The 55546-nt window shown below is 71.9% G+C and carries 53 protein-coding genes and 1 pseudogene (2 of these 54 running past the window's edge); 24 read left to right on the forward strand and 30 right to left on the reverse strand.

Features of this window, described 5'->3' with window-relative positions; genetic code table 11:
- From ACFY8W_RS34190 to ACFY8W_RS34200, 3 genes are all read left to right on the forward strand, one after another.
- A protein-coding gene (locus tag ACFY8W_RS34190; protein ID WP_391113954.1) for a BTAD domain-containing putative transcriptional regulator crosses the window boundary here: on the forward strand, nt 1-1177 show its final stretch. 1976 nt of this gene lie to the left of the window's left edge; only the last 1177 of its 3153 coding nucleotides appear in the window; the start codon falls outside the window, past its left edge; the stop codon is at nt 1175-1177.
- Between the two features lie 246 nt (nt 1178-1423).
- A complete protein-coding gene (locus ACFY8W_RS34195) occupies nt 1424-1615 on the forward strand; it encodes a hypothetical protein (RefSeq protein ID WP_391113957.1) in 192 nt (63 codons plus the stop codon).
- Nucleotides 1616-2129: 514 nt separating this feature from the next.
- Nucleotides 2130-2615, forward strand: a complete 486-nt coding sequence (locus ACFY8W_RS34200) for a hypothetical protein (protein WP_391113960.1) — start codon at nt 2130-2132, stop codon at nt 2613-2615.
- Between the two features lie 79 nt (nt 2616-2694).
- On the opposite strand, the gene ACFY8W_RS34205 is transcribed toward ACFY8W_RS34200, so the two are convergent.
- Entirely contained in the window at nt 2695-4239 is a 1545-nt protein-coding gene (locus ACFY8W_RS34205; protein WP_391113963.1) for a FadD3 family acyl-CoA ligase, read from the reverse strand.
- An 86-nt stretch (nt 4240-4325) separates the two neighbouring features.
- On the opposite strand from ACFY8W_RS34205, the gene ACFY8W_RS34210 reads away from it, so the two are divergent.
- Genes ACFY8W_RS34210 through ACFY8W_RS34220 form a run of 3 tightly spaced genes read left to right on the forward strand, consistent with a single transcriptional unit; the run spans nt 4326 to nt 6695 of the window.
- Nucleotides 4326-5468, forward strand: a complete 1143-nt coding sequence (locus ACFY8W_RS34210; protein ID WP_391113966.1) for a lipid-transfer protein — start codon at nt 4326-4328, stop codon at nt 5466-5468.
- 1 nt (nt 5469) lies between these two features.
- A complete protein-coding gene (locus ACFY8W_RS34215) occupies nt 5470-5901 on the forward strand; it encodes an OB-fold domain-containing protein (protein ID WP_391113969.1) in 432 nt (143 codons plus the stop codon).
- A complete protein-coding gene (locus ACFY8W_RS34220; protein WP_391113972.1) occupies nt 5898-6695 on the forward strand; it encodes an enoyl-CoA hydratase-related protein in 798 nt (265 codons plus the stop codon). The genes ACFY8W_RS34215 and ACFY8W_RS34220 overlap by 4 nt, the downstream gene beginning before the upstream one ends.
- Before the next feature lie 100 nt (nt 6696-6795).
- On the opposite strand, the gene ACFY8W_RS34225 is transcribed toward ACFY8W_RS34220, so the two are convergent.
- Both ACFY8W_RS34225 and ACFY8W_RS34230 read right to left on the reverse strand, forming a co-directional pair.
- Nucleotides 6796-7296, reverse strand: coding sequence for a hypothetical protein (locus ACFY8W_RS34225; protein WP_391113975.1), 501 nt, complete (start codon nt 7294-7296; stop codon nt 6796-6798).
- Between the two features lie 121 nt (nt 7297-7417).
- Nucleotides 7418-8017: a hypothetical protein gene (locus ACFY8W_RS34230; RefSeq protein ID WP_391113978.1), complete on the reverse strand. Its 600-nt coding sequence runs from the start codon at nt 8015-8017 to the stop codon at nt 7418-7420.
- Nucleotides 8018-8155: 138 nt separating this feature from the next.
- On the opposite strand from ACFY8W_RS34230, the gene ACFY8W_RS34235 reads away from it, so the two are divergent.
- Nucleotides 8156-8893: a hypothetical protein gene (locus ACFY8W_RS34235; protein ID WP_391113981.1), complete on the forward strand. Its 738-nt coding sequence runs from the start codon at nt 8156-8158 to the stop codon at nt 8891-8893.
- Between the two features lie 32 nt (nt 8894-8925).
- Here the strand turns inward: ACFY8W_RS34235 and ACFY8W_RS34240 are convergent, their stop codons facing one another.
- Together ACFY8W_RS34240 and ACFY8W_RS34245 are read right to left on the reverse strand one after the other, a co-directional pair.
- The gene (locus ACFY8W_RS34240) at nt 8926-11394 is read right to left on the reverse strand and encodes a PQQ-binding-like beta-propeller repeat protein (protein WP_391113983.1); all 2469 of its coding nucleotides are present in this window, start codon (nt 11392-11394) and stop codon (nt 8926-8928) included.
- Nucleotides 11395-11493: 99 nt separating this feature from the next.
- On the reverse strand, nt 11494-12357 hold the full coding sequence (locus tag ACFY8W_RS34245) for a VOC family protein (protein WP_391113986.1): 864 nt from the start codon (nt 12355-12357) through the stop codon (nt 11494-11496).
- Between the two features lie 334 nt (nt 12358-12691).
- Here ACFY8W_RS34245 and ACFY8W_RS34250 point away from each other — a divergent pair, with 334 nt between their 5' ends.
- Nucleotides 12692-13339, forward strand: a complete 648-nt coding sequence (locus ACFY8W_RS34250; protein ID WP_391113988.1) for a TetR family transcriptional regulator — start codon at nt 12692-12694, stop codon at nt 13337-13339.
- 282 nt (nt 13340-13621) lie between these two features.
- Here ACFY8W_RS34250 and ACFY8W_RS34255 read toward each other — a convergent pair whose 3' ends face one another.
- Both ACFY8W_RS34255 and ACFY8W_RS34260 read right to left on the reverse strand, forming a co-directional pair.
- Nucleotides 13622-14104 carry a nitroreductase family deazaflavin-dependent oxidoreductase gene (locus ACFY8W_RS34255; protein ID WP_391113991.1) on the reverse strand — a complete coding sequence of 161 codons (483 nt, stop codon included), beginning with the start codon at nt 14102-14104 and terminating at the stop codon, nt 13622-13624.
- Entirely contained in the window at nt 14105-15322 is a 1218-nt protein-coding gene (locus tag ACFY8W_RS34260; protein ID WP_391113994.1) for an acyl-CoA dehydrogenase family protein, read from the reverse strand.
- A 113-nt stretch (nt 15323-15435) separates the two neighbouring features.
- On the opposite strand from ACFY8W_RS34260, the gene ACFY8W_RS34265 reads away from it, so the two are divergent.
- The 4 genes from ACFY8W_RS34265 to ACFY8W_RS34280 all read left to right on the forward strand — a co-directional run bounded on the left by ACFY8W_RS34265 (nt 15436) and on the right by ACFY8W_RS34280 (nt 22214).
- Nucleotides 15436-16602, forward strand: coding sequence for an acetyl-CoA acetyltransferase (locus ACFY8W_RS34265; protein WP_391113997.1), 1167 nt, complete (start codon nt 15436-15438; stop codon nt 16600-16602).
- A 121-nt stretch (nt 16603-16723) separates the two neighbouring features.
- Complete coding sequence (locus tag ACFY8W_RS34270) at nt 16724-17962, forward strand: FAD-dependent monooxygenase (RefSeq protein ID WP_391114000.1); 1239 nt, start codon at nt 16724-16726, stop codon at nt 17960-17962.
- A gap of 142 nt (nt 17963-18104) precedes the next feature.
- Nucleotides 18105-21506, forward strand: a complete 3402-nt coding sequence (locus tag ACFY8W_RS34275) for a hypothetical protein (RefSeq protein WP_391114003.1) — start codon at nt 18105-18107, stop codon at nt 21504-21506.
- A gap of 39 nt (nt 21507-21545) precedes the next feature.
- Complete coding sequence (locus ACFY8W_RS34280; RefSeq protein ID WP_391114006.1) at nt 21546-22214, forward strand: pyridoxal 5'-phosphate synthase; 669 nt, start codon at nt 21546-21548, stop codon at nt 22212-22214.
- 13 nt (nt 22215-22227) lie between these two features.
- On the opposite strand, the gene ACFY8W_RS34285 is transcribed toward ACFY8W_RS34280, so the two are convergent.
- The 3 genes from ACFY8W_RS34285 to ACFY8W_RS34295 form a co-directional block, all read right to left on the reverse strand.
- The gene (locus ACFY8W_RS34285; protein WP_391114236.1) at nt 22228-24087 is read right to left on the reverse strand and encodes an AMP-binding protein; all 1860 of its coding nucleotides are present in this window, start codon (nt 24085-24087) and stop codon (nt 22228-22230) included.
- A 210-nt stretch (nt 24088-24297) separates the two neighbouring features.
- Complete coding sequence (locus ACFY8W_RS34290) at nt 24298-25638, reverse strand: cation:dicarboxylate symporter family transporter (protein WP_391114009.1); 1341 nt, start codon at nt 25636-25638, stop codon at nt 24298-24300.
- Between the two features lie 362 nt (nt 25639-26000).
- A complete protein-coding gene (locus tag ACFY8W_RS34295) occupies nt 26001-26267 on the reverse strand; it encodes a DUF4229 domain-containing protein (protein ID WP_391114012.1) in 267 nt (88 codons plus the stop codon).
- Nucleotides 26268-26375: 108 nt separating this feature from the next.
- On the opposite strand from ACFY8W_RS34295, the gene ACFY8W_RS34300 reads away from it, so the two are divergent.
- A complete protein-coding gene (locus ACFY8W_RS34300; protein WP_391114014.1) occupies nt 26376-26909 on the forward strand; it encodes a GNAT family N-acetyltransferase in 534 nt (177 codons plus the stop codon).
- Nucleotides 26910-26921: 12 nt separating this feature from the next.
- On the opposite strand, the gene mqnE is transcribed toward ACFY8W_RS34300, so the two are convergent.
- Entirely contained in the window at nt 26922-28085 is a 1164-nt protein-coding gene (gene mqnE, locus ACFY8W_RS34305; protein WP_391114017.1) for an aminofutalosine synthase MqnE, read from the reverse strand.
- A 49-nt stretch (nt 28086-28134) separates the two neighbouring features.
- Complete coding sequence (locus tag ACFY8W_RS34310; RefSeq protein ID WP_031013392.1) at nt 28135-28590, reverse strand: Lrp/AsnC family transcriptional regulator; 456 nt, start codon at nt 28588-28590, stop codon at nt 28135-28137.
- A 126-nt stretch (nt 28591-28716) separates the two neighbouring features.
- Between ACFY8W_RS34310 and ACFY8W_RS34315 the strand changes: the two genes are divergently transcribed.
- Nucleotides 28717-28842 carry a hypothetical protein gene (locus tag ACFY8W_RS34315; RefSeq protein ID WP_391114251.1) on the forward strand — a complete coding sequence of 42 codons (126 nt, stop codon included), beginning with the start codon at nt 28717-28719 and terminating at the stop codon, nt 28840-28842.
- Here ACFY8W_RS34315 and ACFY8W_RS34320 read toward each other — a convergent pair.
- Genes ACFY8W_RS34320 through ACFY8W_RS34330 form a run of 3 tightly spaced genes read right to left on the reverse strand, consistent with a single transcriptional unit; the run spans nt 28839 to nt 31900 of the window.
- A complete protein-coding gene (locus ACFY8W_RS34320) occupies nt 28839-29519 on the reverse strand; it encodes a UbiX family flavin prenyltransferase (RefSeq protein WP_391114239.1) in 681 nt (226 codons plus the stop codon). The genes ACFY8W_RS34315 and ACFY8W_RS34320 overlap by 4 nt on opposite strands.
- A gap of 30 nt (nt 29520-29549) precedes the next feature.
- On the reverse strand, nt 29550-30452 hold the full coding sequence (gene mqnP, locus ACFY8W_RS34325) for a menaquinone biosynthesis prenyltransferase MqnP (protein WP_391114019.1): 903 nt from the start codon (nt 30450-30452) through the stop codon (nt 29550-29552).
- Nucleotides 30449-31900, reverse strand: a complete 1452-nt coding sequence (locus ACFY8W_RS34330; protein ID WP_391114022.1) for a menaquinone biosynthesis decarboxylase — start codon at nt 31898-31900, stop codon at nt 30449-30451. The genes mqnP and ACFY8W_RS34330 overlap by 4 nt, the downstream gene beginning before the upstream one ends.
- Before the next feature lie 90 nt (nt 31901-31990).
- On the opposite strand from ACFY8W_RS34330, the gene ACFY8W_RS34335 reads away from it, so the two are divergent.
- Together ACFY8W_RS34335 and ACFY8W_RS34340 are read left to right on the forward strand one after the other, a co-directional pair.
- Nucleotides 31991-32398, forward strand: a complete 408-nt coding sequence (locus ACFY8W_RS34335) for a PLDc N-terminal domain-containing protein (RefSeq protein ID WP_391114025.1) — start codon at nt 31991-31993, stop codon at nt 32396-32398.
- Between the two features lies 1 nt (nt 32399).
- Nucleotides 32400-33275, forward strand: a pseudogene (locus ACFY8W_RS34340) (LysR family transcriptional regulator); the annotation flags it as partial.
- Here ACFY8W_RS34340 and ACFY8W_RS34345 read toward each other — a convergent pair.
- Together ACFY8W_RS34345 and ACFY8W_RS34350 are read right to left on the reverse strand one after the other, a co-directional pair.
- On the reverse strand, nt 33187-34155 hold the full coding sequence (locus ACFY8W_RS34345) for an EamA family transporter (RefSeq protein WP_391114028.1): 969 nt from the start codon (nt 34153-34155) through the stop codon (nt 33187-33189). The pseudogene ACFY8W_RS34340 and the gene ACFY8W_RS34345 sit on opposite strands and share 89 nt — an antisense overlap.
- Before the next feature lie 52 nt (nt 34156-34207).
- Entirely contained in the window at nt 34208-34615 is a 408-nt protein-coding gene (locus tag ACFY8W_RS34350) for a hypothetical protein (protein WP_391114031.1), read from the reverse strand.
- 81 nt (nt 34616-34696) lie between these two features.
- On the opposite strand from ACFY8W_RS34350, the gene sigJ reads away from it, so the two are divergent.
- Nucleotides 34697-35632 (forward strand): RNA polymerase sigma factor SigJ, encoded by a 936-nt coding sequence (gene sigJ, locus ACFY8W_RS34355; protein WP_391114034.1) that lies wholly within the window; start codon nt 34697-34699, stop codon nt 35630-35632.
- A 1278-nt stretch (nt 35633-36910) separates the two neighbouring features.
- On the opposite strand, the gene ACFY8W_RS34360 is transcribed toward sigJ, so the two are convergent.
- From ACFY8W_RS34360 to ACFY8W_RS34370, 3 genes are all read right to left on the reverse strand, one after another.
- Complete coding sequence (locus ACFY8W_RS34360) at nt 36911-37267, reverse strand: hypothetical protein (protein WP_391114036.1); 357 nt, start codon at nt 37265-37267, stop codon at nt 36911-36913.
- Nucleotides 37264-37464, reverse strand: coding sequence for a hypothetical protein (locus ACFY8W_RS34365; protein ID WP_391114038.1), 201 nt, complete (start codon nt 37462-37464; stop codon nt 37264-37266). Before ACFY8W_RS34365 ends, ACFY8W_RS34360 begins: the two co-directional genes overlap by 4 nt.
- 404 nt (nt 37465-37868) lie before the next feature.
- On the reverse strand, nt 37869-38105 hold the full coding sequence (locus ACFY8W_RS34370; protein WP_391114040.1) for a hypothetical protein: 237 nt from the start codon (nt 38103-38105) through the stop codon (nt 37869-37871).
- A gap of 263 nt (nt 38106-38368) precedes the next feature.
- Here ACFY8W_RS34370 and ACFY8W_RS34375 point away from each other — a divergent pair, with 263 nt between their 5' ends.
- Together ACFY8W_RS34375 and ACFY8W_RS34380 are read left to right on the forward strand one after the other, a co-directional pair.
- Complete coding sequence (locus tag ACFY8W_RS34375) at nt 38369-38914, forward strand: UTRA domain-containing protein (protein ID WP_391114041.1); 546 nt, start codon at nt 38369-38371, stop codon at nt 38912-38914.
- Nucleotides 38914-39681 (forward strand): UTRA domain-containing protein, encoded by a 768-nt coding sequence (locus ACFY8W_RS34380; protein WP_391114044.1) that lies wholly within the window; start codon nt 38914-38916, stop codon nt 39679-39681. The genes ACFY8W_RS34375 and ACFY8W_RS34380 overlap by 1 nt, the downstream gene beginning before the upstream one ends.
- Before the next feature lie 52 nt (nt 39682-39733).
- Here ACFY8W_RS34380 and ACFY8W_RS34385 read toward each other — a convergent pair whose 3' ends face one another.
- Complete coding sequence (locus ACFY8W_RS34385; RefSeq protein WP_391114047.1) at nt 39734-40168, reverse strand: excalibur calcium-binding protein; 435 nt, start codon at nt 40166-40168, stop codon at nt 39734-39736.
- A 126-nt stretch (nt 40169-40294) separates the two neighbouring features.
- Between ACFY8W_RS34385 and ACFY8W_RS34390 the strand changes: the two genes are divergently transcribed.
- From ACFY8W_RS34390 to ACFY8W_RS34405, 4 genes are all read left to right on the forward strand, one after another.
- On the forward strand, nt 40295-40762 hold the full coding sequence (locus ACFY8W_RS34390) for a deaminase (RefSeq protein WP_391114050.1): 468 nt from the start codon (nt 40295-40297) through the stop codon (nt 40760-40762).
- Nucleotides 40752-41663: a 2-oxoglutarate and iron-dependent oxygenase domain-containing protein gene (locus tag ACFY8W_RS34395; RefSeq protein WP_391114053.1), complete on the forward strand. Its 912-nt coding sequence runs from the start codon at nt 40752-40754 to the stop codon at nt 41661-41663. Before ACFY8W_RS34390 ends, ACFY8W_RS34395 begins: the two co-directional genes overlap by 11 nt.
- A 102-nt stretch (nt 41664-41765) precedes the next feature.
- Nucleotides 41766-43844 (forward strand): hypothetical protein, encoded by a 2079-nt coding sequence (locus tag ACFY8W_RS34400; protein ID WP_391114056.1) that lies wholly within the window; start codon nt 41766-41768, stop codon nt 43842-43844.
- 4 nt (nt 43845-43848) lie between these two features.
- Nucleotides 43849-45387, forward strand: coding sequence for a hypothetical protein (locus ACFY8W_RS34405; RefSeq protein WP_391114059.1), 1539 nt, complete (start codon nt 43849-43851; stop codon nt 45385-45387).
- 140 nt (nt 45388-45527) lie between these two features.
- Here the strand turns inward: ACFY8W_RS34405 and ACFY8W_RS34410 are convergent, their stop codons facing one another.
- The 8 genes from ACFY8W_RS34410 to hemL all read right to left on the reverse strand — a co-directional run bounded on the left by ACFY8W_RS34410 (nt 45528) and on the right by hemL (nt 53846).
- Nucleotides 45528-46037 (reverse strand): SRPBCC domain-containing protein, encoded by a 510-nt coding sequence (locus ACFY8W_RS34410; RefSeq protein WP_391114062.1) that lies wholly within the window; start codon nt 46035-46037, stop codon nt 45528-45530.
- 71 nt (nt 46038-46108) lie between these two features.
- The gene (ccsB, locus tag ACFY8W_RS34415) at nt 46109-47200 is read right to left on the reverse strand and encodes a c-type cytochrome biogenesis protein CcsB (RefSeq protein ID WP_391114064.1); all 1092 of its coding nucleotides are present in this window, start codon (nt 47198-47200) and stop codon (nt 46109-46111) included.
- Complete coding sequence (locus ACFY8W_RS34420; protein ID WP_391114067.1) at nt 47197-48951, reverse strand: cytochrome c biogenesis protein ResB; 1755 nt, start codon at nt 48949-48951, stop codon at nt 47197-47199. The genes ccsB and ACFY8W_RS34420 overlap by 4 nt, the downstream gene beginning before the upstream one ends.
- A 10-nt stretch (nt 48952-48961) precedes the next feature.
- On the reverse strand, nt 48962-49705 hold the full coding sequence (locus ACFY8W_RS34425) for a cytochrome c biogenesis protein CcdA (protein ID WP_391114070.1): 744 nt from the start codon (nt 49703-49705) through the stop codon (nt 48962-48964).
- Nucleotides 49706-49718: 13 nt separating this feature from the next.
- The gene (locus ACFY8W_RS34430) at nt 49719-50324 is read right to left on the reverse strand and encodes a redoxin family protein (RefSeq protein ID WP_391114073.1); all 606 of its coding nucleotides are present in this window, start codon (nt 50322-50324) and stop codon (nt 49719-49721) included.
- Between the two features lie 90 nt (nt 50325-50414).
- The gene (locus ACFY8W_RS34435) at nt 50415-51668 is read right to left on the reverse strand and encodes a hypothetical protein (protein WP_391114075.1); all 1254 of its coding nucleotides are present in this window, start codon (nt 51666-51668) and stop codon (nt 50415-50417) included.
- Nucleotides 51669-51840: 172 nt separating this feature from the next.
- A complete protein-coding gene (locus tag ACFY8W_RS34440; RefSeq protein WP_391114242.1) occupies nt 51841-52488 on the reverse strand; it encodes a histidine phosphatase family protein in 648 nt (215 codons plus the stop codon).
- Nucleotides 52489-52538: 50 nt separating this feature from the next.
- Nucleotides 52539-53846 carry a glutamate-1-semialdehyde 2,1-aminomutase gene (hemL, locus tag ACFY8W_RS34445; protein ID WP_391114078.1) on the reverse strand — a complete coding sequence of 436 codons (1308 nt, stop codon included), beginning with the start codon at nt 53844-53846 and terminating at the stop codon, nt 52539-52541.
- Between the two features lie 741 nt (nt 53847-54587).
- Here hemL and ACFY8W_RS34450 point away from each other — a divergent pair.
- Complete coding sequence (locus tag ACFY8W_RS34450; RefSeq protein ID WP_246094774.1) at nt 54588-55025, forward strand: hypothetical protein; 438 nt, start codon at nt 54588-54590, stop codon at nt 55023-55025.
- A 36-nt stretch (nt 55026-55061) separates the two neighbouring features.
- Here the strand turns inward: ACFY8W_RS34450 and ACFY8W_RS34455 are convergent, their stop codons facing one another.
- Nucleotides 55062-55546: the final stretch of a phosphotransferase gene (locus ACFY8W_RS34455; RefSeq protein ID WP_391114081.1), read on the reverse strand. 2479 nt of this gene lie beyond the right edge of the window; only the last 485 of its 2964 coding nucleotides appear in the window; the start codon falls outside the window, past its right edge; it ends in the stop codon at nt 55062-55064.

The raw sequence follows: 55546 nt of genomic DNA on the forward strand, positions 1-55546 counted from the left end.
CCACGACCTGGTCCGGCTCTACGCGCGTGCGTGCGCGGAACGCGACGAACACCCGCCGGTGGAACGGGAGCTGGCCCTGTCGCGGCTGCTCGACTTCTACCTGGCGACGGCGGCGCAGGTCTACGCGATCGAGCGGCCGGGCGACCGGACGGTGGACCACCTCGAGACCACCGGCCGTGCCGGGCTCTCGTTCGCCGACGCGGGGCAGGCACTGGACTGGCTGCACGCCGAGGCGGACTGCGTGCTCGCGTGCGCCCAGCAGTCGCTGGCCCGGCCGTTCGTGCGCCGCGCCGTCGACCTCCTGATGGCCGCCAAGGACCTCGCCGAGTCGGGGGCCAACGCACACCGCTACGAGACCGCGGCGAAGGCGGTCCGCGACGCCGCCCGCGCCTTCGGCGACGCCCACTCCGAAGGGCGGGCCCGCACGACCCTCAGCCAGCTGTACAGCACGGCGGGACGGTTCGAGGAGGCCGCGGAGGAAGCCGGCGCCGCCGACGCGCTGAGCCGGGTGTCCGGGGATCCCTGGACGCTGGCGAACGCGCCGAACGAGCGGGGCATCCTCGCGCTCTACGAGAACCGCCACGCCGACGCCGAGGCCCATCTGTCCAAGGCGCGCGAGGCGTTCCGCGCCGACGCGAACCGGCCGGGCGAGGCGAGCGCGCTCTGCAACCTGTCACGGGTGCACCTGGCGACGGGCCGGGTGGCCGGTGCGGTGGACCTGGCGAAGCAGGGCATCGCGATCTACGAGTCCGCGGACGCCGGCCTGGCGCTGCGGCTCGCGAACGGCAAGTACGCCCTGGGCCTGGCGCTCACGGCGGCCGGGCAGACCGCCCGCGCGGGCGAGGTGCTGACCGAGGCGCTGGCGGTGTTCCAGGAGAGCCGGCAGCAGCTCTGGCACGGGATGACCCTGTTCCGGATCGCCGAGGTCCACCTGGCCGACCGCAAGCACGCGTCCGCCGCGTCCAGCGCCGAGCAGGCCCTTTCCGTGCTCCACGGCATCGGCGGCGACTGGCGGCGGGCGAACGTCCTGACCGTCCTGGGCCGCAGCCTGGCCGGGCTCGGACAGATCGGCCGGGCGCAGGCCTGTTGGGGCGACGCCCTCGCGGTCTTCGAGCAGCTGGACTCCCCGGAGGCGGAGGCCGTCCGGGCCCTGCTCCACCCGGCCGCCGCGGCGTGACCTGCGCCCGGCCCGGGCCCCGGGGGTCCCGGCCCCCGGGGCCTGGACTGGGCGTTCATCGTTCGTTTATCGCCACGCGTCATTCTCGGAGTTGTCGATCCGTCGCGTCGGGGGGCAGGCGAATCGGCACGAGGCCCCACCGTTAAGGTGATCGGCTTTGGACGTCGTCCGCCCGGCGATTCACGGGGGAGTTGCCGGGCGGACGGCTCTACTATCCGCCTTTCGACGATTTCAGGAGTCGACTCCATGGCCGACAACCTCAAGCCCGCTGACTCGCACGCCACCGGCGAGGACATCACCACGCTGGACTCGCACGCCACCAGCGAGCCGATCAAGCCGCTCGACACGCAGGCCGGCGACATCACGACGCTGGACTCCCACGCCACCAGCGAGCCGATCAAGCCGCTGGACTCCCACGCGACCGGCGGGACGATCTGACGGTACGGCCACGAGCTGTTCCACCACGGGGGACGGTTCCGGCGGCGCCATCGGGGGAGTCGCCGGGGCCGAGCGGGAGCCGTACGGAGGGAGCGCGGGCTCGGGGGACGCCCGAGGGGACCGGGGGGAAGCCTGGGGCAGGGCCCGCACGACGCGTACGGAACCGATGAGGAGGGGCCGGGCAGCAGCCCGGCCCCTCCTTCGCGCGCCGGGCACGGATCTCCGCCGCACCCACGCCCGCGACCTGACGGATTCAGCCAACCTGGCTCGCACCCGCGTTCGATCCGTCCGATGATCGATCGTGTCCGGCACGGCAGGTGGTGGGGACCACCGACCGTGCGGGGCGAGGCACGCCACGCGCGCGCAAAGGGGGGAGGGCCCGGACCGGTGACACCGGTCCGGGCCCTTGGCGTGCTGCCGCCGTGCGCCGGGGCGTACGCCTCTTCCACTCCATCGGGCGACGTCCGTCCGCTTCCCGGCCGGCCGGCGCCGGCCCGCTTCTAGCCTCCGGACCATGGAGCAGGAGAGCAGGGGAGTCGTCGACCAGGCCGCGCTGTGGTCGGCCTCCCTCGCCGCGGTGATCACGCTGTCGCTGGGCGAGGGGCGCTACGACTGGCTGAGCTTCGCGCTCGGGGTGACGCTGGCGCTGCAGATCGCCACCTTCTACCGGCCCGCGCGGCACGAGCCGGGCAGCCGGGGCGCGCGGGGCGTCGCGGCGGCCGGGTTCGGGGCGGTCGGCGGGCTCGTGGGGACGATGGTGCTGGCGTGGCCGGTGCAGATCGCCGTGGGGACGCCGAGCCTGTGCCACCGCATGGACGCGGCCGGGGAGGCGGACCTGGCGGACTGCGCGGGGGACGCGGCCTATCCCTGGCTGGGCGTGGTGTGGCTGACGTCCGCGCTGGTGCTCGGCTGCTGGCACTGGTTCGGCGTGGTGGAACGGCAACCGTCCCCCGACCGCACCGGCCCCGAGCCCACCGGCCCGGAACCCGCGGCGACCTGAGCGCACCGACCCGGAAACCGCGGCGCCCTGAGCCCACCGGCCCGAACCCGCAACAGCTTGCGCCCACCGGGCCCCGCGCTCAGCGCGCCCGTTGCGCCCGCAGCTCCCCCTTCACCACCTTCCCGCTCGCGTTCCTCGGGAGCTCCGTGACGAACTCGACCTCCCGCGGCACCTTGTAGTTGGCCATCTCGCGGCGCGACCACGCGATCAGGTCGTCCGCCGTCACCCGCGCCCCCGGGCGCCGTACCGCGAAGGCCTTGCCCACCTCGCCGAGCCTCGGGTCCGGGATGCCGATGACGGCGACGTCGGCGATGTCGGGGTGGAGGCCCAGGAGCTGCTCGATCTCCGCCGGGTAGGCGTTGAAGCCGCCGACGATGAACATGTCCTTGATCCGGTCCGTGATGCGGAGGTTCCCCGCCCCGTCCAGGACGCCCACGTCACCCGTGTGCAGCCAGCCGTCCCCGTCGACCGCCGCCGCCGTCGCCTCGTCGTCCTCGAAGTAGCCGCGCATCACGTTGAAGCCGCGGACCAGCACCTCGCCCGTCGCCGAGAGGCGGACCTCCGTGCCGGGGATCGCCCGGCCCGAGGTCGTCGCGACCACCTCCGCCGGGTCGCCGCGCCGGCACATCGTCACGATGCCGCTCGCCTCGGAGAGGCCGTACGCCGTGAGGACCGTGGCGACGCCGAGTTCCGTGCGGAGGCGTTCGACGAGCCGGAGCGGGACGACCGCCGCGCCGGTGACGACCAGGCGGAGGGTGGACAGGTCGTGGGCGGCGCGGGACGGGTGGTCGAGGAGCGACTGGTGGAGGGTCGGCGGGCCGGGCAGGACCGAGATCCGCTCCGCCGCGATGTTCGCCAGGACCGTGTCCACGTTGAAGACGGGCTGCGGGACCATCACGGCCCCGCGCAGCAGACAGGCGATGATGCCGGCCTTGTAGCCGAAGGTGTGGAAGAAGGGGTTCACGATCAGGTAGCGGTCGCCCTCGCGGAGGCCCGCCAGCTCGCTCCACACCTCGTAGCAGCGCAGGGTCTGCCCGTGGGTGATGACGGCGCCCTTCGGGCGGCCCGTCGTGCCCGAGGTGTAGACGATGTCCGAGGGGGACGACGGCGCGACGGCGGCCGCCCGCGCCCGCACCTCCTCCGGCGCCACCGCGTCGCCCTCCGCGAGGAAGGACTTCCAGGTCGTGTAGGCCGGGTCGTCCGGCACCGTGTCGCTGAAGACCACCACCCGTCGCAGGTCAGGCAGTTCCGCCTCCGCGCGGCGCAGGGACGCCACGTACGAGGTGCCCAGGAAGGTGCCCGTGACGAACAGCAGCCGCGCCCGTGAGCGGGCCAGCACGTCCGCCGCCTCCGTGCCCTTGAAGCGGGTGTTCAGCGGGACCAGCACCGCGCCCGCCGTGACCGCGCCGAGCGCCGAGACGATCCAGTCGAGGGTGTTGGGCGCCCAGACCGCGACCCGGTCCCCCGCGCGTACGCCCGCCGCGAGGCACGCGGCCGCCGCCCGTTCGACGCGGGCGCCGAGTTCGGCGTACGAGACGCGGGTGCGGCCCTCGACGACCGCCTCGCCCGGCCCGTACCGCTCGGCCGCCCAGCGCACCAACTCCGGTATCGAGCCGTACTCCATCGCCGTCCACCTCCCGTAGCTGACTATCCGTCAGATTAGCTGTAGCCTGACGCGCTGTCAGCAATGAGGACACCGAGGGGGCCGCCGTGCTCAAGGACCGCACAGCCATCGTCGGGATAGGCCAGACGCCTTTCGCCAAACGCCTCCCCGAGTCCGAGAAGACCCTCGCCTGCCGGGCGGTCCTCGCCGCCCTCGACGACGCCGGCATCGCGCCCGCCGAGGTCGACGCCTTCGCCTCGTACACGATGGAGGAGACCGACGAGGTCGAGGTCGCCAAGGCGATCGGCGCCGGCGACGTCACCTTCTTCTCCAAGGTCGGGTACGGCGGCGGGGGCTCCTGCGCCACCGTCGCCCACCTCGCCGCCGCCGTCGCGACCGGGCAGGCGAGCGTCGGCGTCGCCTGGCGCTCGCGGAAGCGGGGCAGCGGGCCCCGGCCCTGGAAGAACACCGCCGTCCAGCTGCCCACGCCCGGGCAGTGGACCCGGCCCTTCGGGCTGCTCCGGCCCGCCGACGAGATCGGCATGCTCACCCGCCGCTACATGCACGAGTACGGCGCCACCCGCGACCACCTCTTCAACGTCGCCCTCGCCTGCCGCAACCGGGCCAACCAGAACCCGGACGCGATCATGTACGAGCGACCGCTGACCCGCGAGATGTACATGACCTCACGCTGGATCAGCGAACCCCTCTGCCTCTTCGACAACTGCCTGGAGACGGACGGGGCACTGGCGTGCGTGATCGTCTCCGCCGAGCGCGCCCGCGACTGCCGGCGGAAGCCCGTCTACGTCCACTCCGCCGCCCAGGGCCTGCCCGCCCAGCACCACGGCATGGTCAACTACTGGAACGACGACCCGCTCTCCGGCCCCGCCTGGACCGCCGCCCGCCACCTGTGGAAGACCGCCGACTTCGGCCCCGAGGACGTCGACGTCGCCCAGATCTACGACGCCTTCACCCCGCTCGTCCCGCTCTCCCTGGAGGGCTACGGCTTCTGCGGCCGGGGCGAGGGCGGCGCGTTCACCGAAGGCGGCGCGCTGGAGATCGGCGGCAGGCTGCCGCTCAACACCGGCGGCGGCGGGCTCTCCGAGGCGTACGTCCACGGCTTCAACCTCATCAACGAGGGCGTGAAGCAGCTCCGCGGCACCTCCACCGCCCAGGTCCCGAACGCGACCACCTGCCTCGTCACCGCCGGCGAGGGCGTCCCCACATCCGCGATCCTGCTCAGGAGTTGAGATGCTCACACCCGTCATCGACGAGGACGGCGCCCCCTTCTGGGAGTACGCAGCCCGCGGCGAGCTCCGGATCCAGGCCTGCGCGGCCGAGGGCTGCGGCGAACTCCGCTTCCCGCCCCGCCCCTGCTGCCCGCACTGCCAGTCCTTCGACAGCGAGTGGCGGCTCATGTCCGGACGGGGCCGGATCTGGTCCTTCGTCCTGCCCCATCCGCCGCTCCTGCCCGACTACGCCGACCAGGCCCCGTACAACGCCGTCCTCGTCGAACTCGCCGAAGCCCCCCGCATCCGCCTCGCCGGCAACGTGGTCAGCGCACCCGACGCGCCCCTGAACTCCGTCGATCCCACGCGGCTGCGCATCGGCGCCGCCGTGAAGGCCGTCTTCACCGAGATCGACGGCGTCACCGTGCCCCGCTGGATCCTGGAGCGCGGATGAGCACGCCCGGCATCGCGCTGGAACGCGACAAGGAGCGCGGGATCGCCGTCGTCACCCTCGACCGGGCCGGCAAGCACAACGCGATCACCCTCGACATGGCCCGCGAGCTCGGCGAGACCTGGCGGCGGCTGCGGTACGAGGACGAGGTCAGGGCGGTCGTCGTCACCGGCGCCGGCGGGCGCGCTTTCTGCACGGGCATCGACCGGGACGACGCCGGACGCGTGCCCCAGCCCTCCTCGCCCTACGCGATCGACGACCCGCTCGTCGCCATCGGACCCAAGGCCAACGACCTGTGGAAACCCGTGATCGCCGCGGTCGAGGGCATGGCCTGCGGCGGCGCGTTCTACCTGCTCGGCGAGGCCGAGTTCCTGGTCGCGGGCGAGAGCGCCGAGTTCTTCGACCCGCACACCACCTACGGCATGGTCAGCGCCTTCGAGACCATCCACATGGCGCAGAAGATGCCCTTCGGGGAGGTCGCCCGGATGGCCCTGATGGGCACCGCCGAGCGGATCTCGGCGCGGCGCGCGTACGAGACGGGCCTGGTCAGCGAACTGACCCCGGCGGGAGAGGCGCTGGCCGCCGCCGTCCGCGCCGCCGCCGTCGTCGCCGCGTACCCGACAGCGGCCGTGCAGGGCACGGTACGGGCCCTGTGGTCGGCCAAGGAGGCCGCCCGCGCCCAGGCCCTCGCCCACGCACCGCACCTGGTGACGCTCGGCAACCTGCCGGCGGACCGGCAGGCGGAGCTGTTCGGCGGGCGGGGCGGGGGCGGGAGCAAGGCCTACCACCTGCGCTGAGGCTGCGGCGCCCGGCTGCTGCCCGGCGCCGGACCGGAGCGGCGGTGCCGGGTTGTCGCGGCGCCCGGGCGGCGCCCCGGCGCCGGGCCGGAGCCGGTCGTCAGCCGATGGTGCGGTCGGCGAAGGAGACCTCGCAGCGGGTGTACTCGGAGCCGTTGCCGGAGCCGGTGTACGGGGTGCTGGCCTCGGCCGACTTCGACGCGCCGCCCTCCACCCGCAGGTCCGAGACCTGTGCGAGGGCGAGGTCGACGGTCTTCCCGGCGTCGCCCTTGAACTGCATGGTGACGTCGTAGAGGTACGCCGAGGAGTCGCTGTTGGTGATGGTCAGCTTGGCGACCAGGTTCTTGCCGTCCGCGCTCAGCGCGCACTCGTCGATCTTGACGTCACGCGAGGCGCGGTCCTTGGACGAGCCGCCGACGCCGCTGACGCTGCCCGAGGAGCTGCTCGAGTTGCTGTCGGAGCCGCTGCTGGAGCTGCCGGAGCTGCTGGATCCGTGGCTGCTGCCGCCGCCGCAGCTGGCCCCGTGGGAGCCGCGGGCGCCGGTGAGGGCGACCAGGGCGATTCCGAAGACGGCGATGGCACGGACATGACGAAGCTTCACGCTTCAACCCCCGTTGAGTGTGTGTGCGAGTGCACAGGCAGAGTGACGGTGCCCGTCCACGAAGAGCGTTGACAGGCGCACGACACCCTACTGGACTCGGGCACCCCCGAATCGCCACGCCTCAGGAGGCGCCTGCCGTGGGGCTCTGCGTGGAGGTGGGCGCAGGAGTGGCCGTGGGCGAGACCACGCGCACGTCGTACACGTAGCAGTCCTTCACCTGGCCGACGTTCTTCGGGTTCCGCATCGCAACGTCCACCGTCTTCGAGGCGTTGCCGTCCACGGAGAGCACGGTCTCGGTCCGGTCCACGGTCGAACCGCCCGCGCCCTTGAACTCCATGACCACCTTGAACGTCCGCGCGTACGAGGTCCGCGAGACGACCTTCAGGGTGGCGGTGGTGTCGGCCTTCCTGGCCGGCTTGCCCTTGCGCTTCTTCTGCGCCGGCTCGACGCAGTCGACGACGAAGGCCTCGACGTCCGAGGTCGGCGACGACGTGGCGGTCGGATCCGGCGTGTACGTGGAGCCGTTCGAGCCCGAGCCGTCGTAGTGGTCGTAGTCGTCGTTCTTCTTCTCGGAGCTGGAGCAGCCGCCGCCGCTGCTCTTGCTCTTCCCGCTCTTGCTCTTGCCACCGCCGTGGCCGCCGCTGCTGCTCGCCTGGAAGCCCGTGAGTGCGAGCACGACCACCGTGAGCGTCGCAGCCAGCTTCAGCCTGGTGCGGACCATCGCCGCTCCCCCTGTCCGTCGTTCCCGAGCTGTTTCGTCGTGTGCGCGTCACCCTAGCGCCGTCGCTCCGTCGCCTGGCGGGGCCCCCGCACCCGGCGTAGCGTCGACAGCGGGAGCCGGACCGAAGGAGGCCGATCGGTGATCCGCAACATCGTCGGTTCGGTCCTGGCGCTCGCCGGAGCGACGGCCGCCGTCTGGAGCCCCTTCCGTGCCTGGTACGACGGCCGTCACGGGCGCGACTACCCGATCGAGGACCTGTTCACGGGCATCACCGACGCCAAGGCCGACGTGATGACCTCGATCCTGCTGCCCTTCCTCTTCGCCGCCCTCCTCACGCTGGTCGGCGTCGTGTTCCGCAGCCGGTGGCTGGTCGCCCTCGCCGGTCTCGTCGTCCTCGGCTTCACGATCCTGTGGATGGTGCGGGTCGGGCAGGCCGAGGGCGGCCTGACCGTCGAGTCCGGCGACCGGGGTCTCGGCGACGGCGTCGCCAACGCGCTGGGCGGTGGCGTGCTGCTGCTCATCGGCGCGGTGGTGATGTCCGGGCGGCCGCGGCCGCACGCCACCCGCGTGGACCAGCCCCGCCCGCCGACCCGTCCGACGCTCGACGGGCCGCCGTCCGACCGCCGACCGTACCCGCCCGAGCGCCCGCCGTACGGGGCGCCGCCGGACGACCAGCCGACCCGGACGTACCCCGCCCAGCCGCCCGGCGCACCGCCGCCGGACGACCAGCCGACCCGGACGTACCCCGCCCGGCCGCCCGGGGCACCGCCGCCGGAGGCCGCGCCGCCGGACAGGACCGCCCCGCCGTCGTCCTCCGACGGGCCGTGGGGCCCCGGGCGCGACGAGGGGCCGCCGCCACCGGGGCACCGGGGGTGACCGCCTGAGGGCCTCCGCGCCCCGGGTGTCCCTCACGCGCCCCGGTTCGTCGCCGTCCCCTTCACCGCGTCGAGCGCGTACACGCAGCGGTCCTTGCTGCACGCGTACACGACACCGTTCCTGGCCACCGGCGAGCCGGTGATCTCGCCGCCGGTCGCCAGCTTCCAGCGCAGCTGGCCGCCGCTCGCGTCCAGCGTGTAGAGCACGTGGTCGGCGGACCCGAAGTGCACCCGGCCGTCGGCGACCACCGGGGAGCCGATGAGCTCGCCGCCCGCCGCGAACCGCCACTTCGGGGTGCCGGTGACCGCGTCGAGGGTGTACAGCGCGCTGCCGCTGCCGACGTGGACGTGGCCGGCGGCGATCAGGACCGGCTCGGTCGACTGCCGGGGCTCGGTCGCGATCCGCCAGCGGTCCTTGCCGGTCGTGGCGTCCAGCGCGTACACCGTGCCGAGGTGGTCGGCCAGGTACACCCCGCCGCCGGTGACCGCCGGTCCCGGGGCGAACGCGGGCGGCGACAGGAACACCGCGGGCGCCTCGAAGTGCCAGCGCACGTGGCCGCTCGCGACGTCCACGGACAGCACGCGGGTGCCGGCGGCGACGTACACGCAGCCGTCCTCGGCCGGGGCGACCCGCACCGGCACCTGGGCGCAGGAGGCGGCGTCGCCGATCGGGTACGACCAGCGCTCGGCACCCGTACGGGCGTCGAGCGCGAGCAGCCGGGCGTCGCGCCACACGTAGACGGTGTCGCCGTGCACGGCGGGCCCGCCCTCGACCGTCTCGAAGTCGGTCTGGGCGCCGGTGATCTCCCACAGCTTGGCGCCGTTGGAGGCCTCCCAGGCCTGGACGCCGCCGCCGCGGGTGCCGGTGACGACGGTGCCCCGGTCCACCTGGAGGGAGTACACCCAGGCGTCCGTGTGCAGCCGCCAGCGCTCGCTGCCGTCGAGCGCGTCGAGCGCGTACAGCGTCGGCCCGTCGGAGGCGTGGATACGGCCTCCGGCCACCGCCATCGACCAGGCCACGTCGCGGGTCTTGAACTGGCGCCGGCCGCTCGCCGTGTCCAGGGCGTGCACCTCGAAGGAGGTGACGTACAGCAGGTCGCCGTCGACGACGGGCGTGCCCCACACGTCGTTCGACATGCGGAAACGCCACGGACGCCAGTGACCGGGCGCCTCCGGGGCCGGGGTCCGCGCCTCGGCGGCCCGGGCCGGCCCCGGCAGCGGACGGGAGCCGGGCGGCGGGCCCGGCTCGGCGCCGTTCGGGCCGCCGCCGGGCGGGCGGATCCAGCCGGTGGCCGTACCGGCCGCGGCGCCCGGGGCGAGGGCGACGGCCGCACGGGTGTCGGCCACCCGGGGGCCGGGGCCGATGGGCACGGCGGCGCCGGGGAGCCGTACCGGACCGGCGTCGGACTCCGCGGGGCCGGCGTGCCGCCCGCCCGCCGGACGGTCGCCCGTCGGGCGCTCGGCCGCGGGCCGGTCGGCGGCGGGCCGGCCGGTGGAGCGCGGGTCGCTTCCCCAGTCCGCGGGCTCGCGCGGAGGACGCGGCGGCACCGGCGGGTTCGCCGGGGGCGGCGGGGCCACCGGGCGGCCGCCGCGGCGGGTCTCGATCATGGCGACGGCGCTCTGCGGCAGCCAGGCCGCGGCCGTACCGCTGTCGTCCTCGCCGGAGCCGAAGAGGTGCGGCGCGAGCATGGCCTGGAGATCGGCCGGGGTGGGCCGCTTGGCCACGTCCATCTGCATGCACGCGTCGATGAGCGGACGCAGCTCGTCCGGCAGCCCCTCCAGGTCGGGACCCTCGCGCAGCAGCATGAAGACGGTCTCCACCGGGTTGGCCCCGTGGAAGGGCGCGTGCCCGGTGGCGGCGAACACCAGCATCGAGCCGAGCGAGAAGACGTCGCTCGCGCCGGTGACACTGCGCGAGTCGCGGGCCTGCTCGGGCGACATGTACGCGGGCGTGCCCACGGCGACGTTGGTCATCGTCAGCCGTGTGTTGGAGACGCCGGACGCGATGCCGAAGTCGATCACCCGGGGGCCGTCCTCGACGACGAGGACGTTGGACGGCTTGAGGTCACGGTGGACGAGCCCGGCGCCGTGGATGGACTGCAGGGCCTCGGCGACACCGGCCGCGAGCCAGCGCACCGCCTGGGCCGGGAGCGGCCCGCACTCGTTCACTATCTCTTCGAGGGAGGGCGCCGGCACGTACGCCGTGGCCAGCCACGGCACGGCGGCGCGCGGATCGGCGTCGACGACGGCCGCCGTGTAGAAGCCGGAGACCGCGCGGGCGGCCTCCACCTCGCGGGTGAAGCGGACCCGGAACAGCTGGTCCTCGGCGAGCTCCGTCCGCACGGTCTTGATCGCCACCCGTCGCCCGGACGCCGAGCGCGCGAGATAGACGAGGCCCATTCCGCCCGCGCCGAGCCGGCCCAGCACCTCGAAGGGCCCGATCCTTCTCGGGTCGTGCTGCGTCAGCTGCTCCACTTGCCTGCCACCTCCCCGTAGGGCCATGACATTACGGCCCCGTGGCCCCTGATTGTTCCTGTCCGGGGCGGTGGTTGCGAACCCGGGGGCGGATCGGGGTGTCACGGTTCATTTCGGAAGGCCGGCTCAGCCCCGCCCGCTGTGCTTCTCAGGCGACTCCCGCTGCTCCGGCGACCGCTCCGGCCGCCCGTACGGCTCCGGTGGAGCGGGCTCGTCGGGCAGCTCGGCCAGGACGGCGAAGCGGGCGCCCTGGTTGTCGCGGAGGACGGCGATGCGGCCGTGGGGGGTGTCGAACGGGTCGGTGGTGACACGGCCGCCGAGGCGGACGGCGGTGGCGCAGGTCTCGTCGCAGTCGCGCACGGCGAAGTAGACGAGGACGTGGCCCGGCATCTCGACGGGGAAGACGTCGGTGATCACGGCGCGGCCGCCGAAGGCCGTGTCGTCGCCGGGACGGGAGCCCGGCGGGGACCAGACGCGGTAGTCGAAACCGCTGTCGCGGCCCTCCTCGGCAGGGTCGACATGGCGGCCGAGCCAGCCGAAGACGGTGGCGTAGAAGGTGTCGACCGCGTCCGGCTCCCGCGTGTAGACCTCCATCCAGCAGAAGGAGCCGGGTTCGTTCGTCACCTCGAAGCCGTCGTCGTCACCGGCCTGGCGCAGTCCGAAGACGGCGCCGCCGGGATCGGCGGCGAGGGCGAGGACGCCGAAGGGGCCGACGGGGTACGGCTCCATGACCATCTGCCCGCCGGCCGCCTTGACCCGCGCGGCGAGGGCGCCGGCGTCGTCGGCGGCCAGGTAGACGGTCCAGGTGGTGGGCATGCGGCCGTCCCGCTTGGGCACGAGCCCCGCGACCCGCCGCCCGAGGAGCAGCGCCTCGTCCCGGTCGGGGTCGAAGCTCCAGCCGAAGAGCTCACCGTAGAACCGCTTGCCCGCCTCGAGGTCGGGAAGCTGCGCGTCCACCCAGCACGGGGTGCCCTGTTCGAATACGGCCATGGCACCAGAATGGGTCCGCTTCTCCGGTATCGCACCCTTCCGCAAAGGAACGTTTGTCCCATTACGGGGTCTGGGGGCCTTGTCCCGCCTGGGTTGTCCACCGAAGTTATCCACAGACTGTTAATAAGCCTATCGAGGGCCGTCACCTCCGCGTCGGCCCCGGGTCCGAGCTCCGCACCGGCCGTCCGTGCCCCCGCGCGAGGGTCAGCGCGGACCCTCGCCCGACCCCCGCCCGACCCCCTGCCCGGCCCGTCGCCCGCCCCCTGCTGGAGGGCCCGCACCCATTTGCAGTCGGCCGAATCGCGCGTCGATCACCCCTCGGTAAGCTGACGGCATGACAGGACAAGTACGCACCGTCGACGGCCGCGTGGCCGGACGACGCGGCCAGGCGACGCGGCAGAAGCTGCTCGACTGCCTCGGCGAGATGCTCAGCTCCTCGCCCTACCGGGACGTCAAGGTCATCGACGTGGCCCGGAAGGCGGGTACTTCACCCGCGACGTTCTACCAGTACTTCCCTGACGTCGAGGGCGCCGTCCTCGAGATCGCGGAGGAAATGGCCAAGGAGGGCGCCGGGTTGACCGAACTGGTCAGCGGGCGCTCCTGGGTCGGCAAGGCCGGCTGGCAGACCTCCGAGGACCTGGTCGAGGGATTCCTGGACTTCTGGCGCAGGCACGACGCGATCCTGCGGGTGGTGGACCTCGGGGCCGCGGAGGGCGACAAGCGCTTCTACAAGATCCGCATGAAGATCCTGAACTCGGTCACCAACTCCCTGACGGACGCGGTGAAGGAGCTCCAGTCGAAGGGCAAGGTCGACAAGGACGTCAGCCCCGCGGCGATGGCGGGCTCGCTGGTGGCGATGCTGGCGGCCGTCGCCGGTCACCAGAAGGGCTTCCAGACCTGGGGCGTGAAGCAGGCCGAACTCAAGCCGAACCTCGCCCTGTTGGTGCATCTGGGGATCACGGGCAAGAAGCCGACGAAGTAATCCCCTCCCCTTCACCCGTCCTGTCGCGGCCGGCGGCGGTCCCGTATCCCTGCATCCTGCAGGAGGTGCGGGACCGCCGCCGGTCTGCTTTCACCCCTCCGGCTTCCGCCTTCCGGCTTCGGCCCTTGCGACTTCCGCCCCTCCGACTTCCACCCATCCGGCCTCGGCCCTTGCGACTTCCGCCCCTCCGACTTCCACCCTTCCGGCTTCGGCCCTTGCGCTTCCGCCCCTCCGGCTTCCACCTTTCCGGGTTCACCCTTCCGGCGTCGGTCCCTCCGGCCTTCACCCCTCCGACGCGACCCGCGTCAGGCGGAACAGCCGGATCTCCCGCTCGATCCGCGCCTGGTACGTGGCGTACGGCGGCCAGAAGGCGAGCGCCGCCCGCCACGCCTCGGCCCGCTCCTCGCCGGCCAGCAGCCGCGCCCGTACGGGGAAGCTCTCGCCGCGCCAGCTGATCTCCGCGTCCGGATGGGCGAGCAGGTTGCCGGTCCAGGCCGGGTGCCCGGGGCGGCCGAAGTTGGAGCCTATGAGGAGCCAGGTGCCCTCCGGTTCCGGCATGCAGGCGAGCGGCGTCACGCGCGGCCGCCCGGATCTGGCGCCCTTCGCGGTGAGCACCACGCCCGGCAGCATCCGGGCGCTGAGCAGCACCTTTCCGCCGGTGAGCCGGTGTACGGCGCGGTCCATGGCGGGGATGAAGTGGGGTGCGACCTTGGCGAAGGCGCGCGTGGCGGAGACCTTCTGGATCAGGCGCAGGCCGACGGGCATCTAGGCCACCTCCCCGGAGACCGGGCCGCCGAAGAGTCCGCCCAGCTCGGCGGCGCGGGCCCGCAGGCGCACGGCGGGGCCGAAGAGGAGTTCGTCCGCGGCGGCACGCTTGAAGTAGAGCTGGGCGTCGTGTTCCCAGGTGATGCCGATACCGCCGTGGAGCTGGACGGTCTCGGCCGCGGCGGCGCGCTGCGCGTCGAGGGCCTGGGCGAGCGCGAGCAGGGCCGGTTCGCCGTCCGGGTCGCCGGCGGCGCAGACCGTGAGCGAGCGGGCCGCCTCGATCTGGACGAGGAGGTCGGCGAGCCGGTGCCTGAGCGCCTGGAAGGAGCCGATGGGGCGGCCGAACTGTTCGCGGGTGGCGGCGTGTTCGACGGTCCGGTCGAGGGCTCCGCGGGCGGCACCGACGGCCTCGGCGGCGAGCGCGAGGGCCGCGGTGCGTCCGGTGGCGGCGAGTGCCCCGAGCGTGTCCGCCGGCTCCTCGCCGAGCAGTTCGGCCTCGACGTCGCGGAGCCGGACGGTGGCCTGGGAGCGGGTGAGGTCGAGGGTGGGTTCCCGGCGCCTGGCCAGTCCCCGCGCCCCGGCCCGTACGAGGAAGAGCAGGGTGCGGCTGCGCGGGAAGCCTCCGGTGTGCGCGGCGACCAGGAGGAGCCCGGCGCTGTGCCCGTCGAGGACGTGGCCGGCCTCGCCGTAGAGCGACCAGTGCTCGCCGTCGGGCCGGGTGGCCTGGATGCCGCCGGAGCGCCCGCCGCCGGACCAGGGTTCGGCGGCGTTGTCGGCGGTGAGTCCGAGGGCCGGCGGGAGCGAGCCGCCGGGAAGGGCGAGCGCGCAGGTCAGGGTGCCGTCGGCGATCCGCGGCAGGAGCTCGGCCCGCTGTCGCTCGGTGCCGAGTGCGGTGATCAGCGGGGCGGCGAGGACGCCGGTGGCGAGCAGCGGGGACGGGACGAGGACGCGGCCGGTCTCCTCGCAGACCACGGCGAGTTCCGCGGGTCCGCAGCCGGCTCCGCCGTACGCCTCGGGCAGCGCGAGTCCGGGCAGGCCGAGGGTGCCGGCCAGGGCGGCCCAGAGTCCGGTGTCGTATCCCTCGGGCGTGTCGACGGCGGCGCGGACGTCGGCCGGTCCGGCGCGTTTGGCGAGGAGTTCGCGCAGGGTGCGGCGGATCTCCCGCCGGATCTCCTGCTGTTCTTCGGTGACGGCGGCGGTACGCATGGGACTCGGCATGGGCCTCGGGTCTCCCCTCCGTATCTGACGGGGCGTCATGCTAGGACCGCCCGGAGCAGATGCACAGCCCGACGGGCCGCCGGATCCAGCAAATCTGATGTACCGTCAGATTTATGCCCACCACCACAACGGACCGCCGCCGTCGCGTCGCCGTCGTCGGCATAGCCCTCTCCGACTGCGGCCGGGTCGACGAGGCCACGCCCTACGCCCTGCACGCCCAGGCCGCCCGCCGCGCCCTCGCGGACAGCGGCCTGGACCGCTCCGTGATCGACGGCCTCGCCTCGGCGGGCCTCGGCACCCTCGCACCGGTGGAGGTCGCCGAGTACCTGGGGCTCCGCCCGCGCTGGGTGGACTCCACGTCGGTCGGCGGCGCCACCTGGGAGGTCATGGCGGCGCACGCCGCCGACGCCATCGCCGCCGGGCACGCGAACGCCGTCCTCCTCGTCTACGGTTCCACCGCCCGCGCCGACATCAGGGCCCGCCGGCGCACCGGCAACCTGTCCTTCGGGGCACGCGGGCCGCTGCAGTTCGAAGTGCCCTACGGACACAGCCTGATCGCCAAGTACGCGATGGCGGCGCGCCGGCACATGCACGAGTACGGCACGACCCTGGAGCAGCTCGCCGAGGTGGCGGTCCAGGCACGGGCGAACGCGGCGCTCAACCCGGAGGCGATGTTCCGCGAGCCGGTCACGGTCGACGAGGTGCTCGACGGCCCGATGATCGCGGACCCGTTCACCAAGCTGCACTGCTGCATCCGCAGCGACGGCGGCTGCGCGGTGCTGCTCGTGGCGGAGGAGTACGTGCCGGACACGGCGAAGGCGCCGGTGTGGGTGCTCGGCACCGGCGAGTACGTCTCGCACACCACGATGTCGGAGTGGGAGGACTTCACGGTCTCGCCGGCGGCGGTGAGCGGCCGGCTCGCCTTCGAACGGGCGGGGGTGCGCCCGGCCGACGTCGAACTGGCGGAGATCTACGACGCCTTCACCTACATGACCCTCGTGACCCTGGAGGACCTGGGCTTCTGCGCGAAGGGCGAGGGCGGGGCGTTCTTCGCGGAGAAGGACCGGCTGCCGGTGAACACGGACGGCGGCGGCCTGTCCGCCTGCCACCCGGGGATGCGGGGCCTGTTCCTGCTCGTGGAGGCGGTACGGCAGCTGCGCGGCGAGGCGCCGGGACTCCAGGTGCGACGGCCGGACGGCTCGCTGCCGGAGCTGGCGGTGGCCTCGGGGACCGGTGGCTGGTTCTGCTCGTCGGGAACGGTGGTGCTGGGCCGGGGGTGAGACCTCCGCGCACAGGACACCCAAGGATCTATACGTTCGTCATAGACAGGCGTGTAGGACGCTCGTATAGTCATGGATGCGGGGCCGGCGCGGCCCCGCACCACCGACGAGGAGTCCTGCCATGCGCGCGTCCCGCACCGTCCTGATCTCCGGCGCCTCCATCGCCGGCCCCGCCCTCGCCCTCTGGCTGCACCGCTACGGATTCGTCCCCACCGTCGTCGAGAAGGCGCCCGCGCTGCGCACCGGCGGCTACAAGGTGGACCTGCGCGGCGGCGCGATCGAGATCTGCGCGCGGATGGGCATCCTCGACGAGGTCCGCGCCCGCTCCACCGACATGGACGGCGGCTCGTACGTGGACTCCCAGGGCCGCACGGTCGGCGAGCTGCCGGCCGAGATCTTCGGCGGACGCGAGGAGCAGGACGACGAGATCATGCGCGGCGACCTCGCCCGCATCCTGTACGAGCGCACGCGCGACGACGTCGAGTACCTCTTCGGCGACTCCGTCGCCTCCCTGTCCGAGGACGAGGACGGCATGGACGTCGTCTTCGAGAGCGGCGCCCGCCGCCGCTTCGACCTGGTGGTCGGCGCGGACGGACTGCACTCGCACACCCGGCGCCTGGTCTTCGGCGACGAGCGGCGGTTCAAGCGCCACCTCGGCGCGTACGTCTCGATCTTCACGGGCCCCAACCGCCTGGGCCTGACCCGCCGGGAGACCCACCACGCCCGCCCGGGCAAGCTGGTCTCCGTCTACGCCACGGCCGGCGAGCACGCGGACCGCGCCAAGAACTGCTTCGTCTTCGCGTCGCCGGCCGAACTGCCCTACGACCACCGCGACATCGCCGCCCAGAAGCGACTCCTCTCCGAGGCCTTCGCGGGCGACGACTGGGAGATCCCACGGCTGGTCGCGGACGCGGCGGACGCCGACGACTTCTTCTTCGACTCGGTCGCCACCGTCCACATGGACCGCTGGTCCAAGGGCCGCGTCGTCCTGATCGGCGATGCCGCCCACTGCACCTCCCCCGCCTCCGGCCAGGGCACCGGCCTCGCCCTCACGGGCGCCTACGTCCTCGCCGGCGAACTGGCGGCGGCCGGCGGCGACCACGTGACGGCCTTCGCGACGTACGAGAAGGAAATGCGGCCGGGCGTGGAACTGAACCAGAGGTTCGCGGCGTCCTTCGCCAAGGAGATGACCGTCTCGTCCCGCTGGAAGATCGCGCTGCGGATGCTCATGGTGCGGACGCTGCCGAAGACGCCGTGGAAGAACCTGATCGCGCGGAAGATCCGCGAGGAGATCCGGAAGGCGGCGAACGCGGTGCCGCTGAAGGACTACGCGGACCACGCGGTCCGCGGATCCCATTGATCCCGAAACTCTTTGAACGAGTTCAAAACCCCTGTTACGATCGCGGATCCGGGCGGCGGAATGTCCGGAGGGGGCGGACCCCACACGGCCGCTGCGACACCCGACACCGCCCGTTCTCGACCTTTGGGAGGGGACACAACCCATGTCACGCCACACGCGCGCGCACATACGCGGCGCGGTCGCCACGACCACCGCGCTCGGCATCGCGATCGGCCTGTGCGCCGCCGTCACCAGCCCGGCGCTCGCCGCCGGATCCACGCAGAACGCCGCCACCGACGAGGTGGTCATCCCGAACCCGGGCCGCTTCCAGCCCCGCGGCGAGGACCTGGGCCAGGTCGGCGCCACCGGCTACGCCCACCAGCAGGAGGGGTCGTCCGGCTGGGTCTGGACGGACTTCGCGACCGGCGTCAGCAAGACGATCACGGAGGAGCAGGCCACGAAGGGCCACTCCGGCCTCTTCGCCGCGATCGAGCAGGACCCCGCCGTCTCGGTCGACCACGTCAAGGTCAGGGACGTCGCCACCGGCGAGCAGCACCTCGACGTGGTGCTGCCGCAGGGCCGGTACTGGACCGGCGCGTACGACGCCGACACGGTCGTGACGGCCTCGCGCGGCGAGTTCGGCTACAACGCCGTCCAGTTGCTCAGCATCGTGGACGGCAAGCAGACCGAGGTCGCCTCGTTCGAGCTCGGCGAGTCCTTCCAGGGCCGCATCGACGTGCTGGACCAGGACTCCCGCGGCGCACTGCTCACCTTCCACCGGGAAGGCGACCAGTTCCCCAAGACCTTCCTCGTCGACTACGCGGCGGGCACGCTCAAGAGCGCGTCCGGCAGCAGCGAGGGCCGCACCGTCCAGCTCGGCACCGAGCAGATCCTCACGGTCGACCACACCGGATCCACGAACTCCGTCTGGTTCACCCCCCGCACCGCGCCCACGGCCACACCCGTCGAGACGCCCGTCGAGCCGCCCCAGAGCAACGTCACCGGATTCGCCGCGACGGACCTCATCGGCGAGTGGGCGCTGCTCGTCCGGCCCCTCACGGACGGCGAGAAGAACAGCACCACCGGCGCCAGGCTCCAGGCCGTCCGCCGGGACACCGGCGAGGTCAAGGACCTCCTGCCGCACGCCGCCCCGGAGCTCTCCCCGGCCCCCGACGGCAGCATCCTCGCCGTCGGCGGCACCCGCGCCACCGACTGGGCCGTGCACCGCGTCACCCTCGGCGAGGACGGCAAGCCGACGCTCACCACGGTCAGGAAGATCCCGGCGGCCACCGGCCGCATCGACGGCCTCGCCCTGGGCGGCGGCCGGCTGAACTTCCTGAGCGACGACGTGTACGGCGTCGACGCGCTGGGCCTGCACGACGTCGACACCGACCTGACGACCGACCCGGCGACCGCCGGCGCGACCTCGCTGCGCGCCCGGATCCTCGCGCCGACCGCCCCCGGCGTGGTCTCGCTCGGCGACGGCGACGCGGCCCACACCCGCGGCAAGCGGATCTACGCCCGGATCGACAACAACAACTCCCGCACGGCGGACCTGCCCGTCGCCGACGCCACGGCGATCGACGCCGCGGGCAGCTACGTGCTGGCCCAGCAGGGCACGACCAAGTACGTCGCCGACCTGGACAACGACGGCACCACCGCGTCGGACGTGAAGCTCACGATCCCGGACTCGACCGCCGCCGCCCTGTGGGACGCCAAGGTCTGGAAGGCCGCCGCCACCCCGGGCCAGATCGACTCGTACAACCTGAGGACGGGCAGCGCCTCCGCCCCGATCGACATCAAGTCCGGCTGCAAGCCCACCGAGCTCCAGGCCGTCAACCGCTGGATCTACTGGGCCTGCGGCACCGACAAGGCCGGGGTCTACGACCTCGGCAACATGATGGGCTTCCCGGTCGCGACCGGTGACGCCCTGCTCGGCGACGGCTTCGTCGTCCATCACGTGGCGGACGAGCTCCAGGCGACGGAGGTGCTCACCGGCCGGACCTTCAAGGTCGCCGACCTCGCGGAGGGCACGGGCTCGGGCCGCCGGTCGACCTGGACGGTGGACAAGTTCGGCGGCGGCGTCGCCTTCGTCGACGGCCAGAAGAACATCCGCGTCAAGAAGGTCGGCGTGGTCACGGAGCCGCTGACGGCGCTCCAGCACACCGTCAAGCCGCTGGTGTTCACCGGGGGCGTCGTCGAGCCGAAGCCCGCCACCTGGTCCCCGGTCTTCCGCTTCTCCAAGCCGGTCGGCTCGTGGGAGCTGACCGTTCGCCGGGGCAACGGCGAGGCCGTCCGCACCATCACCGGGACCGGTGGCACCGGCGCCGCCGTGCGTCCGTCCTGGGACGGCAAGGACGACAAGGGCCGTGGTCTGGAGTCCGCCCAGTACCGCTGGGAGCTGATCGCCCGACCGCTCGACGGCCGCGGCACCGCGCAGGGGCTCTCCGGCATCTTCATGGTCACCGGCAGCAGCTACACCACGCTGCCCGGCACCTACACGCCCGTCGCCCCCGCCCGGCTGCTGGACACCCGTTCCGGGCTCGGCGCCGCGAAGGCGAAGGTCGGCCCGCTCGGCACCGTCGCGCTGAAGGTGGCCGGCCGGGGCGGGGTGCCCGCCGAGGGCGTCGGCTCGGTGGTCCTCAACGTGACCGCGACCAACGCGACGTCGGACAGCTTCGTCTCCGTCTGGCCGTACCAGATCCCGAGCTTCGCCTCCAGCCTCAACTTCAAGGCCGGGCAGACCGCCGCCAACCTCGTGACCGTCCCGGTCAAGGACGGCTACATCGAGCTGTTCAACCGGAACGGCTCGGTCGACCTGCTCGCGGACGTCGCCGGCTACTACGCCGAGGACACCGTCACGGGCTCCTCGTACGAGGCGGTCACGCCGTCCCGTCTGATGGACACCCGCACCGGGACCGGCGTGCCGAAGGCGAAGCTGGGTGCCGGGCAGACGGTGACGCTGTCGATCCCCGACCCGAACGTGACCGCCGTGGCCATGAACGTGACCGCGACGAACGCGACCGCGACGAGCTTCGTCGCCGCCTACCCGTACGGCGCCACCCGCCCCGACGTGTCGAACCTCAACTTCACCGCCGGGCAGACCGTGCCGAACCTGGTGATCGTCCCGGTCAAGGACGGCAAGGTCACCTTCTACAACCGGGCCGGCTCCGTGGACCTCATCGGTGACGTCGCCGGCTACTTCAAGCAGGGCACCGGCTCCGTCTTCACCGGCATGCAGCCCATGCGGCTGATGGACACCCGCAACGGCACCGGCGTGCCGAAGGCCAAGGTCGGCGCGGGGCAGACGGTGAGCCTGACCGTGGGTACGAAGTACAAGGCCGTCGTCCTCAACGTGACCGCGACGAACCCGACCGAGGCGAGCTTCGTCTCCGTCTACCCGTACGGCACCACCCGCACCTCGGCGTCGAACCTGAACTTCACCGCCGGGCAGACCGTGCCCAACGGGGTGATCGTCCCGGTCAAGGACGGAAAGATCACCTTCTACAACAAGAACGGCTCGGTCGACCTGATCGCCGACGTGACGGGCTACTACACCGACTGATCCGCTCACGCGGAACCGCAGGGCCTCATGATGGACGCCATGGACGACGAACGGCGTTTTCAGGAGGCCCTGCGGTCTCTTCGTGTCTGGGACACCGAACTGCCCGGCTTCGACCCGGCGGACGTGCCGGAGGAGCCGGTCGCGCTCTTCCACGCCTGGTTCGCGGCGGCGGCGGAGGCGAAGGCGGTCGAACCCCACACCATGTCCCTGGCCACCGTGGACCAGGACGGCCGCCCGGACGTGCGCACGGTCATGCTGCACGGCGCGGACGCCCGCGGCTGGCACTTCGCCTCGCACGCGGGCAGCGCCAAGGGACGGCAGCTGGCCGCCCGGCCCGAGGCGGCGCTCGGCTTCTACTGGCCCGTGCAGGGCCGTCAGGTACGGGTGCGGGGCCGGGTGGTCACCGGGACGCCCGAGGAGGCGTACGAGGACCTGCACGCCCGAACCGCCGGCGCGCTGGCCTCCGCGCTCGTGGGGCACCAGAGCGAGCCGCTCGGCTCGCTCGACGAGCTGGCCGGCGCGAGCGCGGCGGCCTGGGAGCGGGCGCAGCGGGAACCGGACGCGCACGCGCCGAGCTGGACGCTGTACGTGGTGGAGCCCGAGGATGTGGAGTTCTTCCAGGGCGACGAACGGCGCCGGCACGTACGGCTCCGGTACCGGCGTACGGAGACGGACGACGGCTGGACCCGCGAGCTGCTCTGGCCGTGAGGCCCGTCCGCTGCTAGCCGTACATCTCGTCGACGTCCCGGGCGAAGTCCCGCAGCACGGCCCGTCGCTTGAGCTTCAGGGAGGGCGTGAGGTGGCCGCTCGCCTCCGTCCACTCCGTGGTCAGGACGCGGAAGGCGCGGATCGACTCGGCCCGTGACACCAGGCGGTTGGCGTCGTCGACGGCCCGCTGGACGACGGCGAGGAGCTCGTCGTCCTTGGCGAGCTCCCACAGCGCGAGGTGGTCCTTGTGGCGCATCCGCCGCCAGTGCAGCAGGCCCTCGTGGTCCAGGGTGACGAGCGCCGTGACGTACGGGCGGCCGTCGCCGACGACCATGCACTGGGCGACCAGCGGGTGTGCGCGCAGCCACTCCTCCAGCGGGGCCGGGGCGACGTTCTTGCCGGCGGAGGTGACGATCATGTCCTTCTTGCGGCCGGTGATCCGCAGGTGGCCCTCGTCGTCGAGGGCGCCGAGGTCGCCGGTGGGGAACCAGCCCTCGTCGGTGTACGGGAGGGCGACGCCGCGCTGGGCGTCCCAGTAGCCGGCGAAGACGTGGCCGCCCTTGAGCCAGATCTCGCCGTCGTGGGCGATCCTGACGGCCGTCCCGGGCAGCGGGCGGCCGACGGTCCCGGGGCGCGGGCCGTGCAGCGGGGTGACGGTGGCGGCGGCCGTCGTCTCCGTCAGGCCGTAGCCCTCGTACACGTCGATGCCCGCGCCGGCGAAGAACTCGGCGAGCCGGGCGCCGAGCGGTGAGCCGCCGCTGATGACGTGCCGGACGCGGCCGCCGAGGGCGGCGCGGATCCGCTTGTAGACGAGCGGTTCGTAGAGGGCGTGGGCGGCGCGCAGGCCGAGGGAGGGCCGGGTGCCGACGGTGGCCGACTGCTGCCCGTAGCGTTCGGCGACCCGTGCGGCCCGGTCGAACGAGGCGGCGCGGCCCAGGCGTTCGGCGGTGGCGCGGGCGGTGTGGAAGACCTTCTCCAGGACGTAGGGGATGGCGAGCAGGAAGGTCGGCCGGAAGGAGGCCAGGTCGGCGAGGAGTTCGTCGCCCTCGACGGACGGCGCGTGGCCGACCCGGACCCGGGCGCGGACGCAGCCGATGGCGACCATGCGTCCGAAGACGTGGGAGAGCGGCAGGAAGAGGAGCGTGGAGGCGGGTTCCTTGCTGACCGAGCGGAAGACGGGGTGCAGGAGGGCGACGGCGTTGTCGACCTCGGCGAGGAAGTTGGCGTGGGTGAGGGCGCATCCCTTGGGCCGACCGGTGGTGCCGGAGGTGTAGATGAGGGTCGCGAGGGTCTGCGGGGTGAGCAGTCCGCGGCGGGCGGTGACGGCCTCGTCGGTGACCCGCGCGCCGGACCGGCGCAGTTGCTCGACGGCGCCGGTGTCGAGCACCCACAGGTGCCCGAGGGAGGGCAGTTGGCGGCGCTCGTTGGAGACCAGCCTGGCCTGGGCGACGTCCTCGACGACGCAGGCGGCGGCGCCGGAGTCCTGGAGGATCCAGCGGATCTGGTAGGCGGAGGCGGTCGGGTAGAGCGGCACGGTGATCAGCCCGGCGGCCCAGGCGGCGAAGTCGAGCAGGGTCCACTCGTACCGGGTGCGGGCCATGAGGGCGAGCCGGTCCCCGGGCCGCAGGCCCTGGGCGATGAGCCCCTTGGCGACGGAGTGCACCTCGGCGGCGAACGCGGCGGCGGTGACGTCGTCCCAGCCGCCGTCCGGCCGCTTGCGCGAGAAGAGCACCGCGCCCGGTTCGTCGCGCGCGTTCTCGTACGGCAGGTCGGCGAGGGACCCGCGCCGCGCGGGCGGCACGAGGGCGGGGACGGACACCTCGCGGACGGTCCCGTCGACGCGGACCATGGCGGGGCGGCCCGACTCGGGCATGGACTCGGGGACGGGCACGTGCGGCTCCTCGGGCGTCGAGAACCGGTCAGTAACCTACTTCCGAGTAAATCTAGGGCGCCGCACGCCGTTTGGACAGATCTCCGTCGCCCGCCGCGCGCGGCAAGCGCCCCGTCACCGCTCCACCCCGCAAACGGCGGCGCCCCGGACCGGCGGGTCCGGGGCGCGGTCGCGTCAGCGATCCGTACGGGCTCAGGCGGCGGCCGGGACCGTCACCTTCTGCTCGGCGTCGCGGGCGTCCACCAGGTCGTCGACCGGGGAGGCCGAGGCGGACTCGTAGGCGGCGACGTCCAGGATCTTCTCGCGGGCGGAGACGATGACCGGGACCAGGGCCTGGCCGGCCACGTTGGTGGCGGTGCGCATCATGTCGAGGATCGGGTCGATCGCCATGAGCAGGCCGACGCCCTCCAGCGGGAGGCCCAGGGTCGACAGGGTCAGCGTCAGCATGACCGTCGCGCCGGTGAGGCCGGCGGTGGCCGCCGAACCGATGACCGAGACGAAGGCGATGAGCAGGTACTCCTTGACGCCCAACTGCACGTCGAAGATCTGCGCGATGAAGATCGCGGCGAGCGCCGGGTAGATCGCGGCGCAGCCGTCCATCTTCGTGGTGGCGCCGAACGGCACGGAGAAGGAGGCGTACTCCTTCGGGACGCCGAGGCGCTCGGTGACGCGCTGGGTGACCGGCATGGTGCCGACCGAGGAGCGGGAGACGAAGGCCAGCTGGATGGCGGGCCAGGCACCCTTGAAGAACTGCAGCGGGTTGAGCTTGGCGACGGTCGCGAGCAGCAGCGGGTAGACGCCGAAGAGGACCAGCGCGCAGCCGATGTAGACGTCGGCGGTGAAGGTGGCGTACTTGCCGATCAGGTCCCAGCCGTAGTTCACGATGGCGCGGCCGATGAGGCCGGCGGTGCCGATCGGGGCGAGCCGGATGACCCACCACAGGGCCTTCTGCAGCAGCTCGAGGACGGACTCGGAGAGGGAGAGGATCGGCTGGGCCTTCTCGCCGAGCTTGAGCGCGGCGATGCCGGCGACGGCGGCCATGAAGACGATCTGGAGGACGTTCAGCTCGGTGAAGGGCGTGATGACGTCCGTCGGGACGATGCCCGTCAGGAAGTCGATCCAGCTGCCCTTGTGCTCGGGGAGCTTGCCGTCCTTCGGCGTGAGGCCGGTGCCGGAGCCGGGGTTGGTGATCAGGCCGATCGCGAGGCCGATGGCGACCGCGATCAGCGAGGTGATCATGAACCAGACGAGGGTCTGCGCGGCCAGGCGGGCCGCGTTGTTGACCTTGCGCAGGTTGGTGATGGAGACCAGGATCGCGAAGAAGACGAGCGGGGCGACGGCCAGCTTGAGCAGCTGGACGAAGATGCCGCCGACCTGGCTCAGGGCCTCCTGCAGCCAGCCGACGTCCTGGCTGCGGGCGATCCAGCCGAGCAGGACGCCGAGGACGAGACCGGCCACGATCTGGGCCCAGAACGGGATCTTGGGTATGCGGGACTTCGCCACGGGCGCGGACGAGGACGCGGACACGGACACACTCCACTGGTGCGTATCGGGAAATACGGGGACGGGGGTGCGGTACACACGCTCAACGCGCGGACCGCTGCATGATGCCGGGTCAGAGCTCGCGGCAACAGACCGCGGACATACAGCGGCACAGATCGACGTGCAGGCGCGCCACGAGCGGGGTGCTCGCGGCGTCGGAGAAGTGCACTGCGGTCGTCATGGCCGACACGTTAACACTTGAACTTTGAGAACCTCAAAGCCCTTCTTTGGGGTGATGGAACGCCCCGAACCCCTTCGAAACGCAGAACACCCCAGATGAGAGCCTTCGAAGCTCCACCTGGGGTGTCCCGGTGTGTCCTGGTGTGAGGTACCTTACGCAGCCTTTATGGCACTCAGGCGGCGTCCTCGGCCGAGCGGTTCGCCTCCAGGCGGCCCTTGGCGCGGTCGACCTTGTCCACGATCTGCGCGCTCATCTCGTCGCGCTGCCTGCGCAGCAGCACGTAGCTCAGCGGCGCGGAGACGACGACGGAGAGCAGGAGGACCCACAGCAGGTTGGAGTCACCGAGGCCGCGCGGCAGCACGCCGACGTAGACCAGGCCCCAGAGCGCGAGGAAGCTGCCGGCGAAGATGCCGAGGCGCATCAGGCTGTAGCGAAGCATGTGAGTCCCTCCCATACAGGACAAGCGTCCCTCCAGTGAAGCACGGCCCCCGGCGGGCCCCGCCGCCGACCCTTGAACCAAGGGTGAAGTAATAGATACTCTCGCCCTATGACCCTTACCTTCGAACTGGACCCCGCCGTCGACCGGTCCCTCCGCGACGGCGTGCTCGCGCTCTGGGCGGACGTCTCCAACGCCGGCGGCGCCGTCGGCTTCGTCCCGCCCGTGACGCCGGAGGAGATCCGGCCCGCACTGCTGCGGCACCTGGTCGGGATGGCCGAGGGCACCACGCGGCTGCTCGTCGGCCGCGACGAGCACGGCGGGATCGCCGCGACCGCCTTCTTCACGCACAACAGCCACCCCCTGATGACGCACTGGGTGTGGCTGTACACGGTGATGGTGCACCCCCGGCACCAGGGCAAGGGGTACGGACTGGATCTGATGGCCGCGGCCGAGGAGGCCGCCCGTACCGGAGAGGGCTTCGAGCACGTCGAGGCCATCCGGCTGACCTGCCGCGGCGGCACCGGCGTCGACGCCTTCTACGCGCGGGCCGGCTACAAGGAGGTCGGACGCGTCCCGGCCGCCATCCGGGTGGCCCCGGGCGACGACCGCGACGACATCATCATGCTGCTGCCGCTGGACTGACCGTCCGCGGACTCAGACCCGCATCGGCTGAGGCGACTCGCGGAGCCCGGCGTCCGGACCCGGGTACTCGCGGATCACCTCGTAGCGGGTGTTGCGCTCGACCGGACGGAAGCCGGCGTCCCGGATGAGCTCCAGGAGGTCCTCCCGGGTCAGCTTGTTCGGGGTGCCGTAGTTGTCGGCGTCGTGCGTGATCTTGTACTCGACGACCGAGCCGTCCATGTCGTCCGCGCCGTGCTGGAGCGCCAGCTGCGCGGTCTGGACGCCGTGCATCACCCAGAACACCTTGACGTGCGGGATGTTGTCGAAGAGCAGCCGGGAGACGGCGAAGGTCTTCAGCGCCTCGGCGCCGGTGGCCATCGTGGTGCGGGCCTGGAGCTTGTTGCGGACCTTGCCGTCCTGCATGTCGACGAAGTCGTGCTGGTAGCGCAGCGGGATGAAGACCTGGAAGCCGCCGGTCTCGTCCTGGAGCTCGCGCAGCCGGAGCACGTGGTCCACGCGGTGGCGCGGCTCCTCGATGTGCCCGTAGAGCATCGTGCACGGGGTCTTCAGACCCTTCTCGTGCGCGAGGCGGTGGATCCGGGACCAGTCCTCCCAGTGGGTGCGGTGGTCCACGATGTGCTGCCGGACCTCCCAGTCGAAGATCTCGGCGCCGCCGCCGGTCAGCGACTCCAGACCGGCCTCGATCAGCTCGTCGAGGATCTCGGAGGCCGACAGGCCCGAGATGGTCTCGAAGTGGTGGATCTCGGTGGCGGTGAAGGCCTTGAGCGAGACGTTCGGCAGCGCCTTCTTCAGCTCGGAGAGCGAGCGCGGGTAGTAGCGCCAGGGCAGGTTGGGGTGGAGCCCGTTGACGATGTGGAGCTCGGTGAGGTTCTCGTTCTCCATCGCCTTCGCGAGGCGCACGGCCTCCTCGATGCGCATGGTGTACGCGTCCTTCTCGCCCGGCTTGCGCTGGAAGGAGCAGTAGGCGCAGGAGGCGGTGCAGACGTTCGTCATGTTGAGGTGACGGTTGACGTTGAAGTGGACGACGTCGCCGTTCTTCCGCGTCCGCACCTCGTGGGCGAGGCCGCCGAGCCAGGCCAGGTCGTCGGACTCGTACAGCGCGATGCCGTCCTCACGGCTCAGCCGCTCTCCGGCGAGAACCTTCTGTTCCAGCTCCCGCTTGAGCCCAGCGTCCATCTCCGGCCGCCTCCCATGTCTCCGTGAATCAGGCTCCCCCACCGTACTCTCAGCCCTCTTCCGGCAGATCCCCGACCCGGTTCTCCCACTTGGTGGACAGCACGATCGTGGTGCGGGTGCGGGACACGCCCTTGGTGCCGGAGAGCCGGCGGATGGTCTTCTCCAGGCCGTCGACGTCGTTGGCGCGGACCTTGAGCATGAAGGAGTCGTCGCCGGCGATGAACCAGCAGTCCTCGATCTCGGCCAGGTCCTTCAGCCGGCGGGCCACGTCCTCGTGGTCGGCGGCGTCGGAGAGGGAGATGCCGATGAGCGCGGTGACGCCGAGGCCGAGCGAGGCGGCGTCGACGGTGGCGCGGTAACCGGTGATGACCCCGGCCGCCTCCAGGCGGTTGATGCGGTCGGTGACGGAGGGGCCGGAGAGCCCGACGAGCCGTCCGAGCTCGGCGTACGAGGCCCGGCCGTTCTCGCGCAGGGCCTGGATGAGCTGCCTGTCCACGGCGTCCATAGGTACGAAGCCTTCCATTGTCCAGCGATACCGCGAGTTTGGGTATAGAATCAAAGGTACACAGGGTCCGACGCCCTGTGAATCGTTCATTCAGATCAAAGACGATCTTCAGGAGTGGTGTTCACCGTGTACACGATCGAGATGGCCTACGCCCGTATGCGCGAGCTGCAGGAGATGGCCAACCGCTCGCGTGCCCACCAGCCGTCCGCCTCGAAGCGCGCCGCCACGAAGCGCGCCGCCAAGAAGCGCTAGTCAGGACGGGAAGCGGCTCCACCGAGCTCTCCCTTCCACCGGCGGTACAGCTCGTGCGGCACCCCTGCCGCGTCGAGCACCCGCCCCGCGACGAAGTCCACCAGATCCTGGATGTGCGTCGCACCCGCGTAGAACGCCGGAGAGGCGGGCAGCACCACGGCGCCCGCCTCGTCCAGCGCCACCATGTGCTTCAGCGTCTGCCCGTTCAGCGGGGTCTCCCGCACGGCGACGACCAGCGGCCGCCGCTCCTTGAGCGTCACGCTCGCCACCCGCTGGAGCAGGTCCTTCGAAAGCCCGAGCGCGACCCCGGCCACGGCGGCCGTCGACGCCGGCACGATCAGCATCCCCTTCACGGGGTACGACCCCGAGGACGGCCCCGCCGCCAGGTCCCCGGCCGGCCAGTACCGCACGTCGGCGGTGTCGTCGGCGGACACCCGGAAGGCGTCCGGCTTCCCGTCGGCGCCCCGCGCCAGCCACTCCGCCAGGTCCTCGCGCCAGTGCGCGTCCCGGAAGGCGATCCCCGTCTCGTCGAGCAGCGTCAGCCGCGAGGCCCGCGACACGACCAGATCGACGCTCTCCCCCGCCGCGAGCAACCCCCGCAGTACCGCGGCGGCATACGGCGTCCCCGACGCCCCGGACACCCCGACCACCCAGGGACGACGCTGCTGCTTGTTCACCGGCTCCACGCCGACGAGCCTATCCGGCCACTACGGCGTGAGCCCGCGCACCAGCAGGTCGAGCAGCGCGCACACGAACAGGGCGATCCCGATGAAGCCGTTGACCGTGAAGAACGCCCGGTTCAGGCGGGACAGGTCGTGCGGCCGCACGATCGAGTGCTCGTAGCAGAAGGCCACGACCACGATCACCAGGCCCACCCAGAAGAACGCGCCCGCCTGCGTGGCCAGCGCGTACCAGACCAGCAGACCGGTGGTCACGACCGCCGAGGCCCGCGCGCCCCACAGGGCGGCCGGGATCCCGAAGCGGGCCGGGACCGACATGACGCCCTCGGCCCGGTCCGCCTGGACGTCCTGGCAGGCGAAGATCAGGTCGAAGCCGCCGATCCAGATGCCGACCGCGAGGCCCAGGATCACCGCGTCCCAGGACCACTCGCCGGTCACCGCCAGCCAGGCCCCGATCGGACCGATCGACTGCGCGAGGCCGAGGATCGCGTGCGGGAAGTTCGTGAACCGCTTGCCGTACGGATAGACCACCATCGGGACGACGGCGAGCGGGGCGAGCGCCAGGCACAGCGGGTTCAGCAGGGCGGCGGCACCCAGGAAGACCACCACGGCCACCCCGGCGCCGGTCCACGCCGACCGCACCGACACCGCGCCCGTCACCAGCTCCCGGTTCGCGGTGCGCGGGTTACGGGCGTCGATCTCCCGGTCGATGATCCGGTTGCAGGCCATGGCGAAGGTCCGCAGCCCCACCATGCACACCGTCACCAGGAACAGCGTCCCCCAGTGGATCTTCCTGTCCAGCTGGTACATCGCGGTGAGCGAGGCGATGTACGCGAAGGGCAGCGCGAAGACCGAGTGCTCGATCATCACCAGCCGGAGGAAGGCTTTCGTCCGTCCCGGCCGGGCGCCGGGCACCGCGGCCGTGGTCACAGCCCGTACTCCTTCCAGCGGCGGTCCACCAGGGCCGCCGTCGCCGGGTCCGACTCGACCATGTCCGGCCAGCCGCCGTCCCGCGTGTAGCCCTCCTCGGGCAGCTTCTTCGTCGCGTCGATGCCCGCCTTGCCTCCCCAGAACTGCTGGTAGGAGGCATGGTCGAGGTGGTCGACCGGGCCCTCGACGACCGTGAGGTCGCGGGCGTAGTCGGTGTTGCCCAGCGCGCGCCAGGAGACCTCGTGGAGGTCGTGGACGTCGCAGTCCTTGTCCACCACGATGATCAGCTTGGTCAGCGACATCATGTGCGCGCCCCAGATGGCGTGCATGACCTTCTGCGCGTGCTTCGGGTACTTCTTGTCGATCGAGACGATCGCGCAGTTGTGGAAGCCGCCCGACTCCGGAAGGTGGTAGTCCACGATGTCCGGCACGATGATCTTGAGCAGGGGCAGGAAGAAGCGCTCCGTGGCGCGGCCCAGCGGGCCGTCCTCGGTCGGCGGGCGGCCGACCACGATCGACTGGAGCAGCGGACGCTTCCGCATCGTCACGCAGTCGATCCTCAGGGCGGGGAAGGGCTCCTGCGGGGTGTAGAAGCCCGTGTGGTCGCCGAACGGGCCCTCCGGCAGCATCTCGCCCGGCTCCAGCCAGCCCTCGATGACGACCTCGGCCTGCGCCGGGACCTGCAGCGGCACCGTCTTGCAGTCGACCATCTCGATCCGCTTGCCCTGCACGAAGCCGGCGAACAGGTACTCGTCGATGTCACCCGGCAGCGGCGCCGTCGAGGCGTACGTGACGGCCGGCGGGCAGCCGAAGGCGATCGCGACCGGCAGCCGCTCGCCGCGCTGGGCCGCGACCGCGTAGTGGTTGCGGCTGTCCTTGTGGATCTGCCAGTGCATGCCGATGGTGCGCTTGTCGTGCCGCTGGAGGCGGTAGAGCCCGAGGTTGCGGATCCCGGTCTCGGGGTGCTTGGTGTGGGTCAGCCCCAGGTTGAAGAAGGAGCCGCCGTCCTTCGGCCAGGTGAACAGGGCGGGCAGCTGGTCGAGGTCGACGTCGTCGCCGGTCAGGACCACCTCCTGCACGGGGGCGTCCTTCACCTTCTTCGGCGGCACGTGGACCATCGAGCCCAGCTTCCCGAAGGCCTCGCGGACCCCGACGAAACCGTGCGGCAGCTCCGGCTTGAGCAGCCCGCCGATCTTCTCGCTGATCTCCTCGTACGACTTCAGGCCCAGCGCCTTCAGCAGCCGGCGGTCCGTCCCGAAGACGTTCATCGCGAGCGGCATGGCGGAGCCCTTCACGTTCTCGAAGAGCAGCGCCGGGCCTCCCGCCTTGTTCACCCGGTCGACGATCTCCCCTACCTCCAGGTACGGGTCGACTTCGGCCTTGATGCGCTTGAGGTCGCCTTCGCGCTCCAGCGCCCGGAGCAGCGAGCGGAGATCGTCGTAAGCCATGGGGCCCAGTATCGGTCACCGGCTAGGCTTGACCTGTCACCGGGGCCGTCCCGATCGCGTCCCGTCACCGCTTCCAGGGGGCTGTCCCACATGCTCAGGGCACTGATGTTCATCCTGCCGCTGGCGCTGGTCATCTACTCGCTCATCGACTGCCTCAACACCCCCGAGGACGAGGTCAAGCACCTCCCGAAGGTCGTCTGGGTCATCATCATCCTGCTCTTCTGGATCGTCGGCCCGATCGTCTGGTTCGCGGCCGGCAAGCTGCGCCGCGGCCCGGCCGGCGGCTCCACGCCCAGCGAGTGGCACCGCAGCCACCGCCAGGAGTGGGTCGCTCCCGACGACAATCCCGAGTTCCTCAAGTCCCTGAAGGAAGAGAACAAGAAGGACGAGTCCCTCCTCAAGGACTGGGAGGCCGACCTGCGCCGCCGCGAGGAGGAGCTGAAGAAGCGCGAGCAGGGCGGCGAGACGCAGCGCGGCGAGGACGGCGAGAAGTCCTGACGTGGAACTGCGGCTGCTCGTGACCTTCGAGAAGGTCGCCACGGTGCTGTCCTTCACCAGGGCGGCCGCCGAACTCGCCTACGCCCAGTCCAGCGTCACCAGCCAGATCCGGGCCCTGGAGACCTCCCTCGGCACCGAGCTCTTCGAGCGGCTCGGCTCCCGCATCCGCCTCACCGAGGCCGGCGAACGCCTCCTGCCGTACGCCCGGCAGATCATCGCGCTCGCCGAGGAGGCCAGGACCGCCGTCACCTCCGGCGGCGAACCGGCCGGCACGATCGCCGTGGGCACCATGGAGTCCCTGACCTCCTACCGGCTCCCGCCGCTCCTCGAGCTCTTCCACCACCGGTACCCCGGCATCCGTCTCTCCCTGCGCCCCACGCTCGGCGACGCGACCCGGCAGGCGCTGCGCGAGGGGACGTACGACCTCGGTCTGCTGATGGAGCGGGAGACCGGGCACGAGGGCCTGGAGAGCGAGGTGCTGACGGAGGAGCCGCTGGCCCTGGTGGCCTCGCCGCGCCACCCGCTGGCCGGCCGGACCGGGCTGACCGCGGCCGACCTGGCGGCCGCCGCCCTGGTGGGCACGGAACCGGGCTGCGCCTACCGCGACCTGTTCGAGGCGGAACTCAAGCCGTTCGGGCCGGTGTTCACCGAGTACGGCACGATCGAGGCGAGCAAACGGGGCGTGGCCGCCGGGCTCGGGATCGCGCTGCTGCCCCGGATCGCCGTCGCGGAGGAACTGGCGTCCGGGGCACTGGTGGCGCTGGACTGGGCGCCGCCGTTCACGCTCTTCACGCAGATCGCGTGGCGGCGGGGGAAGCGGCTTCCGGAGCACGTCCGGCTGTTCGTGGAGCAGGCTCGGCGGCTCGTGCGGGAGGAGTCGCCGGAACCACCGGGGCCTTCGCGAGCGTGACCTTGAGGCTCGCGAGGACGATCAGCGGGACGCCGAGCGCCTGCACGAGGCCGATGTGGTGCCCGTACACCGCCCAGTCGGCGACCATCGCGACGGCCGGGTAGGTGAAGGCCAGGACCGCGATCCGGGCGGTGGGCAGCTTGGCGTAGGCCGCGTACATCAGCACGTACATCACCCCGGTGTGGATCAGCCCGAGTCCGGCGAGCCAGCCCCAGCCGGTGCCGAGCCGGGCCGCCTCGCCGAAGTCCGCGAACGGCAGGAGCAGCGGGATGCCGACGGTGACCTGGACGAGCGCGATCAGGTGCGGCCGGACGCCGGTGATCCGCTTGGTGACGATCGTCGACAGGGCGTAGAGGACGGCCGCGGCGAGCGCGAACCCGAGCCCCTTGAGGGAGGCGGTGTCGCCCGGCCGCACACCGGACACGAGCACGAGCCCGGCGAAGGCGACCACGAGCCACCCCACCTTGGCCGCCGAGATCCGCTCCCTCAGCACCAGCGCCCCGAAGAGCACCAGGAAGAACGGCTGGGTGTGGTAGACGACGGTGGCCAGGGAGATCGAGGTGGCCTCGTACGCCTCGAAGAGCAGCACCCAGTTGAAGACGATGAACGCCCCGCCGAGCGCGGCGAGCCCGAGCTTGCGGGGCGTGAGCCCGTGCCCGGTGAAGAACCCGCGGGCCAGGCTGTACGCCCCGAGCGCGACCGCGCCGAAGAGGCACCGGAAGAACACGACGGTGAACGGGGAGGCGCCGGACTCGACGACGAAGATGCCGAGGGTGCCGGACAGCACCATGGCGAGGGTCAGTTCGAGGGTTCCCCTGGTCTGGTTCGCGCTGGTCTCGTTTCTCATGCCGACGACGTTACGAACGGGCCGCCCGCCCGGTCCACGAGCCAGTGGGGCGTCATGCCGATGGGGCCATCGGGACCGCCGATCGGCCCCGGCCGGCCCGGCCGGCCACCAGGACCCGCCCGAGGTCGAGGACGCTGAGGCCGAACATCAGGACGCCGAGCGGCACGTGCAGCGAGGGGACGTGCGCGACGCCGAGGGCCACCTGCGCGGAGGCGAGGACGAGGAAGCCGGTCGCGTACAGGACCGGCCGGGCCGGCCCGCCGCCCGGCTTCCACGCGAGGACGGCGGCGAGCACGTACACCATGGTCGCGCCGTACATCACCTTCGATCCGTAGTCGTGCAGCGTGTAGCCGTAGGAGGTGGAGAGCAGGAGCCCGGCGGTGGTCGCCTGGAAGAAGAGGGTCAGGGTCTGCAGGCCGATCGCGACCCGGGTGAAGACGGAGGCCTTGCTTTCGGTCATGACGAAATCCTTTTCGCTCGGGCCCTCGGAAGGTGTCTCGTATCCCCGACGACACAGCACGACGAAATGTGAGGCGCGAACGTGGGCACTTCCTCTACGGCGTTGGACTCGCCGGGCGACGTCACCGGCGAGCGGCGCCATCTGACCGACCTGGCCTACCGGTTGCTGGGCTCGGTGGCGGAGGCCGAGGACGCGGTGCAGGAGACGTACGCCCGCTGGTACGCGCTGTCGCCCGGGCGGCGGGGCGCGGTCGTCAACCCGGCGGCCTGGCTGACCACCGTCGCCACCCGGGTCTGCCTCGACCAGCTCGGGTCGGCGCGGGCGCGGCGCGAGCGCTACGTCGGCGAATGGATACCGGAGCCGCTGCCCGACCGTACGGAGTGGATCGGCGGCCGGACGGCCGACGGCCCGTCGGATCCGGCGGACCGGATCACCCTGGACGAGTCGGTGAACATGGCCTTCCTGGTCGTCCTGGAAGCGATGACTCCCGCCGAACGGGTCGCCTTCGTCCTCCACGACGTCTTCCGCTACTCCTTCGCCGACATCGCCACGATGGCCGGCCGCACACCGGCGGCCTGCCGCCAGCTGGCGACCTCCGCCCGCCGGCGGCTGCGCGCCGCGCGGACCGCGCCGTCCCGGACACCCGGCCAGGCGGCCCTGATCCGCGACTTCAAGGAGGCCTGGGAGGCCAAGGACATCGACGCCCTGGTGGCCCTCCTGGCCCCCGACGCCACTCTGGTCGCCGACGGCGGCGGCCTGGTCGGCGCCGTCCTGCGCCCGGTGGAAGGCGCCGCGCGCATCGCGGAGTACCTCCTCTTCATCGCCACCAAGGCCCCCGCCCTCACGCTCCTGCAACGCACGGTCAACGGCACGCCGGGCCTGGTCGCCCAGAACGGGGGCCGGACGGTGACGGTGGCGGCCTTCGACCTGTCCGACGACCGGGTGACCCGCATCTGGGCGGTCCGCAACCCGGAGAAGCTGGGCGCGTGGCAGCCCGGGGGGCACGACGGGGCGTGAGTCCTGCGTGGGCTTCTGGTGCGGCCGCCCTCTTTCCGAGTGTGGCTCCCTCCACCACCGGGTCAAGGGCGCTCCCTTCGGTCGCGTCGCTTCGCGATTCCGCTTCGCTCCACCCTTGACCCGGTGGCTCCGGAAGCCTTTTCACACTCGGAGGGCGGCCGGGGGCCCGGCCACGCGACCCGGCCCGGGTAGTCCGCCGCGCCGTGGGCGGGAGGCGGGCCGGTGGTGGGTGGGGCCGGGTATCGCTCCGCACCGTGGGTGATGGGCTTCCCGGTGGGTGGGGGCTCGGTTTGTGGCCGGGCCGAGTGGGACTGCTTCTCTCGGCTCGGGGTGCGCGGACGTGGAATGGGGCGGCCCGGGCCGGCTCAGCGGCCAACTCCCGTCTTCCGATGGGGATTCATGCCCCGCTGGTCACTCCCGGTGAGTGGAGGGGGCCGGCCCGGTGGGTGGAGGGGCCGGCCCGGTGGGTGGAGGGGGTCGGGGCGCGAGCGAACTCGCAGATCCCGGACCGATATGTGACGGAAGAGAACGGATGTGACGAGGGAGACGACCTTGGCCCGTCTCCGTCCCGGTTTGCTCGCACCGACGACCCCAACCGCCATATCGAGCCCGTCCATTGGCCTTCACTGGGGCCAAGAGCGACTTGTGTGACTCCAGAGGCACCACCGATCCCTTCCCCGCCGGGCTGAGTCCGCCCCGGCGTGCAAAGTCGGATCCCCCGAGCCCTGCTTGTGACAGATGGGAACTCGTGTGACGCCAGAGGCGGTCCCGCCGCTGCCCCACCCCGGAAGCACGCACTTTGCTCGCACCTCTACCCACCGGGCCGGCTTCTCCACCCACCGGCCGCCACCAGCGGGGCATGAGTCCCGGCCATGTGACGGCGGCCGCCAGACGCCGAGCCGGGATTGGGCACCCCACTCCACGACCGCGCACCCCGAGCCGAGACAAGCAGTCCCACCCGGCCCGACCACAAACCCAGCCCCCACCCACCGGCCCGCGCCGCCGCAAGCCGACCGGAGCGATACCCGGACCCCACCCACCACCGGCCCGCCATCCGCCCACGGCGCGGCGGACTACCCGGGCCGGGTCGCGCGGCCCCGCCCCCGGCCGCCCTCCGAGTGTGAACAGGCTCCCGGAGCCGCCGGGTCAAGGGTGGCCGCAGGCCATCGCGAAGCGACGCGACCAAAGGGAGCGCCCTTGACCCGGTGGCGGAGGGAGCCACACTCGGAAAGAGGGCGGCCGCACCAGAAGCCCACGCAGGACTCACGCCCCCAGGGCCTAACCCCCCAGCCCTCGAGGGTGGCAGACGCACTCGCACACGAGGTACCGCACTCCCGGTGCGCCCGAGTCGTGCGGCACATGGTCCCGGCAGCGGTCGTGGAGGCCGACGACGCAGCGCGGCGACCGGTAGGCCGGTTCCTCCGCCGGTTCCAGGCGGCCGCCCGCGAGCGCGTGGGCGAAGAGGGAGACGCTCACCGCGTCGGCGATCTCCGGCGTCACCCACCAGGCGTCGCCCGCGCGGTCGCGGTGCGGTCCACCGTGCTCCACGGCGAGCACGCAGACCGACCCCGCGCACACCGGCCGCATCACCTCGACGACGGCGACCGAGGGGCGCCGGGCCCCGCAGCGGTTCATCGGGCGACGCCGGCGAGGGCGTGGATGTCGCGGTGGTCGATGTCGACCCCGACCGTGGCCAGCCACAGCGCGCGCCGGCGCCGGCGCTGGGCCGCCCGTGTGCGGTGCCGGCCGGTAGGCGGCAGGGTCAGAGTCAGCAGCCAGAGGAGGGCGGGGATCAGGATGCCGCCGAGGGTGTGCGCGATAAGGTTCCGCACGTCATCAACTCCGTTGACAGTTGGTGGCCATGCCCCGGGGCCGGTACCAGCGGCCGCCGGGGCCTTCGCTTTCCCCGCGCAGGATCGCGTGCGCCGCGTCCTCGACCCGGGTTCAATGCTCCGGTTTCGGGCCTGACGCCTCGTCGACGGCGACTCCCCTGTAGGTGAGGACCGCGCGCGTGCCCGGGCCCGCGCCCGGTACGGACTCGCAGTTCGGCGTCGCGCCTCAGGAACACTTCCCCAGCGTCGTCGCAGGTGTCCCGATAGACCTCGGGCACGTCGGTCACACACTCGTCCAGACGCCGCAGTGTCTCTTCGGGCGCAAGTACACGGGCCTTGAGTTCCGCTTCTATCGCGGGGGTGGTTCCCTTCCCTTGGATTCGCCCGCCAAGGATCCCGCCGAATCACCGGTCTCGGCAGCGATCCGGAGCGTCGCGCCCCAGAGCCGGCCCGATGTTGTCGGCCGACGTGGTCCAGGCGGCGCCGGTGGCGGACTCGAGGTGCGCGATGCGGAGGAGTCGGCCGTTGTGCCACTCGTGTACGACGGCCGTCAGGATCGCTTCGCGTCGGCTCGCGATGTCGCGGACGAGCTGGTGGAGAAGAGGGTGCGCCTCCCGGCCTTCCGCATCGGCCGGCTTCACCGGTCGGGCTCCTCACACGTGTCGGACCAGCGGTCGAGGAACTTCTGCCATCCGGCCTCGGCGCGAGCGACGAGTGCCGGGCTCAAGCCCGCAGGCGGTACAGGGGCACCATGCCTCGGTTCTTCAGCGTCCGTTGCTTCCATGAGGGCAACCTTAAGCACAGAAGACCATAAGCGGCAAGCACTTAAGGTTGCCGTCGTTTCTTCGGTCCCGCGGAGGCAAGGAAGTAGGGTCGCTGGCAACAGCGAGCTGGAGGTAGGAAGATGTCGGGCGATGCGTGGATCAGCGAGACCGCGCCATACCTGGCCCCGCGCGAACCCGGCCAGAGCGACGCATGGACCGACGAGGCCGCTCGCCGTGGGCGTCGCGGCAGCCAACGACTGCTGCACGTGGGCGAGGTGGATGCGCCGGAGTCCGTGCGCTCCGCCCTGCGACTGTCAGCCTCGGAGCGTGTGATCCTCAGGAGTCGGCTGATCCTGCTCGACGACCGCCCTGTGGAGCTGGCCGACTCCTATTACCCCCTCTCCATCGCCGGAGGCACACCTCTGGCGGAACCGCGCAAGGTGCCCGGCGGCGCCGTCACCCTGCTCGAACAGCTTGGCTACACCGGCGCCGAGGTCCTTGAGCACGTGAGCGCCGCCGTCGCCGGCGCGGAGGAGTGCGCACATCTGGGCCTGCCCGAAGGCAGCGCCGTACTCCACCTGCTCCGCCTGACGCTGACGGGCGAGGGAGCCCCTATGGAGGCGGCTCTGATGACCATGCCGGCAGGCAGGCACCTCACCTATCGGCTCGGAAAGCAGAGCGCGTGATGGCCAAGACGTTCAACGATCCGAGATCACCGCACCAGAAGATCGCGGCGGAGCTGCGACGCCGGATCACCCGTGGTGACCTTCCCCCGGGTAGCAAGCTGGGCTCGACCGCCGAGCTGATGGAGCAGTTCGGCGGCGTGGCCAACACGACCGTCCAGAAGGCCCTCCAGGCCCTGAAGGCCGAGGGCCTCCTCGAAGGCCTCCCGGGCAAGGGCGTGTACGTGCGGCAGCACTCCCAGGAGCCCGTCGAGCCGATCGCGTACATGAGGCCGGCCGCACCGGGCGAGCCCTACGCGTGGGTGAGCGAGGCCGCCAAGCGGCAGCGACTCGGAAAGTCCCAGCTCCTGGAAGTCGCAGTTGTCGTCCCGCCGAAAGAGGTGGCCGACGCCCTGCGCCTCGATGACGGTGAGCGAGCCGTGCTCCGTAAACAGATCCTCTTCCTGGACGAGGAGCCGACGGAGCTCACTCGTTCGTACTATCCGCTGAGCCTGGCAGACGGTACGCCCATCCTGGAGAAGAAACGGATCCGAGGAGGTACACCGGCACTGCTCGACTCGCTGGGCTTCCCTCCCCGCGAGTTCGTGGACGAGCTGTCCTCGGAGATCCCGACGGAGGAAGAGGTAGTCGCGCTGGAGCTCCCCAAGGACATGCCCGTTCTGCTCGCCTTCCGCGTGGTCTACTCGGACGACCGGCGACCGATCGAGGCCACCGTGATGACGAAGGCAGCGCACCGGTACCGCATGCGCTACAGCCTGCCCGTGGCATAGCAGACCTGCGTGTCGACCGGCCGGCCGGTCGACACGCCCCGTCCTGCGCGGCTCAAGACCTGCGGCGCACCAAGCGGTAGGCGACACCCACGGCCGCGCAGAGGGCGAGGCCGAGGCCGGCGTACACCTCCAGCCAGTGGGGCCCGGCCGATCCGCCCAGGCCGCCGCGCACTCCGAAGGACGGCGGAGCCGTCGGGGCGGTGGGCTGGGGCGCCATGGTCCGGGTAGGGACAGCCGTCGGCACAAGGGGCCGAGGGGTGGCACCCATGCGCCTGGGCAGCGCCTCACAGGCGATGCCGTCATCAGGGCCTTGGTCCTCGTCGAGTCGGTGCGGATCACTCCGGTCGCGGTTGAACTCGGCCTGCGCGTCTTCCTGGAAGGCGAAGTCGACACAGTCCAGGTCTTGTTGGGCGCTCGCCACGTTTGCTGCCGGAAGGACGGAAGCGGCAGCCAGAGCTATGCCCGCCACCGCGGTACGACGGTTCACGAATGCCTCCTGAGAGCCTGAAGCCCCTTCCTCGACGATACGAAGGGGCTATCGCGCGTGCCGTGCCTCGCTAGGCCGAACGATGCACGGGGTGAGCCTCGGCAGCGTCCGGGGAAGGCTCCCTCCATGGATCAGGAACAGGCCCGGCGGTGGCTGGGCACCGCGCTCGCCGAGGCTCGGGCCGGGCTCGCCGAGGGTGGGATTCCCATCGGGGCCGCGCTCTACGGCGCCGACGGCGCGCTGCGCGGGCGTGGGCGGAATCGGCGGGTGCAGGACGGTGACCCTTCGGCGCATGCCGAGACGGAGGCCTTTCGGGCGGCTGGGCGGCAGCGCTCGTACCGGGGGACGACGATGGTGACGACACTGTCGCCGTGCTGGTACTGCTCCGGGCTCGTGCGGCAGTTCGGGATCTCCCGGGTGGTGGTCGGCGAGGCCCGCACCTTCCACGGCGGGCACGACTGGCTCGCCGAGCACGGCGTCGAGGTGCTGGTGCTCGACGATCCCGAATGCACGGCTCTGATGCGGGAGTTCATCGAGAAGCACCCCGCCCTGTGGAACGAGGACATCGGAGACGGGGACATCGATGACGACTGAGGCGAGCCTCCCCACGATCGACCTCGGCCGGGACCCGGCCGGTCAGCTGCCCGCCGTGGACCGGGCGCTGCGGCAGGCCGGCTTCCTGCTGGTCACCGGGCACGGGGTGGAGCAGGAGCTGCGGACGGCCATCCGGGAGAGCGCCCGCGCCTTCTTCCACCTGCCGGGCGCCGTGAAGGAGCCGTACGCCGTGAAGGTCGGCGGGCGGGGCTGGCTGGGGCCCGGTGCGGAGGCCAACGGGTACGCGGAGGGCACCGCGACCCCGCCCGACCTGAAGGAGTCGCTGTCCTTCGCGGCGGAGGAGCCGACCGGCGACCCGGCCGTCGACGCGGAGTGGTTCCTGCCCAACACGTGGCCCGCCGAGGTGCCGGAGCTCAAGGGCCTCGTCGAGGAGTACCTGGCGCGGATGCGGACGCTGTCCGACCGCGTCCTCGACCTGCTCGGGCTCGCGCTCGGCGAGGAGGCCGACTTCTTCACCCGGCACACCCGCCACCCCACCTTCGGCTTCAACATCAACTGGTACCCGGGGAGGGACCGGACCGGCGAGCCCGAGCCCGGGCAGTTCCGGATCGGGCCGCACACCGACTTCGGCACGGTCACGATCCTCGACCGGCAGGCCGGCAAGGGCGGGCTGCAGCTGTACACGGAGGCCGACGGCTGGCTCGACGCCCCGTACGACCCCGCCGCCCTCACCGTCAACATCGGTGACCTGATGGCCGGCTGGACGGACGGGCGCTGGCGCTCCGGGCGGCACCGGGTGCTGCCGCCGCCCGCCGACGCGCCCGCCGAGGAGCTGATGTCCCTGGTCTACTTCTACGAGTGCACGCCCGGCACCACCATCAACGGGATCGAGTCGCACGCCTATCTGCGCGCCCAGCTCGACGCCATCACCACAGAGTGACAGCTCCGTGACCCAAAAGCCTGGCCGAAGCCCAACTCCCCGTCGATAATCACGACTTGAGGATGTGACGGGGCACGTCTGGTGGGATGCAGGGGGTAGCGGGTGGACAGGGTCCTTTACGGCCGCGAGGCGGTGCTCCACCGCACGGGACTCGCCGCGCGACTGATCGGGCTCGGCGGCGAGGGACTCGCCCGCGTCCCGTACGAACACGGCGACGACCCGCCCGTGGTGGTCCTCACCGGCGGGCGCGGGATGGGCAAGACCGCACTCCTCAAGCAGCTCCGCAACACCTACAGAGGCGCCACTCCGCTCGCTCTCGTCGACTGCGACCGGATCGAGCCGCCCGCCGACCACGGCCCCGGCTGGACCGAGCTGACCGGTGCGCTCGCCGAGCTCGCCGTCCAGCTGTCGCCGCGGGTGACCGGCGCGAAGCCGGTGCAGTTCCCGCGGCTCTCGCTCGGCCTGGTCGCGGTCGCCTCCACCGGCTGGACGCAGGAGGACGACGAACGGGCCCAGCGCGACCTCCAGCGGCTCGGCCCGGTGCTGTCCACCGTCGACGCCACCAAGGGCGCGGCGGCCAACTGGGTCACCAAGGTGCTCACCAAGCTGGCCGCCACCTTCGCCGACGCCGCCGCGCCGCTCGCCGGGCTGCTCGCCGAGGCCACCGTGGAAACGGTCCTCGAGGAGGTCTTCGGCAAGTTCCAGCAGAAGTCGGAAAGCTGGTACGGGAGTTACCGCAACGCGGGCGGGCGCGGCAAGGCCGGTCTCCAGCAGCTGGCCGTCGACTTCGCGCAGGGCGGCCGACGCCGCCAGGAGGCCGAGGGCTTCCTGGTCGGCGCGCTGGTCGAGGACCTGGGCCAGGCCTACCGGGGCCTCACCAGGATGGGCACCCGGCGCGGCCGGCCCGTCGTCCTGCTCGACAACGCCCACGGCGAGCTGGGCCGCCGGCTCGTCGAACCGATTCTGCGGGCCCGCCACGACGGGCTGCGCGACAAAGTCGTGGTGATCGCCGCCTCCCGGGTGCGCGAACACGAGGGCCTGCGCCACGCCCACCGGCTGCGGCTGCCGGAGACCGCGCACCGGGCGCCCGCACCGCGCGGCGGCGACGTCACGTCCGGCATCCTCGCCGTCGACCTCACCCCGCTCTCGCCCGCCCAGACCCAGGCGGCCTTCGACCGGCTCGACCCGTCCGGGCTCACCCCGGCCGACCTGGCCCGCGGCGTCCACCGGCTGACCGGCGGCCGGCCGCTGGGCGTGATGCTGCTCGGGCAGGCCGCCGCGGAGGCGCCGCGCGCCGCGCGGCCCGGGCTCACGCCCGGTGCGCTGCTCGACCTGACCGTGGAACTGCGCGAGGACGCCCACCCGGTGGCCGTCGCGCCCGCCCTGCTCGGCGCGCTCCTGCCGCAGCCGCGCCTGGAGCCGTTCACCGTGCTCGCCGCCGCCCACGACGAGGAGTCGGCGCGGCTGCTCGCCCGCACCCGGCTGCACACCGAGTCGCGCGACGGCGACATGGCCCTCCTCGTCCGCGACGAACTCCGCGCCGAGGACTGGCCCGAAGGGCCCGAGCACTTCGTCGCCGACCCGCTGCTGCGCGCCCTGCTGCTGCACCGGCTGCGCTTCGAGGACGCCGACCACCCCCGGCACGCGGTGTGGCGGGCGGTGCACGAGACGCTGCACCGGCACTACGGACGGGAGGGCGCGCCCGCCGCGCACCTGCCGTACCGGCTGCACCACGAGCTGGCGCTCGGGCGGGCCGAGGAGGCCGTGGCCCATCTGCGGGTCACGTTCCCCGAGCCCGACGTGGTGGGCTGGCTGGGCCGGCTGCGGTTCATCGCCTCCGCGCCGTACCCGCGCGAGCCGGGAGCCGGCGGGCCCGACCCGCGGCGGGCCGTCGCGCTCGGCCGGCAGGCGCCGGACCGGCTGCCCGGCGGTCTCGACGCCGAGGAGACCGCCCTGCACCTCTCCGTACGGCGGCTGCTGCACGCCGTGTGGCTGCTGACCGATCCGCTCGCCCTGCCGGACGGCGAGGTGACCGAGAAGCTGGCGCACGAGCTGCGGCAGCTCTCCGGCCGCCATCTGACGGGCAACAGCCCGCTGTGGGACGCGGCCACCCACTGGCCGAGGGACATGCTCGCCTGGCGGCGGCTCTCGCTGCCGCCGGGCCGCGAGGACGGAGTCTGAGGCGATGACCGACCGGCTGCGCAACCGTTATCTCTACACCCCGCGACAGAAGTTCTTCGCCGCCGTGATCGCCCTGCTCGTGGTCGGGCTGCCGCTGGGCTGGGCGGTGAAGACGTGGACCACTCCGGAAAACCGTTCCTGCGCGGCGGGTGTCGAGCGCCCGCAGGGCTCCGCGGAGTGCGTCGGCGTCAACGGCGACGGCTTCGACTTCCGCGTGCCCGAACTCGCCGAGGTCGCGGGCCTGATAGGACGCGAGAACGCCTCGCTCAAGCCCGGCCAGTACGCCACCGTCGCCGTCCTGCTGCCGCTCACCTCTCCCGACCCCGGGATGCGCGTCAAGGTCCTCCACGAGGTGCAGGGCGCCTACGCCCGCCAGTACCGGGCCAACCACGAGTCCAACAGCGAGACGCCCAAGATCCGCCTGGTCCTCGCCAACACCGGCAAGGGCAACGCCCACTGGCGGACCACCGTCGACCGGCTCACCGCCATGACCGATGCGCCGCACCGGCTGCGCGCGGTCACCGGCGTCGCCACCTCCTCCACCGAGGTGCGGCTCGCCGTCACCGCCCTCACCAAGGCGGGCGTCGCCGTCGTCGGCACCACCATCACCGCGGACGACATCGCCAACGGGCCGGGCCCCGGGCACAACCGCTTCCCCGGCCTCGCCCGCGTCTCGCCCACCAACGGCGACGAGGCCAAGGCCCTGGCCCACTTCGGCCGGGTGGACGCCGCCAAGGCCCTGCTCGTCCAGGACACCCGCACCGGCGACCACTACACCGACACCCTCAAGTCGGCCTTCGCCACCTCCCTCAAGGGCGCGCCCTACGAGCCGCAGCTGTTCACCTCGCCCGCCGACCCCACCGAGGAGGGCACCACCGCCAACACGTTCAAGCAGATCACCCATCTGATCTGCGACACCCGCGCGGAGACCGTGTTCTTCGCCGGGCGGCACACCCAGCTGCGCCAGTTCATCAACGCGCTGGGCGCCCGCGGCTGCGTGGAGCGCCCCTTCACGATCCTCACCGGCGACGAGGGCTCCTACCTGGGCGCCGACGCCAAGCTCAACCGCAAGGCCCTCAAGGCCAGGCTGACCGTCCGCTACGCGTCCCTCGCCCACCCCGACGCCTGGCGCGCCGCGCCCGGCCGGCCGGTCCCGGCGACGGGCGGCTCGACGGTCGCGTACGAGACCTTCGTGACGGACATCGCCCGCACCTCCGCGAAGCCGGTCGCGCTCGCTGACGGGCAGGCGATCGTCGCGTACGACGCGATGGCGACCGCCGTGCACGCGATCCGCCAGGCCACCCCGGACGGCGCCGCCCACCCGGAGCTCGCGGACGTCGCGACCCAGTGGCCGCAGGTCAAGGGCTCGCTGCGGGTGCAGGGCGCGAGCGGCTGGATCTGCCTGGACAACTTCGGCAACCCGTACAACAAGGCGGTGCCGATCGTGGAGCTCGCGGAGGACGGCTCGCAGCGCTTCGTCGCCATCGCCTGGCCGGAGGGCGCCCCGCCCGCGGCGAGCTGCCTGCCGCCGCGGCGGGGGTAGGCGGGGGCGGGGAGGCTCGGCGGGGGGCGAGGCGCGGCGGATGAGACGGGCCCGCGAGCGGAAGGGCGGCCTTACGACACGTCCCTACGACATGGACCATGCCCTCCGACGCCCACCGGGCCCTCCGGCACCCACCGGCCCTACGGCACCCACTTCGGCCAGGGCGCGTCGTCCAGCTCGTACAGCTCGCGCAGCTCGCGCCGGCGGTCCTCGGTCCAGTCGAGCCAGTTGGTGGGGTGGCCGTCCAGGGCCCTGGCGAGCCGCTCGAAGTGCTCGTGCCACCCCGCGAGCATGTTCAGCTTCTCGTCGCGCGTGCCGCGGAACTCGTGCGTGAAGCGCAGGACGGTCGCGGGCTCCAGGTGGAAGCGGATCCGCTGGTGCCCGGGGTCGACGGTGTACTCGGCGACGTTCTCCATGTCCCAGGCGGTGACCCGCCCCGAGAGGACGGTGTCGCTGTTGAACCAGCGCAGGGTGACGCGGCCACCCAGGCGCGGCTCCAGCGGGTCCGCCGCGCACAGCCACTGCGGCAGGCCTTCGGGCGTGGCGACAGCGGCCCAGACGCTCACCATGGGGTGCGGCAGCTCGATGACGTACCGCAGCTGCAGATTCCCGTCGTGGGTCTCGGCCCTGCCCCGGGGGATCTCGCTCATACCTCCAGCGTGGCCCCGGGGCCCTCGGTCCGCGAGCTCAGAGGCCCGCCCACGCGCTCAGGCGCCCGCGGTCACACTCCGGCGTAGGAGTGCTTGCTGCTCACGAAGATGTTGACGCCGTAGTAGTTGAAGAGGAAGCAGCCGAAGGCGATGAGCGCGATGTACGCGGCCTTGCGGCCCTTCCAGCCGGCCGTGGCGCGGGCGTGCAGGTACGCGGCGTAGCCGACCCACGTGATGAAGGACCAGACCTCCTTGGCGTCCCAGCCCCAGTAGCGGCCCCACGCGTCGCCGGCCCAGATCGCGCCGGCGATGATCGTGAAGGTCCACAGCGGGAAGACCGCCGCGTTGACCCGGTACGAGAACTTGTCGAGGGAGGCCGCGGCGGGCAGCCGCTCCAGGACGGAGCGGGCGAAGGCGCCCGGGTTGCCGCCGTTGGCGAGCTTGTTCTCGTACGAGTCGCGGAACAGGTACAGCAGGGTGGCGACGGCGCCCAGGTAGAAGACGGCGCCGCAGAAGATCGCGGTGGAGACGTGGATCCACAGCCAGTACGAGTCGAGCGCCGGGACCAGCTGGTCGCTGGGCGTCTTCAGCCAGGTGACGGCCATGCCCAGGTCGAGCAGGACCGTGGTGACCAGCGGGAGCCCGAGCCAGCGGACGTTCTTCTTGGCGACGAGGAAGCCGAGGTACGCGCCGACCGCCACCGTGGAGAAGGTGGTGGAGAACTCGTACATGTTGCCCCAGGGGGCCCGCTGCACGGAGAGAGCGCGGGTGACCACGCCCGCCGCCTCGACGAGGAAGGCGAGCGCGGTCAGCGAGACGGCGATCCGGCCGTAGAGGTCGCCCTTGACGGTGCCGCCGGCCGCGCCGGGGCCGTCGGGGACGTCCCGGGCGCCGGCCGCGGCGCGGGTGATCACCTTCGGCTTGTCGAGCACGGCGGTGCCGCCGTCGGCCGTCTTGACCTGCACGGTCACGGCCGGGGCGGCGGCCGCCTTCGACTGCTGCTGCGTGAGGGCGGCGGCGGTGCGGCCGACCTTGCTGCGGCTGCCGAACACCCACTCGGCGATGTGGGCGAAAAAGGCCAGCGTGTAGACGGCCATCGACGAGTAGACGAGCAGGTCGCTGATCTGCGCCAGGCTCTCGTTGGTCTCGGCGGCGAGGATCACTTCTCAGCCCCTTCGGACTTCGCGGCGGGTTCCGCGGCAGGGTCTTCTGCGGATTCGGGTTCCGGCGTCGGGTCCGGCGTCGGGTCGGGTTCCGGTGCGGTGGGCGCCTTCGCGTGGAGCGTGACCGCGAGCTCGGCGAGCTCCTCGGGGAGCCTGGCGGACTCGCTGCGGCCGAGGCCCGCCATCTCGACGACGGTGACGCCGTCCTCGCCCCGTACGGCCCGGACCCAGATCCGGCGCCGCTGGATGAACAGCGAGCCGGCGAGTCCGGCGATGGCGGCGATCGCGCCGCCGAGGGCGAGGCCGTTGCCCGGCTGCTGGGAGACCTGGAAGCTCGCCCACTCCTTGATCTCCTTCTCGAAGGTGATCGAGCCGGCGCCGTCGGGCAGCGTCATGGTCTCGCCGGGGAGCAGACGGTTGGCCTTGCCGGTGCCGCCGTCGACCGCGAACTGCTTCATCTTCGAGGTGTCCAGCTGGTACACGTTCTGCGGCAGGCCGGAGTTGACGCGCAGGTCGCCGTGGAAGCCGGTGAGCGCCATGACGGGGAAGCCGAGCGCCGGGAACTGGGAGAACATCGTCCCCTTGCCGGCGCCGGCGAAGGTCGGCACGAAGAAGGCCTGGAAGCCGAGCTGTTCCTTCTTGCCGTTCTTGTCGCGGTAGCCGTCCATCACCTTGATCGCGCCGGTCGAGGTGATGTTGTTGTCGATCGGCAGCAGCGGCACGGCGTCGCGCATGACGACCTTGCCGCGGCCGTCCCGGACGGTGACCACGGGCGCGTAGCCGTGGGCGATCAGGTAGACCTTCGCGCCGCCGACCTCCAGCGGCTCGTTGACCCGGATGACGGCCTTCCTGTCGGAGCCGCCGTCCTCGGAGTACGTGACGTCGGCCTCGAAGGTGCGCGGGGTGCCGCGCTGCGGGCCGTCCTTCTCGTACGTGCCGGTGAACTTGTCGAGCGTGAAGCTGAACGCGGGCAGGTCGTCGACGCCGAACAGCGAGCCCGACTTGAAGTCGTCGTACTGGGTGAGCGTGTTGGAGAAGCCGTCGCCCTCGACGATCAGCTTGCCGCCCTCGGACTTCATCAGCTGGCCCCAGGCGAAGGCGACGAGCATGACGATGAGCGCGATGTGGAAGGCCAGGTTGCCGGCCTCGCGCAGGTAGCCCTTCTCGGCGGCGACGGCGTCACCCGTGGTGTGGGCGCGGAAGCGGCGGCCCTTGAGCATCGCGAGCGCGGCGGCCCGGACCTCCTCGGGCTCGGCGTCGGTGCGCCAGGTGGTGTACGCGGGCAGCCGGGTGAGCCGCTTGGGCGCGCCCGGCGGGCGGCCGCGCAGCTGGCCGGCGAACTGCCAGCTGCGGGGCACGATGCAGCCGATGAGCGAGACGAACAGCAGGATGTAGATCGCGGAGAACCACACCGAGCTGTAGACGTCGAAGAGCTGGAGCTTCTCGTAGATCGGCGTGAGGGTCTCGTGGGCGTCCTTGAAGGCCTGCACCTTCAGCTCGTCCGCGCTGGTCTGCGGGATGAGGGAGCCGGGGATCGCGCCGAGGGAGAGCAGGAAGAGGAGGATCAGGGCGACCCGCATGGAGGTCAGCTGCCGCCAGAACCAGCGGATCCATCCGATGACGCCGAGGGCGGGGCCGCCGACGGCCGTCTCCTCGGCGGGTGCCGTGGACAGCTGGGAGGCGGCCTCGCCGAGGCCGCCGTCCTGGGTGTCCCTGCCGTCCTGGGTGTCGTTCGTGTCTGTCGTGCTCATCTCGGAACTCTCAGATCCCCACCGTGAAACCGCTGGACCAGCCCTGCATCGTGGAGACCATGCTGTCCCACGCTCCTGTGAGCAGCAGGACGCCGGTCACGATCATCATGCCGCCGCCGATCCGCATCACCCAGGCGTAGTGCTTCTTCACCCAGGCGAACGTGCCGAGCGCCTTGCGGAAGGCGATGGCGGTGAGGATGAACGGCAGTCCGAGGCCGAGGCAGTACGCGAAGGCGAGCGCCGCCCCGCGGCCGGCGCTGGCCTGTTCCAGGGCGAGGGCGTTGATGGAGGCGAGGGTCGGGCCGATGCAGGGTGTCCAGCCGATGCCGAACAGCGCACCGAGCACCGGGGCTCCGACGAGGCCGGCGGCGGGCTTCTTGTGGAAGCGGAACTCGCGCTGGGTGATCCAGGGCAGCAGGCCCATGAACAGCACGCCCATGAGGATCATGAGGATGCCGAGGACGGTGGTGAGGGTGTCCCGGTACTTCTGCAGGGTCCAGCCGAAGCTGCCGAACAGCGCCCCGCCGGACACGAACACGGTGGAGAAGCCGAGGACGAAGAGGGCGGCGCCCGCCGTCAGCCGGCCTCGCCGGGCCTCGCCGAGGTCGGTGCCGGTGACCCCGGTCACGTAGCTGAGGTAGCCGGGGACGAGCGGCAGCACGCAGGGCGAGAAGAAGGAGACGAGTCCGCCGAGCACGGCGATGGGCAGGGCGAGCAGCAGCGCGCCGCTCAGGACCGTCTGGTTGGGATCCACGTCACATTCCCCGTCACTTTTCCGCGACGAGCGGTTCGATCATGGAGCGGAGCTTGGTCTCGTCGAGCGCCATCAGCGAACGCGCGGCGATCTTTCCGTCCTTGTCGAGAACGATCGTGGACGGAATGGCCTGCGGATTCATGGAGCCCTTGGGGAATCCGCCGAGAATGAGCCTTCCGGTCGGGTCGAAGAGGCTGGGATAGGGAACCCCGAACTCCTCCTCGAAGGCCAGTCCCTTGGAGGTGTCGGAGTCCCGGGTGTTGATCCCGACGAACTCGACGCCCTTCGCCTTCATGTCCTTCGCGACCTTGGCGAAATGCGGTGCCTCGGCGCGGCAGGGCGGGCACCAGGAGCCCCAGACGTTGAGGACGACGACCTTGCCCTTGAGGTCGGCGACGTCCAGCCGCTCGCCTTCGAGGGTCTCCCCGGCGATCTTGTTGACCGGCTTCCGCTCGCCCTTGGCCACGGTGGAGATACCGCCCGTGTTGGTCACGAAGTTGGTGTCACCGCCGCCGCCGGACTTGCCGTTGCCGTCCGAGCTGCAGGCCGAGAGCGCGAGTGCGGCGGCCAGGGCTCCGGCCGTCAGCAGGGTGCGGCGGGGCGCACGGCTAAGACTCATGTGAAAAGTTTCGCATGGGCGTTTCGAGGATCTTGGGCACCCCCCTACGTGCCCGTAAAGCCCCTTGTCAAGAAAGCCTAAGCGGCCGCTTCACACGGTCTTGAGGAATGCGTTCCAGCCGCCCGCCGGGGACTGGCCGACTTCCAGGGTACGCAGCTTGGCGAGGATCTTCGGGTCCTGGACGTCCAGCCAGTCGACGAACTGCCGGAAGGAGACCAGTCGCACGTCCTTCTTCCCGGCCATTCCCTTCAGGGCCTCCTCGACGGCGTCCATGTAGATGCCGCCGTTCCACTGCTCGAAGTGGTTGCCGACGAAGAAGGGGGCGCGGTTGGACTCGTACGCGCGCCTGAAGCCGGACAGGTAGGCCTCGGTGGCCTGCTTGCGCCAGCCGGGATAGCGCGAGGGCACGCCCTTGGTCGTGTTCTTCGACTGGTTGGCCAGCATGTTGTAGTCCATGGAGAGGACCTCGAAGGAGTGGCCGGGGAACGGCACCGCCTGCAGCGGCAGGTCCCAGAGGCCGCCCCGCTTGACCGGCCACATCTGCCGGCCGCCGGGCGAGCTGGCGTCGTAGCGCCAGCCGAGGCGCTTGGCGGTGGGGAGCAGGTTGTCCTGGCCGAGCAGGCACGGCGTGCGGCCGCCGACGAGCTCCTTGGTGTAGTCGAAGGGCAGCGGGTCGAGGTCGGTCCAGCCGCTGTGGGTCTTCCACTTGGTGACGAAGCCGACGGCCTGGTCGATCTCGTTCTGCCAGTCGGCCGGGGTCCAGTTGGCGACCGAGCCCGAGCCGCCGCAGAAGTGGCCGTTGAAGTGGGTGCCGATCTCGTGGCCCTCGAGCCAGGCCTGCCGGACGTACTTCAGGGTGTCCTTGATGTGGTCGTCGGTGAGGTACCCGATGTCGGAGGCGCCGACCCGGTTGTTCGGCGGGCGGTAGAGGTCCTTCTTCGACTCGGGCAGGAGGTAGAGCCCGGAGAGGAAGAAGGTCATCGCCGCGTCGTGGTTCCTGGCGAGTTCGAGGAAGCGCGGGAAGAGGCCGTTGCCGACCTCGCCGGCACCGTCCCAGGAGAAGATCACGAACTGCGGCGGGGTCTGGCCGGGTTCGAGCGGCACGGGGGCGTCGGGCTGGTGGGGCTGCTTGCCGGTGTCGGCGGTGGAACCGTCGCCGATGGGACGGGCGTCGTCCTTGCTGGGCGTGGCGGAGGCGTCCGGCGTACCGGTCGCGTCGCCACCCTTGCCTGGCCCGGAACGTCCGGGCTTGTCCTGATTGCCACCACTACAGGCGGCCAGACCCAGCGCCGCCGCGGCACCAACTCCCGCCCCGAGCAGACTCCTTCGATTGATCCCGCGCATGACATCCCCATTCGCGCTGACGTATGACCTGAACGTCATCCAAACCGACAATGGGTGAGATGCCGGGAGGAACACGGAGGTTCCGCTAATTAGCACAAAAATTTCAGGGCGGTCGAACGACGTGGTGTCGTCCGACCGCCCTGAGGGGTCTACTCCTCGGAAGGCCCGGCGTCTACGCCCCGAACGCCTTCGCCTTGCCCTTCACCGGCTTCGCGCCCGCGCGCAGGTGCACCGGCACCAGATCGAGGGCCGGCTCGCTGTACCCGACCGACACGATCCGGTCGCCGCGGTACGTGAACGTGGTCAGCGAGGCGAGCGTGCACTGCCGGCGCCGCGGGTCGTGCCACAGCCGGCGCTTCTCCACGAAGCTGCGCACGATCCAGATCGGCAGCTGGTGGCTCACGCACACCGCCTCGTGGCCGCGCGCCGCGTCCTTCGCCGCGTCGAGCGCGCCCATCATGCGCACGACCTGCTCGACGTACGGCTCGCCCCACGACGGCTTGAAGGGGTTGGTCAGGTGCTTCCAGTTGCCCGGCTTGCGCAGCGCGCCGTCGCCGACGCCGAAGGTCTTGCCCTCGAAGACGTTCGCCGCCTCGATGAGCCGCTCGTCCGTGGCCAGGTCCAGGCCGTGCGTCTTGGCGATCGGGTCGGCCGTCTCCTGCGCCCGCTCCAGCGGGGAGGCCACGACATGGGTGATGTCCCGGCCCGCGAGGTGCTCGGCGACCCGGTCCGCCATCTGCCGGCCCAGCTCGGAGAGGTGGTAGCCGCCCCGGCGGCCGTACAGCACGCCGTCCGGGTTGTGCACCTCGCCGTGCCGCATCAGGTGGACGACGGTGATGTCGTCGGCGCCCGGCGCGCCGTTCGCGGCGCTCACGCGGTCGCCTCCGCGGCGGCGCGGGCGGCGGCCGGCAGCGCGGCGGCGATCCGCTCGATCGCCCGCTCGTCGTGGGCGGTCGACACGAACCAGGACTCGAAGGCCGACGGCGGCAGGTAGACGCCGTCCGCGAGCATCGAGTGGAAGAACGCGTTGAAGCGGAAGGCCTCCTGCTTCTTGGCGTCCTCGTAGTTCCGCACCTCGGTGGAGGTGAAGAAGACCGAGAACATGTTGGACGCGGTCTGCAGCCGGTGCGCCACGCCCTCCTTCGTCAGGGCGTCCGTGACGAGCCCCTGGATCTCGGCCGAGACCGCGTTCACCTTGTCGTACGCGGCCTCGTCGAGCAGCCGCAGCTGCGCGAGGCCGGCGGCGGTGGCGATCGGGTTACCGGAGAGGGTGCCCGCCTGGTAGACCGGGCCCGCCGGGGCGAGGTGGCCCATGACGTCGGCGCGGCCGCCGAAGGCCGCGGCCGGGAAGCCGCCGCCCATGACCTTGCCGAAGGTCATCAGGTCCGGCTTGACGCCGTCCACGCCGTACCAGCCGGCCCGCGAGGTGCGGAAACCGGTCATGACCTCGTCGGAGATGTAGAGGGCGCCGTTCTTCGCGCAGGCGTCCTTCAGGCCCTGGTTGAAGCCGGGCAGCGGCGGCACGACGCCCATGTTGCCGGGAGAGGCCTCGGTGATCACGCAGGCGATCTCGCCCGGGTACCGGTGGAAGGCCTCCTGCACCGCCTCCAGGTCGTTGTACGGCAGCACGATGGTGTCCCCGGCCTGCGCGCCGGTCACACCGGGCGTGTCGGGCAGGCCGAAGGTGGCCACGCCCGAGCCGGCCGCGGCGAGCAGCGCGTCCACGTGGCCGTGGTAGCAGCCCGCGAACTTGATCACCTTGGCGCGGCCGGTGAACCCACGGGCGAGCCGGATGGCGGACATGGTCGCCTCGGTCCCGCTGGAGACCAGACGCACCTGCTCGACCGGCTCGATCCGCGCGACGATCTCCTCGGCGAGCGCGACCTCGCCCTCGCCGGGCGTGCCGAAGGAGGTCCCGCGCGCCACCGCCGTCTGCACCGCCGCGGTCACGTCGGGGTGCGCGTGGCCGAGGATCATCGGTCCCCACGAGCAGACCAGGTCGACGTACTCGCGGCCGTCGGCGTCGGTGAGGTACGGACCGGTACCGGACACCATGAACCGGGGCGTTCCGCCCACGGCCCGGAAGGCCCGCACCGGTGAGTTCACGCCGCCGGGCGTCACAAGGGAGGCGCGGTCGAAAAGCGTCTGTGAGACTGGGGCTTCGTATGAATACGGCACTGTGATCCTGACCTGATCCTGACCTGCGAGGACGACGTCGAGTACGTGGGGACGGTGTGGGCACCCTGTGAATTACGCCGGGGCGTGTCTCCGTCGCGTCTGCGAAACTGGGGCGTCATAAGGATGGCTCACGGAATCCATGGTGTCAGAGGCCACGGCGATCTTGCGGACAGGTGTTTCACCGTACGACCGTGGGGGAGGTCACTGTCACGATGATCGGGCCGCACGCGGAGACGGCGGCCGGAACAGCAGTCGGGTGGAGATATGCATCGCGGTGGCGGACCGGGCGAGGGGACTGACGACCTGGGTCCCGACCCTGTCCGGAGGGGGAGGCACCGGCGCCGGAGGACGGAAGAGCCGAGGGCCAACGACCCGAGGACGGGCGGCGAGCCGCGCGCGGACGCGCGCGGCGGTGACGCACGCGCTGACGCACGCGGCACCGACGCACGCTCCGAGCCGCGTGGCGAGTCCCGCGGCAGCGAGCCGCGCGCCGGCGAGCCCCGGAAGCCGGACGGCCCGGTCCCGGGCGCCACGGGCCCCGCGACGCACGGGCCCGTGCAGAGCGCTGCCCAGAACCCGGCCCAGGCATCCGGTCCCGCCCCGAGCCCGGCCCCCGGTCCTGCACCGAGCCCCGTCGCGGACGAGTCACGGCTCGGCCGGGCACGCGCCCGGCGCGCCGCCCGGGCACGCGAGTCCGGCCCGGTCGAGGGACCGGCGACGCCGGGGAACGGGGGCGGCCGCTTGGGCGTGACCTACAAGTACTTCGGCGCGCCCAACAGCGCGACGGCGGCCCAGGTCCCGATCTCGATGCGCCCCGAGGAGCTCGGCGGCGACGAGCTCGGCATGGGCGGCATGTTCACCAAGATCAAGCCGGAGACCATAGCCGCGATGGTCCTGACCGGCATCCAGGGCATGCCGCTCCACAAGGTCCCGCCGCTGGAGCTGGTGGTCCTGCACCCCGACTACGCCGTGGTGAAGCTGCCGATGACCGTCGTCGACCCGCTCCGCGGCATCGGCGAGGAGTCGGTCGGCGCCGCCGCCTTCATCTGGTCCACGGTCCCCGACCGCGGCGGCCCGCAGGACGCCTTCAACGTCTACCAGCTGCTGCACGAGTGGCAGGACTTCAGCCACCGGCTGCACGAGGCGGGGCACCAGCCGTACTGCCTGGTCTGGCCGTAGGCCGGCGCCCCTCGTCCTGCAACGCGACCGCGACGGCTAGGCGCCCCTGCCCGCGGCCTTGCCCGTCGCCTTCCGCGCGTCGTCGACGATTCCCTCGGCCAGCTCGGCGGCGAGCAGGAACGGCAGGAAGCGGTTGCTCGGCGTCTCGTGGTCGCGGTAGCGGGCGAACGGCAGCAGCGAGGCGAACAGCGCCCACCGGTACTCGAGGTCGGTGAACGCCCAGTTGGGCTGCTCACAGCCCTTGAGGACGGCCCGCAGCCGCTTCACACAGGTCAGGACCCGGCGTACCTCCGGGTCGGCCTTCTCGGGGATCTCCGGGTCCCACAGCGACTCCCCGCGCAGCGCGTCCGCGAACCAGGGCCGGATCTCGGCCAGCTGCTCCGGCGTCCACGCGAAGGTCCGGGACCACAGCGCGGATTCGAGCCGGGCGAAGTCCTTGCAGATGTGGCCGCGGTGGGTGGTCTCGAAGTCGATCAGGTAGAGGTCCGGCTCCTCCCGCCCGGTGCCGCCCACCAGGACGT

Origin of the sequence: Streptomyces sp. NPDC012637 (genome assembly GCF_042954805.1) — a bacterium.
Taxonomy (GTDB): domain Bacteria; phylum Actinomycetota; class Actinomycetes; order Streptomycetales; family Streptomycetaceae; genus Streptomyces.

Bases quoted from the DNA above. Each gene is read 5' to 3' on its own strand.
- ACFY8W_RS34360 (WP_391114036.1), bottom strand. From the start codon at position 37,267: ATGAACCGCTGCGGGGCCCGGCGCCCCTCGGTCGCCGTCGTCGAGGTG.
- ACFY8W_RS34380 (WP_391114044.1), top strand. From the start codon at position 38,914: ATGGCCAAGACGTTCAACGATCCGAGATCACCGCACCAGAAGATCGCG.
- ACFY8W_RS34285 (WP_391114236.1), bottom strand. From the start codon at position 24,087: ATGCCCGAGTCGGGCCGCCCCGCCATGGTCCGCGTCGACGGGACCGTC.
- ACFY8W_RS34260 (WP_391113994.1), bottom strand. From the start codon at position 15,322: ATGCCGAGTCCCATGCGTACCGCCGCCGTCACCGAAGAACAGCAGGAG.
- ACFY8W_RS34240 (WP_391113983.1), bottom strand. From the start codon at position 11,394: ATGGCCCTACGGGGAGGTGGCAGGCAAGTGGAGCAGCTGACGCAGCAC.
- ACFY8W_RS34215 (WP_391113969.1), top strand. From the start codon at position 5,470: ATGCTCACACCCGTCATCGACGAGGACGGCGCCCCCTTCTGGGAGTAC.
- ACFY8W_RS34300 (WP_391114014.1), top strand. From the start codon at position 26,376: ATGACCCTTACCTTCGAACTGGACCCCGCCGTCGACCGGTCCCTCCGC.
- ACFY8W_RS34335 (WP_391114025.1), top strand. From the start codon at position 31,991: ATGCTCAGGGCACTGATGTTCATCCTGCCGCTGGCGCTGGTCATCTAC.
- mqnE (WP_391114017.1), bottom strand. From the start codon at position 28,085: ATGGACGCTGGGCTCAAGCGGGAGCTGGAACAGAAGGTTCTCGCCGGA.
- ACFY8W_RS34405 (WP_391114059.1), top strand. From the start codon at position 43,849: ATGACCGACCGGCTGCGCAACCGTTATCTCTACACCCCGCGACAGAAG.
- ACFY8W_RS34220 (WP_391113972.1), top strand. From the start codon at position 5,898: ATGAGCACGCCCGGCATCGCGCTGGAACGCGACAAGGAGCGCGGGATC.
- ACFY8W_RS34275 (WP_391114003.1), top strand. From the start codon at position 18,105: ATGTCACGCCACACGCGCGCGCACATACGCGGCGCGGTCGCCACGACC.
- ACFY8W_RS34270 (WP_391114000.1), top strand. From the start codon at position 16,724: ATGCGCGCGTCCCGCACCGTCCTGATCTCCGGCGCCTCCATCGCCGGC.
- ACFY8W_RS34395 (WP_391114053.1), top strand. From the start codon at position 40,752: ATGACGACTGAGGCGAGCCTCCCCACGATCGACCTCGGCCGGGACCCG.
- ACFY8W_RS34195 (WP_391113957.1), top strand. From the start codon at position 1,424: ATGGCCGACAACCTCAAGCCCGCTGACTCGCACGCCACCGGCGAGGAC.
- ACFY8W_RS34255 (WP_391113991.1), bottom strand. From the start codon at position 14,104: ATGCCCGTCGGCCTGCGCCTGATCCAGAAGGTCTCCGCCACGCGCGCC.
- ACFY8W_RS34390 (WP_391114050.1), top strand. From the start codon at position 40,295: ATGGATCAGGAACAGGCCCGGCGGTGGCTGGGCACCGCGCTCGCCGAG.
- ACFY8W_RS34330 (WP_391114022.1), bottom strand. From the start codon at position 31,900: ATGGCTTACGACGATCTCCGCTCGCTGCTCCGGGCGCTGGAGCGCGAA.
- ACFY8W_RS34350 (WP_391114031.1), bottom strand. From the start codon at position 34,615: ATGACCGAAAGCAAGGCCTCCGTCTTCACCCGGGTCGCGATCGGCCTG.
- ACFY8W_RS34430 (WP_391114073.1), bottom strand. From the start codon at position 50,324: ATGAGTCTTAGCCGTGCGCCCCGCCGCACCCTGCTGACGGCCGGAGCC.
- ACFY8W_RS34440 (WP_391114242.1), bottom strand. From the start codon at position 52,488: ATGCGGCACGGCGAGGTGCACAACCCGGACGGCGTGCTGTACGGCCGC.
- ACFY8W_RS34295 (WP_391114012.1), bottom strand. From the start codon at position 26,267: ATGCTTCGCTACAGCCTGATGCGCCTCGGCATCTTCGCCGGCAGCTTC.
- ACFY8W_RS34205 (WP_391113963.1), bottom strand. From the start codon at position 4,239: ATGGAGTACGGCTCGATACCGGAGTTGGTGCGCTGGGCGGCCGAGCGG.
- ACFY8W_RS34245 (WP_391113986.1), bottom strand. From the start codon at position 12,357: ATGGCCGTATTCGAACAGGGCACCCCGTGCTGGGTGGACGCGCAGCTT.
- ACFY8W_RS34420 (WP_391114067.1), bottom strand. From the start codon at position 48,951: ATGAGCACGACAGACACGAACGACACCCAGGACGGCAGGGACACCCAG.
- ACFY8W_RS34310 (WP_031013392.1), bottom strand. From the start codon at position 28,590: ATGGACGCCGTGGACAGGCAGCTCATCCAGGCCCTGCGCGAGAACGGC.
- ACFY8W_RS34435 (WP_391114075.1), bottom strand. From the start codon at position 51,668: ATGCGCGGGATCAATCGAAGGAGTCTGCTCGGGGCGGGAGTTGGTGCC.
- ACFY8W_RS34230 (WP_391113978.1), bottom strand. From the start codon at position 8,017: ATGGTCCGCACCAGGCTGAAGCTGGCTGCGACGCTCACGGTGGTCGTG.
- ACFY8W_RS34375 (WP_391114041.1), top strand. From the start codon at position 38,369: ATGTCGGGCGATGCGTGGATCAGCGAGACCGCGCCATACCTGGCCCCG.
- ACFY8W_RS34410 (WP_391114062.1), bottom strand. From the start codon at position 46,037: ATGAGCGAGATCCCCCGGGGCAGGGCCGAGACCCACGACGGGAATCTG.
- ACFY8W_RS34280 (WP_391114006.1), top strand. From the start codon at position 21,546: ATGGACGACGAACGGCGTTTTCAGGAGGCCCTGCGGTCTCTTCGTGTC.
- ACFY8W_RS34265 (WP_391113997.1), top strand. From the start codon at position 15,436: ATGCCCACCACCACAACGGACCGCCGCCGTCGCGTCGCCGTCGTCGGC.
- ACFY8W_RS34250 (WP_391113988.1), top strand. From the start codon at position 12,692: ATGACAGGACAAGTACGCACCGTCGACGGCCGCGTGGCCGGACGACGC.
- ACFY8W_RS34345 (WP_391114028.1), bottom strand. From the start codon at position 34,155: ATGAGAAACGAGACCAGCGCGAACCAGACCAGGGGAACCCTCGAACTG.
- ACFY8W_RS34200 (WP_391113960.1), top strand. From the start codon at position 2,130: ATGGAGCAGGAGAGCAGGGGAGTCGTCGACCAGGCCGCGCTGTGGTCG.